At 49.1% G+C, this 57671-nt stretch carries 44 protein-coding genes and 1 pseudogene (2 of these 45 cut by a window edge); 19 read left to right on the forward strand and 26 right to left on the reverse strand.

Going from position 1 to position 57671, the window contains the following annotated elements; genetic code table 11:
- The 5 genes from kdpA to H6G50_RS05445 form a co-directional block, all read left to right on the forward strand.
- Window positions 1–462 carry the 3' end of a potassium-transporting ATPase subunit KdpA gene (gene kdpA / locus H6G50_RS05425; protein ID WP_190714001.1) on the forward strand. Its footprint begins 1224 nt before the window's first position, so 462 of the gene's 1686 nt are visible here — the last part of the coding sequence; its start codon lies off the left edge, out of view; its stop codon occupies window positions 460–462.
- A gap of 83 nt (window positions 463–545) precedes the next feature.
- A complete protein-coding gene (gene kdpB / locus H6G50_RS05430) occupies window positions 546–2690 on the forward strand; it encodes a potassium-transporting ATPase subunit KdpB (protein ID WP_190714003.1) in 2145 nt (714 codons plus the stop codon).
- Window positions 2691–2879: 189 nt separating this feature from the next.
- Window positions 2880–3140: a potassium-transporting ATPase subunit F gene (locus tag H6G50_RS05435; RefSeq protein WP_190714005.1), complete on the forward strand. Its 261-nt coding sequence runs from the start codon at window positions 2880–2882 to the stop codon at window positions 3138–3140.
- A gap of 141 nt (window positions 3141–3281) precedes the next feature.
- The gene (gene kdpC / locus H6G50_RS05440; RefSeq protein WP_190714007.1) at window positions 3282–3881 is read left to right on the forward strand and encodes a K(+)-transporting ATPase subunit C; all 600 of its coding nucleotides are present in this window, start codon (window positions 3282–3284) and stop codon (window positions 3879–3881) included.
- 390 nt (window positions 3882–4271) lie between these two features.
- Window positions 4272–5381 carry a sensor histidine kinase KdpD gene (locus H6G50_RS05445; protein WP_190714009.1) on the forward strand — a complete coding sequence of 370 codons (1110 nt, stop codon included), beginning with the start codon at window positions 4272–4274 and terminating at the stop codon, window positions 5379–5381.
- A gap of 2 nt (window positions 5382–5383) precedes the next feature.
- Here H6G50_RS05445 and H6G50_RS24370 read toward each other — a convergent pair whose 3' ends face one another.
- The 5 genes from H6G50_RS24370 to H6G50_RS05470 all read right to left on the reverse strand — a co-directional run bounded on the left by H6G50_RS24370 (window position 5384) and on the right by H6G50_RS05470 (window position 9080).
- Window positions 5384–6778 (reverse strand): NAD(P)/FAD-dependent oxidoreductase, encoded by a 1395-nt coding sequence (locus H6G50_RS24370; protein WP_190714011.1) that lies wholly within the window; start codon window positions 6776–6778, stop codon window positions 5384–5386.
- Between the two features lie 302 nt (window positions 6779–7080).
- Window positions 7081–7314: a hypothetical protein gene (locus tag H6G50_RS05455; protein ID WP_190714013.1), complete on the reverse strand. Its 234-nt coding sequence runs from the start codon at window positions 7312–7314 to the stop codon at window positions 7081–7083.
- Between the two features lie 2 nt (window positions 7315–7316).
- Complete coding sequence (locus H6G50_RS05460) at window positions 7317–7550, reverse strand: hypothetical protein (protein ID WP_190714016.1); 234 nt, start codon at window positions 7548–7550, stop codon at window positions 7317–7319.
- Window positions 7551–7622: 72 nt separating this feature from the next.
- Window positions 7623–8768: a threonine-phosphate decarboxylase CobD gene (cobD, locus tag H6G50_RS05465; protein ID WP_190714018.1), complete on the reverse strand. Its 1146-nt coding sequence runs from the start codon at window positions 8766–8768 to the stop codon at window positions 7623–7625.
- Window positions 8769–8795: 27 nt separating this feature from the next.
- Window positions 8796–9080, reverse strand: a complete 285-nt coding sequence (locus tag H6G50_RS05470) for an HU family DNA-binding protein (RefSeq protein ID WP_190714020.1) — start codon at window positions 9078–9080, stop codon at window positions 8796–8798.
- A gap of 591 nt (window positions 9081–9671) precedes the next feature.
- Here H6G50_RS05470 and H6G50_RS05475 point away from each other — a divergent pair.
- Both H6G50_RS05475 and H6G50_RS05480 read left to right on the forward strand, forming a co-directional pair.
- The gene (locus H6G50_RS05475) at window positions 9672–9935 is read left to right on the forward strand and encodes a toxin HicA (RefSeq protein WP_190714022.1); all 264 of its coding nucleotides are present in this window, start codon (window positions 9672–9674) and stop codon (window positions 9933–9935) included.
- A complete protein-coding gene (locus tag H6G50_RS05480; RefSeq protein ID WP_199302714.1) occupies window positions 9928–10263 on the forward strand; it encodes a toxin-antitoxin system HicB family antitoxin in 336 nt (111 codons plus the stop codon). The genes H6G50_RS05475 and H6G50_RS05480 overlap by 8 nt, the downstream gene beginning before the upstream one ends.
- 255 nt (window positions 10264–10518) lie before the next feature.
- On the opposite strand, the gene H6G50_RS05485 is transcribed toward H6G50_RS05480, so the two are convergent.
- Window positions 10519–15651 (reverse strand): S8 family serine peptidase, encoded by a 5133-nt coding sequence (locus H6G50_RS05485; protein WP_190714024.1) that lies wholly within the window; start codon window positions 15649–15651, stop codon window positions 10519–10521.
- Window positions 15652–15944: 293 nt separating this feature from the next.
- Between H6G50_RS05485 and H6G50_RS05490 the strand changes: the two genes are divergently transcribed.
- A complete protein-coding gene (locus tag H6G50_RS05490) occupies window positions 15945–16913 on the forward strand; it encodes an IS701 family transposase (protein ID WP_190714026.1) in 969 nt (322 codons plus the stop codon).
- Window positions 16914–16931: 18 nt separating this feature from the next.
- Here H6G50_RS05490 and H6G50_RS05495 read toward each other — a convergent pair whose 3' ends face one another.
- Complete coding sequence (locus H6G50_RS05495; RefSeq protein ID WP_199302715.1) at window positions 16932–18101, reverse strand: pyridoxal phosphate-dependent aminotransferase; 1170 nt, start codon at window positions 18099–18101, stop codon at window positions 16932–16934.
- Between the two features lie 617 nt (window positions 18102–18718).
- On the opposite strand from H6G50_RS05495, the gene H6G50_RS05500 reads away from it, so the two are divergent.
- Together H6G50_RS05500 and H6G50_RS05505 are read left to right on the forward strand one after the other, a co-directional pair.
- Window positions 18719–19720 carry a MoxR family ATPase gene (locus H6G50_RS05500; protein WP_190714028.1) on the forward strand — a complete coding sequence of 334 codons (1002 nt, stop codon included), beginning with the start codon at window positions 18719–18721 and terminating at the stop codon, window positions 19718–19720.
- The gene (locus tag H6G50_RS05505; RefSeq protein ID WP_190714030.1) at window positions 19720–20865 is read left to right on the forward strand and encodes a VWA-like domain-containing protein; all 1146 of its coding nucleotides are present in this window, start codon (window positions 19720–19722) and stop codon (window positions 20863–20865) included. The genes H6G50_RS05500 and H6G50_RS05505 overlap by 1 nt, the downstream gene beginning before the upstream one ends.
- 86 nt (window positions 20866–20951) lie before the next feature.
- Here H6G50_RS05505 and H6G50_RS05510 read toward each other — a convergent pair whose 3' ends face one another.
- The 9 genes from H6G50_RS05510 to H6G50_RS05550 all read right to left on the reverse strand — a co-directional run bounded on the left by H6G50_RS05510 (window position 20952) and on the right by H6G50_RS05550 (window position 38540).
- Window positions 20952–25172, reverse strand: coding sequence for a DUF11 domain-containing protein (locus H6G50_RS05510; RefSeq protein ID WP_190714031.1), 4221 nt, complete (start codon window positions 25170–25172; stop codon window positions 20952–20954).
- Window position 25173: 1 nt separating this feature from the next.
- Complete coding sequence (locus H6G50_RS05515; RefSeq protein ID WP_190714033.1) at window positions 25174–26823, reverse strand: right-handed parallel beta-helix repeat-containing protein; 1650 nt, start codon at window positions 26821–26823, stop codon at window positions 25174–25176.
- A 65-nt stretch (window positions 26824–26888) separates the two neighbouring features.
- Window positions 26889–31034 (reverse strand): hypothetical protein, encoded by a 4146-nt coding sequence (locus tag H6G50_RS05520; protein ID WP_190714035.1) that lies wholly within the window; start codon window positions 31032–31034, stop codon window positions 26889–26891.
- Complete coding sequence (locus H6G50_RS05525; RefSeq protein ID WP_190714037.1) at window positions 31034–31207, reverse strand: hypothetical protein; 174 nt, start codon at window positions 31205–31207, stop codon at window positions 31034–31036. The genes H6G50_RS05520 and H6G50_RS05525 overlap by 1 nt, the downstream gene beginning before the upstream one ends.
- A 101-nt stretch (window positions 31208–31308) precedes the next feature.
- The gene (locus tag H6G50_RS05530) at window positions 31309–32241 is read right to left on the reverse strand and encodes a DUF11 domain-containing protein (protein WP_199302716.1); all 933 of its coding nucleotides are present in this window, start codon (window positions 32239–32241) and stop codon (window positions 31309–31311) included.
- A gap of 292 nt (window positions 32242–32533) precedes the next feature.
- A complete protein-coding gene (gene ppsA, locus H6G50_RS24050) occupies window positions 32534–36160 on the reverse strand; it encodes a phosphoenolpyruvate synthase (RefSeq protein WP_190714039.1) in 3627 nt (1208 codons plus the stop codon).
- Window positions 36161–36473: 313 nt separating this feature from the next.
- A complete protein-coding gene (locus tag H6G50_RS05540; RefSeq protein WP_190714041.1) occupies window positions 36474–37010 on the reverse strand; it encodes a type IV pilin-like G/H family protein in 537 nt (178 codons plus the stop codon).
- Between the two features lie 165 nt (window positions 37011–37175).
- A complete protein-coding gene (locus tag H6G50_RS05545; RefSeq protein ID WP_190714043.1) occupies window positions 37176–38084 on the reverse strand; it encodes a cation diffusion facilitator family transporter in 909 nt (302 codons plus the stop codon).
- A gap of 153 nt (window positions 38085–38237) precedes the next feature.
- Window positions 38238–38540, reverse strand: coding sequence for a hypothetical protein (locus H6G50_RS05550; RefSeq protein ID WP_190714045.1), 303 nt, complete (start codon window positions 38538–38540; stop codon window positions 38238–38240).
- A gap of 137 nt (window positions 38541–38677) precedes the next feature.
- Between H6G50_RS05550 and H6G50_RS05555 the strand changes: the two genes are divergently transcribed.
- The 3 genes from H6G50_RS05555 to H6G50_RS05565 all read left to right on the forward strand — a co-directional run bounded on the left by H6G50_RS05555 (window position 38678) and on the right by H6G50_RS05565 (window position 40276).
- Window positions 38678–39040, forward strand: a complete 363-nt coding sequence (locus H6G50_RS05555; RefSeq protein WP_190714047.1) for a photosystem I reaction center subunit IV — start codon at window positions 38678–38680, stop codon at window positions 39038–39040.
- 109 nt (window positions 39041–39149) lie between these two features.
- Window positions 39150–39839, forward strand: coding sequence for a lecithin retinol acyltransferase family protein (locus tag H6G50_RS05560; protein WP_190714049.1), 690 nt, complete (start codon window positions 39150–39152; stop codon window positions 39837–39839).
- Between the two features lie 119 nt (window positions 39840–39958).
- A complete protein-coding gene (locus tag H6G50_RS05565) occupies window positions 39959–40276 on the forward strand; it encodes a DUF3067 family protein (RefSeq protein WP_190714051.1) in 318 nt (105 codons plus the stop codon).
- A gap of 37 nt (window positions 40277–40313) precedes the next feature.
- Here the strand turns inward: H6G50_RS05565 and pdxH are convergent, their stop codons facing one another.
- Window positions 40314–40958, reverse strand: a complete 645-nt coding sequence (gene pdxH / locus H6G50_RS05570; RefSeq protein ID WP_190714053.1) for a pyridoxamine 5'-phosphate oxidase — start codon at window positions 40956–40958, stop codon at window positions 40314–40316.
- A 242-nt stretch (window positions 40959–41200) separates the two neighbouring features.
- Here pdxH and H6G50_RS05575 point away from each other — a divergent pair, with 242 nt between their 5' ends.
- Complete coding sequence (locus H6G50_RS05575) at window positions 41201–41983, forward strand: segregation/condensation protein A (protein ID WP_190714056.1); 783 nt, start codon at window positions 41201–41203, stop codon at window positions 41981–41983.
- A gap of 103 nt (window positions 41984–42086) precedes the next feature.
- Here the strand turns inward: H6G50_RS05575 and H6G50_RS05580 are convergent, their stop codons facing one another.
- From H6G50_RS05580 to dnaN, 3 genes are all read right to left on the reverse strand, one after another.
- Window positions 42087–43343 carry a HipA domain-containing protein gene (locus H6G50_RS05580; RefSeq protein ID WP_190714058.1) on the reverse strand — a complete coding sequence of 419 codons (1257 nt, stop codon included), beginning with the start codon at window positions 43341–43343 and terminating at the stop codon, window positions 42087–42089.
- The gene (locus H6G50_RS05585) at window positions 43340–44977 is read right to left on the reverse strand and encodes a DUF262 domain-containing protein (protein WP_190714060.1); all 1638 of its coding nucleotides are present in this window, start codon (window positions 44975–44977) and stop codon (window positions 43340–43342) included. Before H6G50_RS05585 ends, H6G50_RS05580 begins: the two co-directional genes overlap by 4 nt.
- 112 nt (window positions 44978–45089) lie before the next feature.
- Complete coding sequence (gene dnaN, locus H6G50_RS05590) at window positions 45090–46250, reverse strand: DNA polymerase III subunit beta (RefSeq protein ID WP_190714062.1); 1161 nt, start codon at window positions 46248–46250, stop codon at window positions 45090–45092.
- Between the two features lie 219 nt (window positions 46251–46469).
- Here dnaN and H6G50_RS05595 point away from each other — a divergent pair, with 219 nt between their 5' ends.
- Both H6G50_RS05595 and dnaX read left to right on the forward strand, forming a co-directional pair.
- Complete coding sequence (locus H6G50_RS05595) at window positions 46470–46898, forward strand: hypothetical protein (protein ID WP_190714063.1); 429 nt, start codon at window positions 46470–46472, stop codon at window positions 46896–46898.
- A 162-nt stretch (window positions 46899–47060) separates the two neighbouring features.
- On the forward strand, window positions 47061–49682 hold the full coding sequence (dnaX, locus tag H6G50_RS05600; RefSeq protein WP_190714065.1) for a DNA polymerase III subunit gamma/tau: 2622 nt from the start codon (window positions 47061–47063) through the stop codon (window positions 49680–49682).
- A gap of 85 nt (window positions 49683–49767) precedes the next feature.
- On the opposite strand, the gene H6G50_RS05605 is transcribed toward dnaX, so the two are convergent.
- Window positions 49768–50274: a GFA family protein gene (locus H6G50_RS05605; RefSeq protein ID WP_199302717.1), complete on the reverse strand. Its 507-nt coding sequence runs from the start codon at window positions 50272–50274 to the stop codon at window positions 49768–49770.
- A 238-nt stretch (window positions 50275–50512) separates the two neighbouring features.
- Window positions 50513–50725, reverse strand: coding sequence for a helix-turn-helix transcriptional regulator (locus H6G50_RS05610; RefSeq protein WP_190714067.1), 213 nt, complete (start codon window positions 50723–50725; stop codon window positions 50513–50515).
- Between the two features lie 214 nt (window positions 50726–50939).
- On the opposite strand from H6G50_RS05610, the pseudogene H6G50_RS05615 reads away from it, so the two are divergent.
- A pseudogene (locus tag H6G50_RS05615) lies at window positions 50940–51152 on the forward strand (XisI protein); the annotation flags it as partial.
- Window positions 51153–51341: 189 nt separating this feature from the next.
- Here H6G50_RS05615 and H6G50_RS05620 read toward each other — a convergent pair.
- The gene (locus tag H6G50_RS05620) at window positions 51342–51554 is read right to left on the reverse strand and encodes a helix-turn-helix transcriptional regulator (RefSeq protein ID WP_190714087.1); all 213 of its coding nucleotides are present in this window, start codon (window positions 51552–51554) and stop codon (window positions 51342–51344) included.
- Window positions 51555–51685: 131 nt separating this feature from the next.
- On the opposite strand from H6G50_RS05620, the gene H6G50_RS05625 reads away from it, so the two are divergent.
- Window positions 51686–51892 carry a hypothetical protein gene (locus H6G50_RS05625; protein ID WP_190714088.1) on the forward strand — a complete coding sequence of 69 codons (207 nt, stop codon included), beginning with the start codon at window positions 51686–51688 and terminating at the stop codon, window positions 51890–51892.
- A 304-nt stretch (window positions 51893–52196) separates the two neighbouring features.
- On the opposite strand, the gene H6G50_RS05630 is transcribed toward H6G50_RS05625, so the two are convergent.
- Complete coding sequence (locus H6G50_RS05630; RefSeq protein ID WP_190714090.1) at window positions 52197–52907, reverse strand: 4'-phosphopantetheinyl transferase superfamily protein; 711 nt, start codon at window positions 52905–52907, stop codon at window positions 52197–52199.
- Between the two features lie 171 nt (window positions 52908–53078).
- Entirely contained in the window at window positions 53079–55517 is a 2439-nt protein-coding gene (locus H6G50_RS05635; RefSeq protein WP_190714092.1) for an endonuclease MutS2, read from the reverse strand.
- Window positions 55518–55716: 199 nt separating this feature from the next.
- Between H6G50_RS05635 and H6G50_RS05640 the strand changes: the two genes are divergently transcribed.
- Window positions 55717–57243, forward strand: a complete 1527-nt coding sequence (locus H6G50_RS05640) for a pentapeptide repeat-containing protein (protein WP_190714093.1) — start codon at window positions 55717–55719, stop codon at window positions 57241–57243.
- 373 nt (window positions 57244–57616) lie between these two features.
- Here the strand turns inward: H6G50_RS05640 and H6G50_RS05645 are convergent, their stop codons facing one another.
- Window positions 57617–57671, reverse strand: the 3' end of a protein-coding gene (locus H6G50_RS05645) for a Gldg family protein (RefSeq protein WP_190714095.1). 1769 nt of this gene lie beyond the right edge of the window; only the last 55 of its 1824 coding nucleotides appear in the window; its start codon lies beyond the right edge, outside the window; the stop codon is at window positions 57617–57619.

A 57671-nucleotide genomic window follows, 5' to 3' on the forward strand; every position in this document is an offset into this window, starting at 1 on the left:
CGAAAAATTGAAAAACGAGAAGTCGTTCTCGCTAGTTTCTTGATTTTAATGGTACATCCGATCGCAATTCTCATTCCCGCCGCGATCGCCCTTTCCTTCCCCCAACTTGCCGGAATTAGCAATCCCGGCTTTCACGGACTGTCTCAAGTTATCTACGAATATACCTCCGCCGCTGCGAACAACGGTTCCGGCTTTGAAGGATTAGGCGATAACACCCTTTGGTGGAATTTGAGTACCAGTTTCAGCTTGCTAGCCGGACGCTACATCCCCATCGTCGCCCTACTCCTCCTCGCCGATAGTATGTCTCGCAAACATCCCGTTCCCGCAACTATCGGCACGCTGCGGACGGATACCGGACTTTTTACCGGCGTAACGGCGGGCATCATCCTTATTTTAGGCGCGCTAACGTTCTTTCCCGTCCTGGCTTTAGGGCCAGTAGCCGAAGCATTTCAAATTTTCTAGTCAGGGCGAATGGCCATTCGCCCCTACAGTCTCCTTTTCTCAGGTGTGGGGCTTCCCAAGACGCATTTTGAATGGTTAAAACTATGATTAACAAAGACGAATCATCCCCTTCCCATCCACAGCGAAGAAGCGATCGCCGCGACAATCGCAAGCATACCCCAAAAGTCGATCGCAGCGGGCTGTATCAGCGCGCCATTCGCGAAGCCTTTCTCAAACTCAATCCTCGCGTTGCCGTCCGCAATCCCGTGATGTTTGTGGTGTGGTTGGGAACGTTGGTGGCACTACTCGTCACCTTAAATCCGAACATTTTCGGGACGGTAACGGGAGATTTAAACCAACAGCGCTTGCTGAATGGCATTATTACGCTCATCCTCTTTTTTACGGTGCTTTTTGCGAACTTTGCCGAGGCGGTAGCGGAAGGACGGGGGAAAGCGCAGGCGGATGCGTTGCGATCGACGCGCAGCGATACAACGGCTCGTAAATTGCTCCCCGATGGTACGATTCAGGAGGTGAGTTCGACGGATTTACATCGGGGCGATCGCGTCAAAGTCATTGCCGGCGATATCATTCCGGCGGATGGCGAAGTGCTGCAAGGCATCGGTTCGGTGGATGAATCGGCGATTACGGGCGAATCCGCGCCGGTATTGAAGCAACCGGGAACGGATATCGCCAGTTCGGTAACGGGCGGTACGCGCCTACTCTCCGATGAATTGGTGCTACAAATTACCTCAGATCCCGGGCAAGGATTTATCGATCGCATGATTGCCCTCGTAGAAGGCGCAGAACGCAGCAAAACGCCGAACGAAATCGCTTTAACGGTATTATTAGCCGTTTTAACCCAAGTCTTTTTAATTGTCGTCGCCACGACTCCCGCCCTCTCCAGTTATATTGCCAACTTTCTAGACAGTGCCATCGGTACGGAAGCGGGAAATAGTTTGCGTTCGGGAACCAGCATCGCGATTCTCATTTCGCTGCTGGTCGCGCTGATTCCCACAACGATTGGCGGTTTACTCAGCGCCATTGGGATTGCGGGAATGGATCGCGTCGCTCAGTTTAATGTTATCGCAACTTCCGGGCGCGCGGTCGAAGCTTGCGGCGATATCAATACTTTAGTATTGGATAAAACGGGGACGATTACTCTCGGCAACCGTTTAGCCGATGAATTTATCCCGGTTAATAACCATTCTTTAGAAGAAGTTGCCGAAATTTGCGCGATCGCGAGTATCTTTGACGAAACTCCAGAAGGACGCTCCATCGTCCGTCTCGCCGAAAAAATGGGGGAAATTCCCGCTCTAGACTCTCACACGGCAGAAGGCATCGAATTTTCCGCCCGCACGCGCATAAGCGGCACAGATTGGCAGGGGAAGGAGTATCGTAAAGGGGCTGTCGATGCGATTAAAGGATTCGTGCGTTCTCGCGGCGGACAAGTCCCCGACAGTCTCGACGCAGCCTACGAACGCGTTTCCCACCTCGGCGGCACTCCCCTTGCCGTTTGCAAAGGCAATGACATCTACGGCGTAATTTACCTCAAAGATATCGTAAAACCGGGACTGAGAGAACGTTTCGACCAACTTCGACGGATGGGCGTAACAACGATTATGCTAACCGGCGACAATCGAATTACCGCCTCAGTGATTGCCAAAGAAGCGGGAGTCGATGACTTCATCGCCGAAGCGACACCGGAAAACAAAATCGAAGTTATTCGCGCCGAACAAGCGCAAGGGAAGCTGGTGGCGATGACGGGTGACGGAACCAACGACGCGCCCGCCCTCGCGCAAGCGAACGTCGGTTTAGCGATGAATTCCGGCACGCAAGCGGCGAAGGAAGCGGCAAATATGGTCGATTTAGATTCCGATCCGACCAAGTTAATCGATTTGGTGACGATTGGCAAACAATTGTTGATTACGCGCGGTGCTTTGACGACATTTTCCGTTGCTAACGATATCGCGAAATATTTTGCGATTATCCCCACGATTTTTGCAGCGGCTGGCATTGGCGCGTTAAATATTATGGGCTTAAAAAGCGCTCAATCCGCGATCGTTTCGGCTTTGATTTATAACGCGCTGATTATCCCCGCTTTAATTCCCCTAGCGTTGCGTGGCGTAGAATTCCGCCCGCTTGCAGCAGATCGCTTGTTACAGCGCAATATTCTCGTTTATGGCTTGGGCGGGATTATTGCCCCGTTTATTGCGATTAAAGCGATCGATTTAGTTTTACCTCTTTCTTGAATTTCGATCCCCCTAAATCCCCCTTGTTAAGGGGGACTTTGAGAACTAAGAAGGGAGAATATTGAAAACTTTCCAGTTCCACCCTTATTAAGGAGGGTTAGGGGGGAGCGAACCAAATTTAACCGTTAAACTTCTTACGTCTGTCATCTTCCCCGCTCAAACCCTATCTTTTTCTAACTCCTCTATCCCATGAAACGCAATTCGTTTAATCCCTCTCTGCAATCTGTTGAAGACGCGATCGAGATTTGGCAAGAATGGCGCGATAAAAAATTACCTTTAGCATTATTTCTCGCGCTCTGCTTTAACCTTATTATCGCGCCGCTCGTGTTAGCCGCTAATGCCGAAACGCTTTCTCGATCTCAAGCTTGGGCATTAGGTTTATTAGGACTGGGAACAGTTGCTCTTTCGATTTATTTATTTGTCGTCATGTTCGCGCCGGAAAAGTTTTAGAAGATCGGGCTGCCGATTCTCGCTCTGAGAGACTCTCTATCAACCTTTTCTTAAAAACCGTAGAGACGTTGTATACAACGTCTCTACAGCCAAAACAGGAATATTCAATTCCTCACGATTCACCATTAACAATTTACTAATATGACTTTTGCACGCGAAATAAGTAGAGCTATTCGCTCGACTTTAGTTCTCTGGATTCTAACCGCTATTATTTACCCCTTGGTGATGGTAGCATTCGGACAAATTGTTTTTCCTTTTCAAGCGAACGGCAGTATTTTAAAAGATGGCAGCGGAAAAGCGATCGGTTCGGCTTTAATCGGGCAACCCTTTAGTAGCGATCGCTATTTTAACAGCCGTCCCAGCAGCACAAGCTACAGTACCGCAGATCCGAACAATGATAAGGATGGGATCCTTAAAACCGGCGTTTCTGGGGCGAGTAATTTAGCTCCTTCCAATCCCGATTTAATCAAGAGAGTTCGGGAGACGACGGAGAAATTAAAACAGGCAGAAATACAACCCACTGCCGATCTCGTCTATACTTCTGGCTCTAGTCTCGACCCGCATATTACCCCCGAAGCGGCGCGATCGCAAGTTTCCCGCATTGCCAAAGCGCGACAACTTCAACCCCAGCAATTAAACCTTCTAATTGCTCAAAATACGGACGGACGCAGTTTAGGAATATTTGGCGAACCGGGGATTAATGTGTTGAGGTTGAATCTCGCGTTAGATGCTTTGAAATAGTTGCTAATATCAATTTGAGCTAACGATGCCAGTTCTAAACTTCTCTCGATTTTGAGAACAATGGTGCGTTACGCTTTGCTAACACACCCGACTTTCTTCTATTGATTTGAGATAATGTTGTCAGTTCTAAACTTCTCATAATTTTTAGAATAATGGTGCGTTACGCTTCGCTAACACATCCTATTTTCTTCTATCAGTTTGAGATAATGTTGCCAGTTCCAAACTTCTCCTGATTTTTAGAATAATGGTGCGTTACGCTTCGCTAACACACCCTACTTTTTTCCATGAATTTGAGCTAACGGTGCAAATTCTAAACTTCTCTCGAATTTTAGAATAATGGTGCGTTACGCTTCGCTAACACACCCTACTTTTTACGATTCACGATCGACGATGTACAATCCTTCTTTACCTTCACAGCAACGGGGAAAACATAAGATTTTTATCGGCATGGCTCCGGGTGTGGGGAAAACTTTCCGAATGCTCGAGGAAGGACATCGCTTGCGCCAAGAAGGGATGGATGTCATTGTTGGTTTGCTGGAAACGCACAACCGTCAGGAAACTGCTCAACGAGCGGAAGGATTGGAAATTATCCCGCGACAACACATTAACTATTCGGGGTCAATCTTAACTGAAATGGATGTCGATGCGATCCTAGCTCGACAACCGCAACTGGCGTTAATTGACGAACTCGCTCATACCAATATCCCCGGTTCTCAACGAGAAAAACGCTATCAAGATGTGGAGGTGATTTTAGAGGCGGGAATTGATGTTTATTCAACGGTGAATATTCAGCATATCGAGAGTTTAAACGATCTTGTCGCGCGTATTACTGGTGTTGTCGTGCGCGAGCGAATTCCCGATCGCCTCCTCGAAGAAGCCGACCAAGTAGTTGTTATCGATGTTACACCAGAAACCTTAGAAGAACGGTTGAAAGATGGCAAGATTTATGCTATAGAAAAGGTTAACCAATCTCTACAAAATTTCTTTCAACGACGCAACCTGATTGCGCTGCGAGAATTAGCCCTGCGAGAAGTTGCCGATAATATCGAAGAAGAAGCGATCGAACAAGCCGCAAATAGTTCTCAACTAAATGCTCCTTTTTGCAACATTCACGAGCGACTATTAGTGTGCGTTTCGACTTACCCAAATGCCGTTCAATTAATTCGACGCGGCGCGAGAATTGCGGGTTATATGCACGCTCCTTTTTATTGTTTATTCGTTCAAGATCCGGAGCGATTTTTAACGAAAGCGGAAAGTTTGCACGTTGAAACCTGCGAGGGGTTGTGCGAGGAATTTGGAGGCGAGTTTGTTCGCGTTACGGACTCCGATAAAGTGAAAGCGATCGCGACGGTTGCCCAAAATTATCGCATTACGCAAATTGTTATCGGCGAAAGTCAGCGATCGCGCTGGCAACTGATTTTAAACGGATCGCTAACGCACAAACTCTTGCGATCGCTCAAAAATATCGACGTACATATCATTTCCACCGATAAGCGATAACCCTACCAACCGCGATCGCGTGCCACTTGCAACCATCGTTTCCGTAGTTTTTGCAATCCGGAAGGCTTGCGATCGCGCTCTTGCTGCCACTGAAACGCCACCCGCTCGACAATCTCCGAGAGTGAGGGCGAAAGCGTCGGAAATCGCAGCAAATCCCCAATTTTAAGGCGATTTTGCACGGCTAGAGCGATGGGGGCGATGGATTCTGCTGCTTGCAATCCGACGAGATGCGCGCCAAGGATTTCGCCGTCGGAGTGCAAAACGAGTTTGCAAAATCCGGCGCTCCCTTCCTGCACCCAAGCTTGCGATACGCCTTTATAATAGTCCCGCACCGCGATCGCATCCTCTCCATAATGATGTCTGGCTTGCGCCTCCGTCATCCCCACCCGCGCGAGATTCGGCTCGATAAAAATCGCACGTGCTAGAAAATGGTAATTAACGGCAAATCTCGGTAAAAATAAAGCGTTTTTGACGGCAATTCCCGCTTCGTAGCGGGCGATGTGGGCGAGAGGATAGCCGCCTAACAAACTCCCGCAGGCATAAATGCGAGGATTAGCGGTTTGTAACTTCTCGTTGACGGATATCTCGTTCGATCGCGCGATCGCGCCGACTCCCTCTAAATTTAAACCCCGCACGGCTGGAACGCCCTCAATCGCGAGCAAAATTTCTGCGGCTTCGATCGCTCGATTGCCCGCTTGCAGCCACTTTGCACCGGCGATTTGGCGGACTTGGGTAACGGGGGCGCGCGTTAAAATGCGAATGCCTTCTGCTTCGAGTTGGGCTTGTATCCAGCGTTCTGCTTCAACATCTTCTGCCGGTAAAATGCGATCGCCCGCAACGATTACAGTAATCTGTTTGCCGAGGCGCTGCAAACTCTGGGAAAGTTCGATTGCGAGGGGACTACCGCCGATAATGGCGAGATTGTTCGGGAGTGCCGCGTACTTTTCGGGCTGCCAAAGCGCATCGGGCGTAATGTAGCCGACTTCCTCGAGTCCTTCAATATCGGGAATGAAAGGAACCGAACCTGTCGCCAATAGGTAAGCGCGCGATCGCAACTTTCGATTTTCTGCAATAAAAGCCCGATCGGGCAAGCGACAAAATTCCCCCGGCCCGGTTAAAATATCAACGCCTAACGCTGCCAAGGTAGAGAGAGAATGTTCGGCTTTTAAAGATGCGATCGCCGCCCGCGCTACTGCAATCCCTTCTTCGCCCCACGCTTCCCCCAGCTTCGCCCAACGCGCCAAGGTGCGACAGTAGAGAGATTCGGCGCTGCTGTCGATCGCGGTTGCAGGGGAGGTGACTAAAGCAACGCGAGCATTGAGATTTACCGCTTTTGTTGCCGCATAAATCCCTTCAAAACTATCGCCAATGACAACGAGATCGAATTCAAATTTCACGAAGATAACTGGAAAGTGAAAAGTAACGAGTAACCCTTACCCAATACCTGTTAATCCCAGATTAGTAGGGGCGTATTGCATACCATTGGTGTCAACTTAAGCTTAAACCTGCTCGCATAGCCCGCCTTGGGTTCAAACCCAAGGCTAATAACTCAAGTCCTATAAATAGGACTGGGAAATTCAAATGTATCCAACCCGTTTCAACGGGTTTCAGCTAATCGCTGTGGAACTTGAGTTCCACCGCTGGCTAAGTGTTTCACCTTAAGTTGACGCTAATGATTGCATACGCCCGTCTCGATCCACTAAAACGTTCCGAGTAAGGCGCGTTCAACTTCAGGAGCAAAGTCAATGAAAACAAAGAAATCGGCGCGATACAAATAATCTTCATCTTCATTATCAATAACGCGAATGTATCCCGATTTTTTGGCATTCTCATCGGGGAGAATTTTATAAACTTTGCGGAGAGTTAATGAATCTGCATCTTCTGTCTGAATACAAATTGCATATTTAGATGGTGTTTCTATAGTCGTATTCATCCTTAATCTAAAAAGCACTTGATTTTCATTTTCTTTTTGCCCATCCCATGAGCTTCAAACCAATGGACTTCTGCAAGGCGAATCTCTCCACTAAACAAACGAACTGTAGCTTCGCCTTTCAGCTTTCTCCAACGACTGCCGCCATATCGCTTTCGCAACAAAGGAAGAATACGAATACTGTTCCCCGTTGCAATTACTTCTATATTAACGATTTTTCCAAGAATTTCAAAATTCATTAATATAGCAGTTCCTTTCCTCCCAATATAGTTGATGTTCGCAAGTTCTTGGCGAACGAAGATATCCGTTGACTAAAGCCCGCGCAATGCTTCTAACAAGCGTTGATTTTCTTCAGGCGTGCGAACGGCAATGCGAAAATAGCGATCGCCCAGTTCGGGAAAACTGAGGCAATCTCGAATTAAAATACGATGCTTTTTGAGCAACCTCATTTGCAATTGAGAAACCGAGCGATCGCACCGAACGAATAAGAAGTTAGCGGCCCCCTCAAAAGGGTCTAATCCTTCTAAAGCTTGAAGACCTTTAATTAACTCGGCTTTGGCTGGCGGCAACCACTCCATTGTTTTTTGCGCGAAGGCAGTATCTTGGAGGGCTGCGATCGCGGCAGCTTCCGCCAGGACGTTGACCGGCCAGGGATCGCGCCACTTTTGCCAGCGGGCGAGGCGATCGGGATGCGCGATCGCGTAGCCCAAACGCAATCCCGGCAAGCTGTAGAACTTAGTGAGCGATCGCAAGACAACTAAATTCTTAAATTCTTTCACCCACCCTACCAAACTTGCTTGTTCTGCGGGCGCTAAAAAGTCCATAAAGGCTTCGTCCGCAACGATTAGGTCAAATTCGGTCAATAGGGGTAAAAGCGTTTCTAAACTCCAAATTTTGCCCGTAGGATTGTGAGGATTATTCAACAATAAGCCGCGCTGGGGAGGGTGCAACCAGCGATACATTGCCCCCCCAACCGGCCAGCGATGGCCCTCAAAGAGCGGTAGATGGGTAGAAGCGTCTTCATTGTGGGGAGCGATCGCAAAACTCGGAAGCGGAAGCGCCCGATTATCGATCTGCAAGGCATTTTTGCAAACCGTCGCCCCGAAGGTTTCTAGAGCGCGATCGTAATCTCGGAAAGTCGGCGCGATCGTCTCGATTATCCCCAATTGAGCCAGTTCTCGCCCCGCCCAAGTCAGCAATTCCGCCGAACCATTTCCCGGCAAAACCCAGGCTGGATCGAGATCGTGATGTTGGGCTAAGGCAGAACGTAACTGAGAGTAATGCGGATCTGGATAGGCAGCGATCGCACCCAGTCCCCGCCCAATTGCTGCGATCGCGCTTTCCGGAGGACCGAGGGGATTGATGCTCGCGGAAAAATCCAAAATCGAGGTCGGGGGACAACCGGCCAGAGCCGCTGCCCAGGCTAAATTTCCCCCGTGAATAGGTCGATTCTTCATCCGATACACTCATCTGAAGATGAAGCGTTAGGACTCTGGCGGCGAAACCTTATCCTTGAACAACTTGCCAGCAGAAAAGGCAGGAACTTTGGTTGCCTTAATTTCCATTTTCTCGCCGGTTTTCGGATTGCGGCCTTCGCGAGCTTGGCGATCGCGCGATTCAAACGAACCAAAGCCCACCAGCGTCACCTTGTCCCCTTGGGACACGGCTTCCATAATTGCTTCTAGGGTTGCCGTTAAGACAGCATCCGCCTGTTTTTTAGTGACAGTCGCTTTTTGAGCGACCTTATCGACTAAATCTCCTTTATTCACGGGTAATCTCCTTTATTTTCGCGATTGTATCGATCGATTTAGGTTCGACTTTGAGTAATTACTTCCCAAAGATGAACGATTTTTCGGTTAAAACCCCCGAGAACGCCATAGGCTGGAAGTTTCACGCTCATTATTCTACGCTTATTCGCCGGTTGTGGATCGCTGAAAGCTTTAATTTATATAGATTTTGTCAATTTTTTATGAATTTTCAGCCCTTGCTGGAACCAAATGCAAGCCAAAAAGCACGGTTCGTATAAACTGAAACCCAGATTGAGAAAGCGTTTCAGGGAAAAACTACCAAGGCGAGGGGCGATCGCGAACCAAGATAGTGCTTACTGCAACAGAACGATGCGATCGAAGCAGCGCCTAGGTTTAATTGCTTATTCCCTGCCCATTCCCAATCGCGATGACTAAATTTTTCGCGGTAGGGGCAGCCGCATTGCTATGCCCTCTTGAGGAATCGTGCAAAATCAATCAGAAAAGGCTGAAGTATACCATTGGTTCGTTTTGGGTGAGCGCTTCGAGTTTTCCTATGTTAGTATCACTATTAACACTACTACCCCTCTTAATAAGTGATACTCAATCAAAAGCATGAGTCAAAATCGAATTAGCGACATCGTAGCCTCAATGCGGCGAAGTCCGGCTAATATTCGGTTTTCGGCTTTAGAAAAAGTCTGCGAGCATTATTTTGGCAGAGCGCGTCAGCAGGGAAGTCATCTTATTTATAAAACCCCGTGGCCAGGAGACCCTCGCGTCAATATTCAAGAAGGAAAAGGGGGGAAAGCGAAAGCTTACCAAATTAAACAAGTCCTAGAAGCGATTGAGAAAATAGAGAGGCAAAGCAACGATGACTAAAGAAATCGACCCCAACCACTACACTTACCGCATTACTTGGTCAGAAGAAGATGGCGAGTACGTGGGGCTATGCGCGGAATTTCCGAGCTTATCGCATCTTGACGAAGATCGGAGCAGCGCTTTAGAAGGCATTTGTGCATTGGTTTGCGATGTGGTCGAAGATCTCAAAACCTCACAAGAGCCAATCCCCGAACCTATTGCCGATCGAAAATATAGTGGCAACCTTCAACTTAGAATGCCACCCCACATACACCGAAAGCTGGTCACTGAGGCAATGGAAGAAGGAGTTAGCCTCAATCGCTATATCAACTCAAAATTAGGGGCTTAAGATCGCGCGCTTGGAAAAGTCCTCTAGGCTACTCATGGTGTGGGGGGGTGGAGATTTTAAAGATACCTGGTATCGATCGCGCCTAATCGGGTAGGGTGGGCAGCGCCCACCAGCCAAGACTTTGGTGCTATATCGCGGTAGCCGGTCTAGTAGGGTAGGCAGCGCCCACCAGCCAAGACTTTGGTGCTATATCGCGGTAGGGGCAGCCGCAATGCTATGCCCTCTTAATAAATCGTGCGAATTACGAACTACGCATTATGCCAACTTCGCTACCCAAGCATCGCGCCCACCCTTAGACGTTCCTCCAAAACTCCCCGAAGTCAACCCCGCCACATAAATCCCCTCGCTCCCCACCGCGATTCCCGTCGCCCCCTCGTTACTGCTACTCCCAAACTGCTGCTTCCACAACAGCGCCCCCCGCGCATCGTACTTCGCCACAAACGCATCCTCTGCCCCCGCAGCCGTTTTCAGCGTCCCGCTCGTCGTCCCTGTGATATAAACCCCCGTCGCATCCGCCGCAATCCCCGTCGCCACATCCGCTTGCGGCGTACCGAGGTTTCGCTTCCAAGCTAACGTCCCATCACCATCAAACTGAGCAACCCACGCATCCCCCTCACCATAATACGTCCCACCCAAACCCGAGCGATCGCCGTGAATACCTGCCCAGTAAGCATCGTGGTCGCCCAACCAGTCCCCAGGATCGCCAGCATAAGCGTCTCCCAGCCATCCCTTCGTTTGCCCCGCCAAATAAACGCGCCCTTGCGGATCCACCGCCACCCCCAACGCCTCATCGCTCGCCACAGTCCCCAACTGCTTCACCCACTGCTGCATTCCATCCTTGTTGAACTTCGCCACCCAAGCATCCTTATCCCCCGCTTTCCCATCGCCCAACAGCCCTTGCGTCACCCCCGCGATATAAACATTCCCCAGCGAATCCGCAGCTACACCATTCGCCTCATCCCAAGCACCCGAACCCACTTGTTTGACCCAAATTCGGTTGCCATTGCTATCAAACTTCGCAACAAAAGCATCCGCTTGCCCTTGATTCGTCCCGCCAAGATTGCCTTGGGTATAACCCGTCAAATAAACGGCCCCATCCGCCCCCATTGTTATCGCCCCTTTCGAGATGTCATAGCCCGTATTGGTCTGACTGCTCGAACTGCTTAAAAACTTCTTCCAAAGCAACTGACCGCTACTGTTATATTTAGCCAACCAAGCATCGCGACTGCCGCCCAGTTCGCCATCCGTCCAGCCTGTAATATAGGAATTTCCTGCCGCATCAACGGCAATTCCCTTCGCTTCGTCGTAACCCAAGGTTCCGTCTTGTTGAACCCATTTTAAAGTTCCAGTTTTATCGTACTTAGCAACAAACGCATCGCTCAATCCAGCGCTAGAGCCTTCTAAATTTCCTGCCGTTCGACCCGTGATATAGGCATTCCCCGCTGCATCAATTGCCACGCTGTTAGCAGCATCAAATACAGAGGTTCCGAGTTGCTGTTTCCAGGCAATTTTGGGGTTAGTGTCTAGGATCGTTACCTGAGCGCGTTCGGTAGAAATTGCATAGGCAGAATTAGTTTTTAAGAAAATATCTACCTGTCTCTCTAAATCTCCTTTTAGAGGTTCGATATCAAGTAAAACTGAATCTTGACCGGCAGGGATTTTTATTGTCTCTGATATTTCTTTAAAATCAATACCATTTTTTGCTTGGAATCTCCAATCTCGATGAACATAGAGTTCAATACTCAAAGGGTTACTCAAATCGTCTCCTGTACGGGTAATTGTAAATTGACCGGGTTCTCCTCCCAGGAAAGTAGAAGCTTTCGTTGCCTCAATTTTCACTGATGGCTTATTGTCACTGTCCCAAAGAATTCCAGGTATGCGATCGTAAACTCTGTTATTACCGGTTGAAAATTTATAAGTAGGGTCTGGCGTTAGTATTATTTCAAAGTCCTCATCTCCTTCTACTAAATTGTCTTTAATTGGCACAATCCCAAAGTAAAAATCATTTTCTCCAGCAGGGATGGTGAGATTCACAGGAATTATGTAATCTACACCTTTTTCTGCTTTACCTTGCATAGAGTAATAAACGTCTAAAGGTTTTGAAATGTCTCCCCCAACTCGGCGCAATAAAAATTGTTCCCCTTTTTCAGATTCTGATGTTGAAGCAAAGGTATGAGCAGCTATGCCAGGATTTCCTCCATACCATTCTGCAAGAAGAGTTAGTTCGGGAATGTTAACATCTTTAATTGTTACCGCATCAATGTCCTGCTCGCCGACTTCGTAGCTTTCATTTTCTTTGAGTTTCAAGCGTACAGTTTGCGGCCACTCAGTTTGATTATCGGCAAAGGGCTGCACCTTGAAAGTTGCTGAAGAAGCGCCAGCCGGAATCGTGATGCTCCCCGGTAATTCTTCATAGTCAATTCCAGGTTTTGCTTTTGGTCGCGACCAATGGTATTCACCCAATAAATCGTAATTAACCGTTAAGGGAAACTTGTTACTTCCGGTGCGATAAACCGTAAACTCTCCCGTATCTCCACTCTCGCTCGCATCCGCATCCGTCGCTTTAATTGTCACCGTCGGTTGCGCCCCATAAAGGTTCAACTTCCACTGATTCCAAGTTCCCGTTTCCCCCGTTTTCTTATCGCGAACTTCCAACTTCCAATCCCCCTTCGCCGACTCTCCCCAAGAGCGCGTTGAAGTAAATACCCACTTTTTATAGACACTATCCGTATCGCCCCGCGCTTCCGCTAAAACAGAGCGCGTTCCATCCGGAGAAACCAACACCACTTCCAAATCTTCCGGGCGAGAATGCGTTGCATCAAACATCACCTCCGCCCATTCCACCGTAATATCTTCGTTAATCGTGACGCTATCCGTTACCGCAGCCCCATTACCCGGAATCGCTTTCTTAAACGTCTTCAAACCGCCGGTAACTTTCACCTCCGTCCCCACCAACGTCCAATCCTTCGCCGCCTTCACCGCTGCTTCCGCATCAATTACCCCAAACCCATACTTATCGTTCGTCCAATACCCCGCCGCATTCTGTCGCCAGCCCACATCATTAGGATCGGTCTTCCTTGACGTTTCCACTAAAATGTGCTGTACGTCCCGCCGCGTTAAATTATGATTCGCATCCAGCATCAACGCCACCACCCCCGAAGTTAGCGCCGCCGCCGCCGAAGTCCCCTTGGAGATGCTTTGCGGGCGGTTCGGATGGGCGTAAGCCGACACAATCGGCGCAATATCATCGCCGCCCGGAGCCGAAACGAACACCGAAGCCCCCGCCTCGCTATAACTCGCTTGTAGACCATTATGGTCTAATGCTGCCACCGCGATCGCATAACGAGAATTCGCATAGCCATCGTAATTAACATTCCCCTCATACTCCTGTCCGTTCCCCGCCGCCCAAACAAAAATACCGCCTTTCCCTTCTCGTCCCTGCGTCGCTGTCGTATGCAGCACCATTTGCGCTAAAGGATCGGGCGCTTCCAGTTTGTTTGAATCATCCGACGGCCCCCAACTATTATTAAAAATGTCGATATCGTCTTTGAGATAAGACAAAGTATCGGCTTGTGTTAGGTCAGTTGGTAAGGCATTAGGAACTAACCGCAAACCCACAACAGAAGCTTTTGGAGCCGTACCAAATAACCCGCTCTCGCCCTTTCCCGCTGCCAAACTTGCCATCGCCGTTCCGTGAGAATCGGCAGCATTTAAACCCGGTACGGGACTAATATAAGGCAGGGGATTAGGATCGTAAATTCCGCCGACTTTCTCAAAAAAATCCCGACTTAAATCGCTGCGATAGTTATCCTTTAAACTCGGATGATTGTATTGAATTCCATCGTCAACAATCCCAATCGTTATACCATTGCCTTTGTAACCCAAATTCCACGCCGGAACCACATTAAGATCGGCGTGCGGCGTTCCTCCCGTTTGTCCGGCATTATGTAACTGCCAGTAGGGAGTATTATCGGGCAAAGCATCGCGCAATTCGTGATGCTGCGGGACTAAAGGATAGGCAAATTCAACGCCCGTTAGCGATTCTAATTGCACCCCAATTTGAGTCGTATCGCGATTCGGTGCAAACTCCCAAAGATAGGTATTGGGAATATGCCCCACCGCGCCTTTATTTTCCGCTTCCAATAATGTTAATAAATCGGGAGAAAGTTCGTTGCTGCTAACTCCGACAATCCATTGATGGGTTTGAGCGAGTTGTTCGGGTTCGTAACTGTTAAGGTCTTCAGCGCGTTCTATAGCATACTGAACCACATCGGGAAGATGTTCGGAGATAGGAATTTCTTGCCCTCGGAAGGTGGCATATTCAACTAAAGATTGACCGATTTCAGTGTTGCGCCAATCCTGGGCAGGATTGATAACTTCATTGAGATGAACTGCATCGCCCGTAGCCCCGCGAATTTGAAATACGAGGTCGTTATAATCTTTATCAGTGCGCCCGTCAATGCGTAAATCTTCAAAAGCAAATGTATGTCCGTCGCCGGTTACGTCGCCGATTTGTCCGAACTGCAATCCGTCGTCAGGATTTGCTGTTGCGAGGGAAAAGAGCGGGCGAAGATTTTTCGGTAAAGTGGCATTAGGGTCGTTTAAAATATTCCAAACTTCTTCCGCCGTTCCATTCGGAATTAAGATTGCGCCCCAATGCGAACCCGCTTCTAAATGGAATGTTTTAATATTGCTATAAGTTCCCGAATTAAAGTTGCCTTCGCCAACGTTGCCGCTAAATCTTGCGCCTTCGCTGAGGTCGTCAATGGCGATAAAACCGAGAGGAGAAGATGAAGATTGAGAAGAGTCAAGAACGCGGTGCAGGGCTTCGAGTATAAAGTCTTGGGAACCGGGTTCGTACTGGTCGATTCCTTGTAAGTTAAAGAGAGCAAGTTGTCCTTGGTAGGAACCGCCATCCCAAAGGTAATCGATTTCAACTTCGCCCGTATCGCTGACGGTAAAGATGCCGGAAGTAAAAAGGTCTAAATTAGTTTCGGGAACGGAAAAAACGTCGTTAATTGCGGAAACAGCAGGGACGTTGTATACAACGTCTCTACCTGCGGCAATATCGGCGGAAGAATCGGCTAATAAATCGGGGTCGCCGTCGGCATCAAAAAAGGGAATTTCCTCGAGATTATCGAGGTCGAGGCGATCGGGAGCCGTAACATGAGATAAATCGATCGCGTCGTGGGCGTGAGTTTCGACGCTGGTATCGTGGAAACTCACCTCGGATAAGTCTTTCTGTTCGTCAAAGTCGGGAGTCTCATCGCCGAAATCGAGCGGCAATCCGGAGGGAGTCAGGATGGGTTCGAGGAGAAAGGTTTTTCCTCTGTTTTTACGTTGCGGTTGCGGTTGTTCGGAGAAGAGGCTTTTGAGGAAGTGGAGCATCGTTTTGGTTGGTAGAACGCAGCGGAGCGTAATGATTTGCCGATCGCTCGAATTACGGCGTGCAACAATGAGCTACACCTGCTCGAGTTTTCGACCTCGCTCGATTGAGGGTCTTATGTCCCTGAATCGAGTCTCCTTACTGGTTAACTCGTTTTTTTCTGCGTTATTTTACGCAGGTCGGCAAAAATCGTTACAAAACTTTGCAATAACCGCTTTTACGGGAGCTATCCCGCTTAAATCACTCTGGGGGAGGTAAAATCAATCAAGGAAGGGTGAAAAGGAGATAGAGGAGCGTGATAGCGCCACGAGTTGCTAAGGCCACGCTTCGATGTGTAGACGAGTACTGTTCCTTTTACAGAAACCTGTTTTCAGATGTGAGAAGTTTTGAAGCCTTTAAATATCTACACATCGGAATACTGAGCGACCTCAAAAGAAAAAGTCTCCCGGAAATTGCACTCTTGGTAGGATTAGAAAACCCTCAAGGACTGCAACATTTTCTCAATCACTCCCCCTGGGACATAAAAAAGCTCAGAGAGCGCAGAATCTCCCGGCTGAAAAGAGCGATTATAGGGCGAAAAATCTTGCTAGTAGTGGATGAAACCGGAGACCGAAAAAAAGGCAACAGTACCGACTATACAGCCCGCCAGTATCTGGGGAAACTCGGAAAAATAGACCGGGGAATGGTTTCGGTAGTAATTTATGGAGTGCTCGAAGGAATCACCTTTCCAATTCTGTTTGAAATCTACAAACCGAAAAAAACGCTTAAAGCGGAGGATAGATACCAGACGAAAACCGAGATAGCGGCTCGACTGGTGAGAGAAATCGTCGCTCTCGGCTTTGAAGTTGAGATGGTGTTAGCTGATAGCTTATACGGAGAAAGTGAGACAACATTTATCGAAGAATTAGAGAAGCTCAAGCTGAACTTCATCGTCGCAATTCGGAGTAACCACGGAGTCTGGATGCCAAGAGGGTCAAAGGTGAGAGCGAACAAATGGCGAAAGTTTGACCGAATCATGAGCGGAGGTAAGGTTGAGGAACGTTACATTCGAGAGATAGTCTTTGGATGGAAGAACTGGCTCAATAATATTCGATTACTTTTGCAACCACTGGTCAGCTTTAATGCTCTTGTTGGTTGGTTAAAAATCTTTCCTATACCTCAGCTATCTCAACAATTATCTCGCTTAGTTGCGATTATGAATTTCTTTGTTGGTGCTGTTTCTGATGTGGGGGAGACTTTCGATTTCCACTTTTCCTCTGCCTAAAGTGATTTAAGAGGGATATTATCCTTTTAAAATATTCTTCAATCCTTTCACAAATCGTTCGATTCCTGCTGCCGCTGTTTCCGCTTGCAACGCGCCGTAAGCAACGCGCAAATAACAACCTTCCTCCATCCCAAACGTATTACCGGGAATCACCGCAACGCCATACTCGCGAATTAGCCACTCGACAAGGGCGAAAGAATCGAGGGAAGTGCGGACTTTAAGGAAGACGTAGAATGCGCCGTCAGCGGGGGCAAAGGTGCAATATTGTTCGAGACTTTGGAGCGAATTGAGGACGATTTCTCGCGCCGCAAAAATTGCTTCTTGGCGTTTTTCGCAATACGCTTTACCCGCCTTCAACGCGCCCAAAGCAGCATACTGCGAGACTACCGGCGGGCAAATTAAATTAGTATCTTGAATTTTCTCGACTGCTTCGAGAAGATGCTGCGGGATTACCATGTAACCGATGCGCCAACTCGCAAATCCATAGGCTTTAGAGAGACTGAACAGGGAAATTGTATGCGCGGCACTGTTGCTAAAAGAAGCGGGGGAAACGTGACGAACTCCGTTGTAAGTAAAGTATTCGTAAGCTTCGTCGTGGATGTGGTAGAGATTGCGCGCGCCACATAACTGATTGACGGCGTGCAGGGCGGATTCGGGGTAGACTGCCCCGGTGGGGTTATTGGGCGAAATGGTAACGATAGCGCGGGTTCTGGGGGTGATTGCTGCGGCGATTGCCTCGGGACGCAATTGATAGTTTTCGTCGGTGGGAACGAGAACAGCGCGACATCCCGCGATCGCGATCGCCATCTCGTGATTAAAATAGTACGGTGTTTGCAGGATAATCTCATCTCCGGGCTGCGTAATCGCCAACACTGCATTCATAAACGCCATATTGCCGCCTGCGGTGACGACAACAGCATTCTCTTCGTTCGTTGCAATGTTATTTTCCCGCTGCAACTTCTCCTCAATCGCCGCCAATAGGGGCGGAATCCCGCGCACTGCCTTGTACTTGTGGTTATCGGGACTGGTGAGAAAATCTTGTAAGTGCGCGATCGCGTCCGGCGGCGGTTCGTAGTAAACTACCCCTTGCCCGAGAGAAATCGTACCGGGATGTTTGCGAATCAGTTCGCCTACGAGGGGAATAATCGGCGATTGCACCGCCTGCATTCGAGAAATTCTACCGTTCATACTCTAATCTGCAAAACCCTCTAGTGCGATCGCAACTTTGCCCATCCGTGCTGCCGTCGTTCCCTCTATTTTAACCGATGCTGCCGCTGCCATGAAGCTCCATAGAATAATAGAAAGTACGGTTTGTTAGCGCCGCGTAACGCTTCAAAAAGTAGGGTGCGTTAGTGAGAGCGTAACGCACCATCTTAAAATCAACATTTCCGACAACTCCACGCCGTACAACCCCATCTTAAATGAGCATTCAACTCTTACTCCCCCGTCTTTACTCTTTAAAAAGTAGGGTACGTTAGCGTAGCGTCACCCACCATCGTTAAAATCGACATTTCCGACAAGTCTACTCCGTATAACTCCATCTTCAATAAGTATTAAAGCTATAGCTTACTCAAGACTGTTTTAAAAATCACACTATAGAATTTAGCGATTGCAAACATCCACCAACTGCGACAATTTGCTAGAATAAAAAGTGCGCGATTGATATTCTTTTTGTAAAAAAATAAAGAATTACCACAATTGTCTTTATCAAAAAAACAAATTAATTGAGAGCTTAAGCAATGTAACTATTAAGAGCTACAGACTTTTTACCCTCAATATTAAACACCTTATTAACTTAATTGATAATGACTCCGACCGCCCTTAAAAATTATCTCGATAAACTTATTAGCAACCAACTCCAAATCAGTACGACCATCTGGGGGCCGCCAGGAATCGGTAAATCTAGCATTGTCGCCCAAGTCGCCCAACAGCAAAAAATCGACTTTGTAGACGTGCGTCTGTCCCAACTCGCTCCTACCGATTTGCGCGGTTTACCCGTTCCAGAAGGCGGAATTTCTAAATGGTATCCCCCCGAATTCTTGCCCCGTCAAGGGAAAGGCATTTTATTTTTAGACGAATTAAATATGGCCCCGCCCGCGATGCAAGGAATGGCACAGCAGCTTATTTTAGATCGGCGCGTCGGTAGCTACGAAGTGCCGGACGGCTGGTATATCTGGGCGGCTTGCAACCGCAAAGAAGACCGCGCCGCCGTCTTCGATATGCCCTCTCCCCTTGCCAATCGCTTTTTGCATCTCCACGTCGAACCCGACTTTGAAAGCTTCAAAATCTACGCCCTCAACCGAGGCTTGCACGAACAGGTTATCGCTTTCTTGTCCTTCCGTTCCTCGCTCCTACACAAACTCGATCCCCAGCAACCTGCGTGGCCCTCGCCCCGTTCTTGGGAGATGGCTTCCCAGTTGCATTTTGCGGGCATTGATATTGCTCCTGCCGTGGGCGATGGCGCGGCGGCGGAATTCGCGGCTTACCTCAAAGTTTACGAAAATCTACCCGATATTAATGCCATCCTCAACGGAGCCGGAAAAAATGTCGATTTTCCCCAAGAACCTTCCATTCGTTATGCCGTGACGATTGGTTTGGCAGTGCGCGCCGAAAATGCAACTCAAGGTTACAGCGCCTTCGCTTGGCTCGATCGCACCGCCACCCCAGAATGGGTACAATTGTTTGCAGTCGATCTCTTCCGTACTCTGCGCGCGCGCGGACAAATGGGCGCTCTAGCACAAATGGTTCAAAAAGACAAGCGCCTGCAAGATTTTCTCAAAGATTTTCAAGGATTGGTCTCTTTTTAATGGAAACCGCTCTCGACTTCAACCGCAGCATCACTGCATCCCTGCTACGATTGCGGGTGCGATCGCCGTTTTTCGCAACCCTCGCTTTATTTGCCCGCGTTCTGCCCTCAGCGACCCTATCCACCGCAGCAACCAACGGCAAAGATATATTTTTTAACCCCGAATTCTTAAGCAGTTTACCCCCCGCCCAACTCGATGGCGTTCTCTTGCATGAAGTCCTCCACGCCGCCTTGTTGCACGTCCTGCGAAGGGGGACAAGACAGCCCCAATTGTGGAACGTTGCCGCCGATATTGTTGTCAATGGAGCCATTTCCGAACAAAACTGCTTTCAACTGCCCGAAGGTGCAATTCGCGACCCAAAATTAGAGAAATTCAGCGTCGAAGAAATCTACGAATTGCTGTTAAAAAATCCCCCCAAAAATTGCACCTGCAACCTCGATTTACTCGAACCGTCTGGAGAGATGGGAGGAGATACCAAAGAAGGTATCGGAAACAGCGAATTAGAAGCGCATTGGAAAGCCGCCGTACAACAAGCGATCGCGATCGCCAGAACTGCTCAACAAGGCAGCATTCCCGCCTCCTTACAGCGCGAACTCGGCACGATAACCGAACCGCAACTCGACTGGCGCACCTATCTCTGGCGCTACCTCGTGCGCACCCCCAACGATTTTACCGGATTCGATCGCCGCTTCCTCGGTCGCGGTCTTTACTTAGAAACCCTAGAAGGTGAAACCGTCCAAGTCTTTGTCGGGGTTGATACCAGCGGTTCGATTAGCGAAACTGAAATGCGGCTGTTTTTAAGCGAAGTTAGCGGCATCCTCAGCGCCTATCCCCACCTCACCGGAGAATTGTACTACGTCGATGCCGAAGCTTACGGCCCCTACCCCCTCAACCCAAAAGGAGACATTCCCACCCCCGTAGGCGGCGGCGGGACTTCATTTATCCCCTTTTTCGATCGCGTCTTCCACACCGACGGTTGCGGTTGGGACGGACAATCTAACGGCGTTTGCGTCTATCTCACCGATGGCTACGGGGCATTTCCTAGCGCGCCGCCCCCCTTACCCGTGTTGTGGGTTATTACGCCGGGAGGGTTAGACTCGCAGGAGTTTCCATTTGGCGAAACCGTGCGACTTTCAAGTTTTTAACACCAATCCCCAGAGGGATAGTTAGGACAAATTTGGGTAGGGGCGAATGGCATTCGCCCGGTTTTCTACTCACGTTCAGCACCTCCTCAATCGATGCGAACCCGGAATCGCATAAATCCCGTTTGATTCGGCCCCGAATTGGGAATATTGCCCAACTTCGAGAACACCGCCCCATTCGGATTCGTCGTACCCGTCGGACAAGGCGGAATAATCGAATTCACCGGCGCGAGTGGCGAGAAAAACTGACCATTATCTCCATCCGCTGAATTTGTCTGTGAAGTTTCCGCTGTTCCTTGACGTAACAAAATACCGCTATCCCCACCAAAACTATTCGGAATAAACGTCGTCCGTTCCGGTACTAAATCGCAGACTCGCGCATTCGCCACCGGCTGATTTCCCGCAGCCAAATAGTAAACCGTATATTCGACCTCATCGCCACTTTGCAACCCTTGCACCTCCAGCAAACCAACCGGCTTCAGAGAAGTATTATTAAGCGTATTATCGTTAGCATCGCTCGGATCGTCGGTAAACGTAGTGAAATCAAGTCCGGCTATAGCCTGACCGTTGCGCGTCACATTCGTAATCCGCTTCACGAGGACAAAATTGCCACCCGTAGAGAGACTGCGCGGCGGAAGCTCAACTTGCGTAGAACGGGTGTAATTGTTGGGATTCAAACTGTTTCCGGGGGTCGTACTCAAATCGTCAACAGAATCATCAGCCACCCTTTCTTGGCTCTGTACGCCCGTTCCCGTTGCTTGCGCTCGGTTATTTAAGATCGCCCGAATCGACGTGGGGAAAACCTGGACGACGAAATTAATCTCCCGTCGTTGACCGATGGGTAACGTACTATTTGCCGCATCCAAAAGGTTGATGCTGCCGCTAGGACTGCCTGTAAACGTTGGATTAATTCTCAACGGATTTGACGTACTCGGCGTGCCGACTAAGGTAAATTGACCGCGTGCGGGCGTTCCCGCCGTATAAGTCAAACCGAAACCCAACGGATCTGCCGCCTCAAAATTCTCCGTAACTTGGACGTTGTTCAGGTCATCCGTTCCCGCATTTTCCACCACAATCGTATAAGGAACGTTATACCGACCGTCCCCTAAATCGACAATCGGGGGAGCGGTATCGGGCGCATCTTTAGAGGTTCCAATCCGAGGAATCGGCTGATTGAGCGGCAAAGCAACCCGCGTCGGAATATTGTTGTTGGTAGGGTCGCCATCGCCATCGGGATCGGGATTGGGATTATTAGGCGTTTGCCCGTTCGTCCCGTCGTTGGATAAGTCGCTAACTTCTTGACCGCCGCCGGTTCCCGTCCCCTTAACTTGGTTATCCAACAGGAAGGGGAAGTTCACCGGGTCGAGATTGACCTGCACGCCGACGGTTAGAATTTGGCTTTGACCAATCGCTAAGGTACTGCCTGCTGCATTGAGCAAACCCGTATTCGCGTCGCTACCCGTAAAGCTACCATTCGCGGTCAGCGGCGCTGAGGTCGAAGGAGGAGCAATAATCGTATACTGTCCGACTCCCGGCGCTCCCGGTACATACATCAAATCAAACTGAGAAGCGAAATCATCCGCGAGTTGAACGTTGGTTAAATCTACGTTGCCCGCATTGCGTACTGAGATGGCATACGTGATATTGAACAGACCGTCGTTAGGATCGGCTGGCGTTGCATCGATCGCATTTGTCGCACTCTTACCGACCCCAATCAGAGGTGTGGGAATGGGCGGCAAAAGCAGGGGCGTGGGACGAGTATCGTCGTTGGGGTTGCCGTTGCCATTCGTATCCGGATTGGTGCTACTGGGGTCGTTAGGATCGAAAGTAGAATCGTCCGTTACAGGCGTATTGGGATTATTGGGGTCGATCCCGCTGGCGCGAACTTGGTTGTTGAGCGTAACGGGAAGATTGGCTGGATGGACTCGGACAACAAAGTTAATCGTCTCGCTTTGCCCGATGTCTAAACTGCTTCCTGCTGGGTTGAGTAAGTTAATGCTACCGCTCGTGCTGCCGGTAAAAGTCCCATTGCCGCTTAAGGATCCCGTAGCGGTGGTGCTAATGACGGTATACTGACCGGAACCTGGATTTGCATTCGGCGTGTAGCCCAAACTCGACCAACCGGGATCGACTTGATTCGATGGCGGAATCGGACCGGCAAAGTTTTCTTCCACTTGGATGTTGGTTAATCTAGCACCGCCATAGTTCTGGACGCGAATGGTATAGGGAACTTCATAAATACCGTTTCCGATATCCCGAGCCAGCCCGACAACTTTCGCAACCCCCAGTTTCGGCAGGTCGGGCTGAGCAACGCCGGGAAGGGGTGCGGGTGTTGGGCCGGTATCGTCGTTCGATCTAGCATTGCCGTTTGCGTCGGGGTTCGCGCCATTCACCGATAAATCAGTGGTTGGCTGGCCGCTCGTCGCACCTGTGCCGCTGGCGGCGACTTGGTTATTGAGGTTGCCGGGAAGCAGGCTAGGATTGGGGCGGACTCGGGCGGTAAAGGTAATCGTGCCGCTGGCACCGACGGCTAAAGTATTTCCCCCTCCAAGCAGGTTGATACCGGGAGCAGCACCACTGCCGGTAAACCCACCGTTGGGTACTGTCAGAGAGCCGCCAACAGTCGGGGGAGTGACAATGGTGTACTGTCCTATCAGAGGGCTGGTACTATTTGTATAGGCGAGACTCGACCAAATTGGATCCGGAGCATTTGCCGGTTGAAGAATACCTGCAAAGTTTTCGACGACCTGAACGTTATTTAGGGCTTCGTTTCCTTCATTTTGGACGACGAGAGTGTAAGTAATGTCAAAAACTCCGGGTTGACCGGCGACAGGTTGAGGCGCACTACTCGCTTTAGCAACACCAATTTGCGGGATAGAACTGCCAGGGGGAATTGCGACTTGGGTAGGAGTATCGCCACCGGGAGCGCCTGGGTTGCCTGTAGGGGGATTAGGGCCATTATTGGATTTATCGGTGACGGTAATCGGCGAACCATTCGGCGGAGTATAAGCAGCGTTTGCCGTGACTTGGTTGTTCAAGAGTATTGGGGTATTACTCGGCGGACGAACCTCTACGGTCAGCGTTATTGTTTGAGTCTGATCGCGAGCTAGGGTGCTGTTCGCTGCGTTAAGAATATTGGTGTCGGTACTGCCGTTAAAGCCCGGATTTGGTGTTAAAGGTGCGGCGGCGGTGGGTCCGGCAGTAATGCGGTACTGCCCGGGCTGTAGCGGAGCCGTACCCAGGGCTAAACCAAATTGAGAAGCAAAGTTTTCCGTAACTTGAACGTTTGTAAGGTCTTTGTTACCCTGGTTTCTCACAGTTAGGGTGTAGGGAATTGTATAGATTCCAGAACCGGCGACTGTTTCGGTTACGGGACCTGCCTGTTTAGCGACACCGATGCAGGGGTTGGCGAAGTCGAGGTCGCCGATGCTGATACCTTGCTTTACTGTAGCCAATCCTGTACCAGTTGCTGGCGAGATAGCAGCATTGCGATAAATCAGTTGGATGCTACTCAGAGCATTAATTCCAAAGTCGGCAGTAATACTCCCTTCAGCAGTAGCATTACTTCCATCTTGGGCGAGTGCCTCACCAACACCCGTTGCGACGTTCCCTGCTGGGAAGTTGGGATTGATGACTACAGCACTCTCATTCCGAATTCGATCGGCTTGTAGTGGTAGTGTGCGGTAAGGGAAAGGGTTGGGAGGCTGATTAAAAATAGTAGGAGGATTGTAAGGTGGAGCGGGAATAGGGGGTGCATTAACTGTTCGATCGGGAGCGAGGGTTGGAATCACACTTCCACTATTTCCCGAAATTTCAACTTCATCGACCCAAAGGCGAGAGAGACTCGTAGCGGTGGTTTCGCCAGTTACTCTTGACTCTCTAGTATCAATATCGTGAACTCGGAGCTTGCCAAGGACAACGGGAGAGCTAAAGGTAATATTAAGAGTAGTCGTTCGATTGCGATTGCCGCCAGCCATTAGGAACAAAAGACTTTTTCCATCGGGGGCAGCGGTGGGGCCTATATTAGACTGTATACTTGGCGAAGTGGGGTCGAGATCGCTTCCGGAAAAGGTAAAAGTTACATCTTTTTGATTGCCGGGACATCCGATATTGCTAAACGTTTTGCTAGTGCTTCCCGTCGGCCAGGTTTCCTTATCCCAGTCGATAACTTGGGAAAAAACCGGATCGCTGAGGAATAAGGTTGCTAGGGCTGGGATTGCCCACAGTGCGTTTTTGGAGGTTGCAAGGGAAGATTTTTTTGTACCCATTTGATGTCGATCGCGCGGATTTAAGCGTTTTATCGGTTTCATACTATCGACCTCCTCCCATGCTGCTTGTACCGGGAAGGGCGCGCAGTTGAACCGCGATCGCGTCTTCAGAGGTTCCCCATTCTGGATGCGTTGCTGTCGCGCTTAGTTTATCGCCCGATCGCACCCCTTCCAAAACTATCCGAAATTGTCCCGTTTCATCGGCGGTTGTTTTCCCAATCGGCACGCTCATTACTCCTTCTCCCCCACTATTCTCACTAATTCGATACATTTCAATTTCTGCCCCCGGTTCTGCCCTCCCTAAAACGGTCGCTGTCCCGGAAGGCGTAAGATAAAATTCGCGACTGGCGAACTGCGGCGCATTAACCCCGTAGTTCGCAATTTGGCGGCGGCGTTCGCGCGTGAAGAATGAGTCGCCCGTATATCCAGCAACCAGTTGTCCGTACTGCCGAACGCGCTCTAAACCCAGCAGTGGGTTGCGTCCGTCGCCGCTTTGATAATCCTGTACGCCAGTTCTTTGTTGCGCTACGAGGTCGATATTTAATCCCTGAAGGTTGCTAAATTGGTTGTTGGTAATTTTGATGCGATCGCCGTCGGGAAATACAGCCACGGCAACTCCAGGCCCGGGTTGGGTGGAAATGCGGTTCCCCGTCACTTGATGTCTACTTCCCGTGAGGAAGATGGCGGCGCGTTTATAGCGCTGTCCGTTGTTGGTAATTTCGTTATTGCGAATTTCCACTGCCCCGTCGGGTTTAAAAACGTAAATTCCGCTACCGGCGTTGTTGCGAATGATATTGTCCGCGATCGCTGTCCCCCCTACAACCCCTTCGAGCCGAATCGCATCCGGCATTCCGCCAGAACCGTTATTTTCTAATACATTGCCCTGAATTTTTAAGTTATTCGCCCGAACGCTAGTTACGATCGCGCTGCCACTGTGATAAGCGATGCGGTTGCGCTGTATCGTTGCATCGATGCCATCAAAAACATAAACCCCAAAGGCGGAACGGACTTCCGAAGAGCCTAAATAATTATTTTCAATGACAACATTTTTCGGCGGAATGTCGTATTTTCCATCGTCGTCGAAGGGAAAGTCGCCTTCGGGAACGCCGCGCAGGATGCGAATTTCGGGCGGAGTTCGATGGGTAATAAAAATATCGCCGGGGGGCGTTTTTGCCGTGACGCGCCCGGGTGTAATTAAATCTTGGTAACTTTGGAGGAGTGGGTTAGAAGGATTGCTAAACCCATAAACACTTAAACCGCGCACGGTAGTGTTATCGGCGGCAATAATCAGTCCCCGCGCGATTTGTTTTCCGGGAGTGGGAGTTATAACGACGACGGGAACGGGAATTTCGCTGGATTCTAACTTTTCCTTGTCGTATCCTGCTTGCGAGGTTCCGTCGAGCAATACACCGGGCGTTGCGATCGCGGGAAGTTCTTCTTCTAACTCAATCTTCGTTTGTCCCGGCGGTAAGTTAAAGCTAATCCTGCTTCCGTTGGCTGGCGTGACGAGCGCTTGTTCGCTATTGCTCAACTCTTCTAGGGGCAGCGCGCCGTTGAGAATTGCGATCGCTTCGCGCAAAGTGAGTTCTTCATCCGCTGCGACGCGATCGCGATTGCTATTTACCCTCACTTCCAAGTTTCCCGGTTGCGCGACCGCATTCCCCGAAACTAATCCCCAAAACAGTATTGACAAAAACCAGGTTTTATAGTTTGTAATTCGTAATTCGTAATTCGTAATTCGGGATTGGTAATTATTCCTCATTTTTCCACTCCTGACGACCCAACAATTCCGGCGACTTCCAGCGGGCGAGCGCGATCGTTCAACCAACTCAACATAGCGCCCAAAGGTGTTTTTCGAGCCTGTATCGTATCGTTTTGCCCCTCGCTTTGGAACCAACGCTGCATTTGTCCCATTGCCGCACTGCGGGTTTTTGTTTCTTCTACCGCGACGGGTTGGACTTCCGATTGGCGCTGCTGCGGCGGAACCACTTCTTGTCGCCCAAATCCGCCAAACAGTTCGTTCACCTTCAGCGTTACGCCGAAGTAAATCCCATCTTTGGAACGGTAGCCGCTAAAATCGCGATCGTCCACGCTACCGAAGGCATAACCCACTCCAACGCGCAGATCCGGAATCGGATAAAAGCCCAATTCCGCCGCCCAGCCCAATTCCGTGAACCCAGCCGTCGGTTGACCGATCGCCCGCGCTTCGAGCGTTGCATCCCACTGATAAGCAAAGCGATAGGTGGCTCGCACCTGCCCCAAATGCAGGAAACTGGTATTACTAAAATTATTCGCTAAAAACGTCGTACTGTTCCGCAGCGCGTACTTGGCGTAAAATTCCCACTGCCAGTTCGGAGCGTAAATCGCTTCCATTGCTAACACATGATCCACCGTCGAACTGCCGCTAGTCACAAGCAGCGTTTCGGGAATATTGGTGGGGTTGCTGCGATATTCGTAGCGCAAGAGGGCATTAAAGCGATCGTCGTTGGGATCGCGGTAAGCTAAACCCAAGCGTAAGGTTGCTGTCGGCCCTAAATCCTGGAGGTAGGGTGTCGCCGAACTCGCTTGTTGGAAGCGCAACAACCCCGTTAATGCGGGCGAAATTTTTCCGGCCGCCGCCGCACTGATGACTGTATTGTTGCCGTAGGAACTGAAACGCTGCTCGAGGCGAGCGGAAGCTTTGAAATCCGGGCTGGCGGTATAGTCTAAGCCAACACTGTAGGAATCGCCGCTTGTCATTCCCAGAGAAGAGGCGCTTTGTCCGAAGGCGTAAGGCTGGACGAATCTCGATCCGGCGGCAGTATCGCCGGTAAATTCGCTGAAAATTCGCTCGTAAGCGACGCTGGCGCGCAATCCCGGTGCGAGCGTCATGCGATGATTGAAACCGATCGCGCCTTCGCCCATTACCCCATCAATCCCGCTGAGGATCGAATACCGACTCGTTACTGTCGTATCTTCCCCGAATTTGCGCTCGCTTTGGGTACTCAAACTGGTGAGGGAGCGATCGCCCAATAACCCGCCGCTGATAAACTGTTGGGCGAGGCGAATCGTCGTTCCGGGTTGCGGAACCCAATCGAGTCCGACGGTGGTACGGTTGGGATAAAGGGGATCGTTCCCGCTAATGTTGGTTTCGTTTTGAGCGCGGAACGCAAGGATAGAACTATCGCAATTGCCTTCCTCTATATCTTTTAGGGTCGGTGAGGTTTCCTCGCCAGATGACCACCGCTCTGTAGCGCATATAATCGGTACGTGCAGGTTAGTGACGATTTGGCTGCTGTTACTGTCGAAGGTACTCCCTGCATCGTCGGTTCGCAGGCGGCTGACGTATTCGACTCCTAAATCCGCCCGCCCGATTTTTTGCTGCACGCCAGCGCGGAGGGTTCGCAGTTCGTTATTCACGGGCGCACCGCGCGGCGCTTCCGCAGAAGGACTGAATAAGTCGTAGAGGGGATTAAACAAATCGAACTGTCCGGTTCGCACCAGCGACGAATACCCGAAGTTTTCCTCGAACTCGTAGCTACCGCGCACCGTCGTTGCTGGACTTAACTGCGCTGCGATTTCGCCGCCGTAGCGCGTTTGTCCGGGGGTATAGGAAATGGTGGCATTGTTAATAAAGTTGGCTTCGACGGAACGATAATAAGCCTTGGCGGTTATGTATTCGCTCAGATTGCCCTGGAATTCGAGTCTGTAAGCGCTGCCAGTACGATTAACAGTGGGGTTGAGGGTTTGGTCGTTGGCGAGGGCAAAGGTGCTATTTCCGCCTAACAGGGAGAGGTTATTCGCGTCGCTATGGGCGTATTCTCCAATAATACGGCCGCGATCGACGTTTGTTCCGGGAATCTTGCCCAACCCAACCAGGAAATCTGCACCGTAGAGGGTATATTCCTGGGCATTGAGATCTTCTTTATAGTAGGTTGCACCCAGCCAAGCTGGGGCTTCGGTATCGAAGGAGAAGTTATATTGGGCGCGTCCGCCGTAGATGAAGGTTTGTTCGCCGTTACCTTCGTATTGATAGGTGGCGACGATGCGGCGCGTTACGGCGAGTTGTCTGCCTTCGGTGGCTTCGATCCCGCTTTGGAACATGGGACGACGGAAGAGGATCGTACCGCGATCGTAGTCGATTTCGTAGTCGGGACCGCGATAGAGTTGTTTGCGATCGAGTACCGTACCGGGACGGTTGATTTCTTCGGTTTCTAGGAAGAGGGTTTCGCCGCCGGGAACGAGGTTGCGTCGGGAGAGGAAGTAATAACCGCTGGTTCCGTCTGGCGCGATCGTATCTCGCTGAAAGCCTTTGGCGTTGGGGCTGAATAAGGTACTCAGTTGCAGGTTCCCCAAGTTGTAATTACTCTTAAAGCCGTTTAATTCCCTTGTAATTCCGGTAAATTGCTGGGAAGCGCGAGCAAATTCTTGCGTGCGATAATCGCCCCACATAAAGTAGTCGCTCCCCGCCCCTTGCACCGGAGAAGTCCGCTCGATGCGGGCGTAGAAGCTGTTAATCGAAGGGGTGGTGTAATCGACGGTGGAACTGTCCCCATAAACGGGGTATTGCTGTTCGCAAAATTGCGGCCCCCGGAAAAGGCGCGTAATCCCGTCGCAGGTTTGGTTGAGGGGGCGCTCGCTATTCACTGCGCCGGTAAAAAGCCATTCTCCTAGAGAACCCGTGGCGAACATCGCACCGCTGAGATCGGCGCGATAGCCTTCTTCCATCAGATCGGGGTTGAGGAAGAGGCTGCGACTGCCCCAATAATTCGTTCCTGCCGATCCAATGCGGAAATCGACATAACCGGAGACGAGGGAGGGGCGCAGGTTGGTGATGAATTCGACGTTCGCGTAAGTTTCGAGGTCGGCTTCGCTTTGTCCTCTTTGTAGGGTAAAGTCGGTGCGGTTGCCGAGCTTGTAAAGGGCTGCCCGAACTTTAACTCTTTGCGCTTCTAAGCTGGATTTGAGTTGGGCGCGAAATCGACCATCTGTGACGAGAGTCTGAAAACCCGGTTCGTCTTCGTCGTAGTCGGGGCCGAGGAATTCCCCGGCGCTGGTGCTGAGGGTGACGATCGCGTCGGAGCTCAAGAGCGCGCCGTCTTCATCGGTTATCGTTCCTTCTAACTCAATCGTCGAGCGTCCGTCGGCGGGAATCTGCGGATTGCCGAGGGGAACGAGTTCGACTTTAACGAGCGATTCTTCTACTCGGAGTTTGACGATTTCTGGCGCGCCGCCGTTTGCCGAGACGCTAATTTCGTTGTCGCCCCTTTTAAGCGGAAGGCTATAAAACACCTGCGTTGTGGTGTTGTTTTCTCCGGCTTCCGTCGTAGTCGCTGTTTCCGAAGAAAGTTCGTTACCGTTGATGCGAACTGCGATCGCGCTGCCGGTGGCATACTGAATAATCAGGTTCGTGCTGCGTTCTTTGCTCGTTCCCGTTTCCGGCGCTAAAATCCGCAGGGGTTGCTGGATACTGGCGGGCGTTGCGGGGATCGCCGGACTGGGTAGCGGTTCTGGGGGTATTGCCGGTAGGGGAAAGGATGGCTCGTTCTGAGCGGTTTCCGCAGGTGGGGAAACTTGCGATGGAGTGCCTTGTACTAGAACTTCGGGCTGTGTTTCCGCAGGTGGGGAAACTTGCAATGGCGTGCTTTGTGCTAACACTTCCGGTTGCATTTCCGCAGGTCGGGAAACTTGCAATGGCGTGCTTTGTGCTAACACTTTGGGCTGCGTTTCAGCGGGTTCTAACTCAACATTCAATAAATCGCTTGCTTCAGGGAGCGATTCGTCACTCAACGTTTCTTCAGCACTATTCGCTTCACTTTTAACAGCGAACAGCAAGACAGAACTCACTAATAAAACCGAAAGCATTCCTCGATGGCGATGTACCCTCCAAAAATATTGAAGGTCGTGCAGCAGTTTACCGTTCATTATTCAACCTCCGACAAAGATGCCCGCGATGCCGCAGGACGAGAGCGACCGTCGCTAACGGTTCGGACAAGCCCAAACCCGCGACAGCCATAGCGATTTCGCCCGACCCGAAGGCTAGGCTTAAATAGGAAAAAGATCTCGCGTTGCAGCGAAGTGGGAAAAATATCGGACATATGCGGTAAAGCGCTCCTGGTTTGCAATCGAAATCGGGGCTAGTCCCGAGGGGTAGATATTCAGCGATCGCTCGATCTAATTTCAGAATCTTTGGTAATCTTCAATTTTGCTCCTGTCCTTCGCCGGAAGCTGGCGTGACCGCAAAATTCATGCGGACTAATCCGCCCGGTTCTAAACGCACTAAGCGCGATTGACTATTGCGTTCGATAAAGTAGAGGTTGGGGGCTAAGGTATATCCCGGCAAGCTGGTTAAATCTAATGTTCCGGTCTGCGGTCCGGCGACAACATTTGCCATTGAGAATAAGCCGTTAGCATCCGTTGTAATCCGGTTGCCGTCTTGCAAGAAAATAACGGCATTGGGAACGCCCGACTCTCCCGGTTGTTGTTCGCCATCGAAGTTTTTATCGACAAAAACGCGACCGATAATTGTGCCGCAATCGGACAAAATACCGGGTCGAATTCTTAACAGAAATGTTGCAATATTGCTGCGACGTTCTTGGGCGGTATTTCTCCCCGTTCCCCGCACGGCATCGGGGGTAATTTCCGCAGCATAGATAATGTTTAAAGTTTGACCGGCATCTAAACGCGGATAAATAAATGTAACCGTTCTTCCGGATAGGGTTGCTGGCGTTAAGGTAATGGCATTGGTTCCCGATCGCGTGGAGAGCGAGCCTTGGAGGGAGCGGGGAATGTAGTTGACTCCGAGCGGCGCTGCGTCGGTAATTACAATTTGGCTGGCAGGCCCGGTTCCGGCATTCCTTAGCGCGAGGCGATAAACCACGGTATCGCCCGGTTCGGCAGCGGCGCGATCGGCTGTTTTAATCAGTTCTAAGCGCGCTTGGTCGGCGAAGACTCGAACGGTATTCGACCCGATTGGAGCCGGTAAATTGTCTCCCGATGCCGAGGCGGTATTGTTAATTGCATCTTGCGCCAGAACTGGCGCGCCATTAGATATTAAAAAATTGGATATAAAAACACTCAGGAGAAGGAGGGGTAGATTCAGCAGGCCCACCCGCCGTCGGAAAATCATCATGACAACGGATATAAATTATTAATTAAGTTTTACTTCGATCGCAGAATAACATCTGTCTGTCCGATTGTCGATTGAATTTTGCATAATTTTGCGTTAATTTTTTTGAGGAAAATCAACCTCGATTTAATTCGAGCCATAAAAAACTCTCCGATCTCGCTAAAATTGCAACATCGGAACGCATCAATAACGGGCAATTAACAATACAATTGCCCGTTGAAAATCGCATCGTTTTAGATGGAGGTCAGCTACGAGTTAGGGGATCGAGGTTAAAAATCGAGCCTGTAACTTGCCTTTAGTTTGCACCTTCGACTTCTGCAACCATTAACAAGGTTTTTAAGACCGAATCGGGGTTGAGACTGATTGAGTCAATGCCGAGTTCGACCAAGAATTGGGCAAATTCGGGGTAGTCGCTAGGAGCTTGACCGCAAATGCCGATCTTACGACCTTTTTCTTTTGCCGTCGCGATCGCCATTTTCACCATCCGCTTCACGCCTTCGTTGCGTTCGTCGAAAAGATGGGCTACCAATGAAGAGTCGCGATCGAGACCTAACGTTAGTTGCGTCAAGTCGTTCGAGCCGATAGAAAATCCATCAAACACTTCGCTAAACTCGTCTGCAAGAATGACGTTGCTGGGCAGTTCGCACATCACGTACACTTGCAAGCCATTCTTTCCCCGTTCCAATCCGTGTTTCGCCATTTCAGCTAGCACGCGCCGTCCTTCTTCCGGAGTCCGGCAGAACGGAATCATGGGAATAACATTGGCTAGCCCCATTTCGTCGCGCACCCGTTTGAGAGCTTGACATTCTAGGGCATAAGCTTGACTGTACTGAGGATCGTAGTATCGAGATGCACCGCGCCACCCAATCATGGGGTTTTCTTCTTTAGGTTCAAACTGACGACCCCCGAGAAGATTAGCATACTCGTTCGATTTAAAATCGGACATCCGCACGACTACGGGTTTTGGATAAAAAGCTGCGGCGATTGTACCGATTCCCCGAGCTAGTAAATCTACAAAAAATGGGGGTTTATCGGAGTATCGCTTGGTAAGTTCCGCAATTTCCGCTTTTGCTCCCTCATCTTCCAATTCGTCGAAGTGAATTAGGGCTAAGGGATGCGCCTTAATATGATTGGCGATGATAAATTCCAAGCGCGCCAGCCCCACGCCATCGGCGGGCAAGCTAGCTAAGGAGAAGGCTTGCTCGGGGTTGCCGACGTTCATTAAGATTTTGGTGCGAGTGGTCGGCAGGTTATCGAGTTGCGTTTCTTTAATCTCGTAGCGCAATAAACCTTCATAAACATGACCTTCGTCGCCTTCCGAGCAAACAATGGTTACATCTTGCCCGTTTTGAACCGCATCGGTGGCATCGCCGCAACCGACGATCGCGGGAATCCCCATTTCGCGCGCAATAATCGCGGCATGGCAATTACAAACCACCACGGGCGTATATTTGCTCGTAAACACCACGTAGTTGTGGAAATCGGCGACGGTGATGTTATAAACATCATTTTCTTCCGCCGGGAGCGTCGGAATAATCCGCTGCATTCGCCAATCCCCTGCCAGCAAGGCCTCGAATGCGCCCGTCGCTCGCAATTGTTGTTCGGAAACGAGCAAGTTCCGCTCTTGGCGCGCCTTCAAATCGCCGACAACGCACGCGCGATCGCCTAATATCTGTTTGGCAGAGAAGAAACGGGTTTGAATCGTTCGGGGACTGACTTGACTTTTAACTCGTTTGGTGTATTGTAAAATTTCAGCTAATTTTTCGACAATCTGAACGTTGTAAATCGTCCGATTGCGCGTCACTTGCGGCACAGTACCAATCTTCAGACAAGCCACGACTATAGCTTGCAGGAGGCGTTCGTCAGAAATATAAAGGTTGATGCGGTTCTTCGACCAACTGCCATCGCCATCGATCGCGCCTGCTAAGAAAGCATAGCAAACCTCCGGGCTGCTTTCGAGCAGGAAGGCAACGATATTTTCCTCGCGCTCCCAAACATCATTAGCAACGTGCTTGGAGTAGAGGCGATAGGCGGTTGCTTGTCCCGCCACGACTTCGCCGCGAATCATACCGGCAGAAACGGGTTTGAGGACGGGTTTAAACGCTTTACCGTACAGCGCGACAACGCTTTCATTCATCGCTGCGATGAACGCTTGTTTTTCAGGTACGTCCTTCTGGATAAATTGAACTTCGCCGTGGGTGCGAGTGCGATACACCGAACCATCGGTCATCATACCGCCGAGGAAGTAAGCTTGCTGTTGTCGCGGGTTATCTTCGCTGGGGTTCAAAGCCGGAATTTGTTGGGCAACGAGCGCCATTTCTCGGGCGGCTAACATCTCTTGAATTTCCGTTTTGACATACTCGCCGTCGCGCAGATTAACCATTTTGTGATCCGGCGTAAGGCGCAGAGTGTTATCGAGAACTCGTCCGGTTTGCGAAACACTCGTTCCAATGAGACGCGATCGCCGTTTCATCGCATCGATAATCGGTTTCCATTCGATTTTATGCGTATCCCGATTTAACGAAAGCGTTAATAAGCCTTCATAGCCATTTTCGTAAATCTCTTGCAAACGCTTGAAACCGAATTGAGTCAAAATTTGGGTGTCGCCGTGGAAACAAGTCCGCCCTCCTTGATTGGTGACAATTGCGCTCGCTTTCTTCATAATCGGTTCCCAATCGGGATCCGTGCGGTTGGTGACTAAAACTTCCCCTTCTTCAAAAGCATTGATACTGCTGACATTCAGGATGACGCGCGCTTTCCCTTGTCCGCACGCCGTACCGACGCTACGCCCTTTCGCCAGAATCTTGCTATGTTCTTGCAGTTCGTAGGCTTTAATAACGTTCGCTGATTTCTGGGATTGAACGGTTTCCGGACGCGCTTGGACGATGAAAAGTTCGCCGGTAATCCCGTCTTTCGCCCATTCAATATCCATCGGCGTAGGGGTTCCGCGCACGCTGCTGTAATGATTTTCGATCTCCACTGCCCAGCGCGCGAGTTGCAGGATATCGTCATCTTCGAGGCAGAATTTATCGCGATCGGATTCTGGAACTTCGACGTTTTTCGTCAGTTTGGAGCCGCCGATCGCGTAGACCATTTTAATGGCTTTAGTCCCCAAACGTTTATCGAGAATGGGCTTAAATCCTTCTAAAAGTGTGGGTTTAAAAACGAGATATTCGTCTGGGTTAACTGCTCCTTGAACGACGTTTTCTCCTAAACCGTAGGCGGCGGTAATCAGTGCGGCGTTACGAAATCCGGTTTCGGTGTCGATGGAAAACATTACGCCGGAGGAGGCGAGATCGGAGCGTACCATCTTTTGCACGGCGGCAGAAAGGGCGATGCTAAAGTGGTCGAAGTTGTTGTTTTCGCGGTAGGAAATGGCGCGATCGGTGAAGAGGGAGGAGAAGCAGCGATGGCAGGCTCGAACGACTCCTTTTGCACCGTGGACGTTAAGATAGGTTTCTTGCTGTCCGGCGAAACTTGCTTCGGGTAAGTCTTCGGCGGTGGCGCTAGAACGGACGGCGACATCGGTTTCTTCGCCGTACATTTGGCAAAGTTTGGCGTAGGCGGTTTCGATCGCATCTTTTAAGTCTTGAGGAAAGGGTGCATTCCGAAGCAGCGATCGCGCTTTTTTACCCCGCTTCTGCAAGTTTTCAAGATTGTTCGCGTCTAAATCGGCAAAGAGTTTCTCTAACTGTTCTTTTAATCCATTCGCCTCAATAAAATGGCGGTAAGCGTAAGCGGTTACGGCAAATCCATTGGGGACGTTAATTCCTTTGGGTTGAAGTTGTTGAATCATTTCGCCGAGCGAGGCATTTTTTCCGCCGACTAAACCGACATCGGCGATTCCAACTTCTTTAAACCAGAGGACGAAGGATTGTTCTTTGGAAGTGTTTGAAGTTTGTTCGACAGAGAGTGTCACCATAAAGTTGACCCCCGATAGTTCGTTTGGATTTTGATAGACACGCGATCGATAATCCACCGCATCTTTAACGCAGTTTCGAGCTTTCCGTAGGTTTGGCCCGACGCGATGGAAATAGCCGACGTTTCGCTGATTTTCGCGATCGCGATTGAGTATTTATACTCTCTAGTTTAATTTGCTTTTTTTGAAAGTGGCGGTTTTGTTATGTTTTTGTAAAAAATTTTCTTAAAACTTTACCAACCTCTAATCCATTTGAGAATGTAATGTTTAAACTTACATTTTGTTGGAGGGAGAATGTTTTATTCACAATCAAAAATCAAGGGGCGATGGGAGTTGATGAGAAGGGTACGGTTTTGGTGTTAGCAGGGCAAATGGGTTGGTTATTCTGAAGAGAAGGAAGGGAGAGTTCAACCGAACCGACATCGGCATAACATAGAACTGAAAAAAGTTTGTTCGGTTGGGGAGCGTTACTCGTAAAAACACCTGCTGCATAACTGGTTGTAGGAACTGACTGCGGCGGTAAACACGCACCTAAAAAACAATGGGCAACTCCTTCTCGCGTTGCAGAGTGGGGGATAACGCGAATAAAAGCGGCTGTTTTTGTCGCTGTTAGGAGATAGCGACAGCGATTGTTTGTTTCGGAAATTCCGAGTCCGAGTTGGGATAGCGCGATCGCAAATTTTCTGTTTTTTAACCAATAAGCTTGTTGAGCGCGCGTAATGGCACCAGCATTCTGCCTGCATTCGGAACCTCTCAGCTTTATGCGTTGGCTGCATCCGGTAAGGGCAACGATGGCAATTGCCCCAACACTCCAAGGGAAAACCGATACTTTTACGTTTTTGCTTGCTTTCATCTTCGTGGATTGTATCTCTGTTGAATTAGGGATGAATCTATTAGCTATCGAGTCGCGATCGGGCGAACAACTCTTGCCTCAAGCCAACTGTGGAAAACTTCTCAATTTCTGTGGAAAATTTCTGCTTTTTGTGGAAAACGAGCCTATATCTTGGGAATTTTGAGGTTAAAAACTGAGGCGATCGGATTGATAATCGGGCGGTTCGACGTGAATGGAAATACGCGCTGGGCTGTAGAATTTCAGGAGTTGCTCTTCAACCGCTTCGGTGATTTGGTGGGCGGTTTCCACGTCCTCAGCATCGACAATCAGGTGCATTTCAATAAAAACTTGTCGTCCTAACAAACCGCGCGAGGCGATATCGTGACAGTTGAGTACGCCAGGGACGGACATGACGGTTTCAGAAATCGATTCGGGCGCGATCGCGACTTTATCGACTAACCAAGGAATATTATCTTGCAGGACTTCCCAACCGCTATGAAATACGAGTAAAGCGACGGGAATGGCTAAAATCGTGTCGAGCCATTGCATTTGAGGTAGGTTCCAAAGACGACCTAGCCACAGTCCGACTAAGCCTCCGAGAACCATAATCGTAACCCAAATATCGCTTGTTGTATGCTTGGCATCGGCGATTAAAATGGGGCTTTCTAACTGCCGACCGACTTGGCGTTCGTAAAGGGCGACAAAGATGTTGATGGCTAAAACAAGGAGCAAAATTGTGAGTTCCCAACCCGAGATCGTGGCGGGTTTTCCGCCATGCAGAATTCGCTCGCTCGCCCCTTTGAGAATTTCAAAACAAGTAATCCCTAAAAAAACCGCGATTCCGAGCGCTCCGAGGGCTTCAAATTTCTGATGACCGTAAGGATGCTCGCGATCGGGTTCTGGAGAAGAGAAGCGGTTTGCTATCAGACCCAAAATATTGTTGGCGCTATCGGTCGTGCTGTGTAAAGCGTCAGCTTGCAGGCTTAAGGAACCCGTTAAAAACCCAACTCCTGCTTTCAGTACCATGACCAGGAGATTGAGGATTAGCGTCAGGATTAATACCTGTCGAACTTTGGCGCGACGGTCGGTCAACATGAATTTAAGATAAAATTAATAAGGGAAAACTTATAATCGATAAGGGTATAATATCCATTTTTTGATATGGCAAAATTATACCACTTTTCTTGATTCTCTACGTTCTTAATTGAAAGTTTTTAAAAGTCAATAAGATTTTATTGGATTGGCTTCTTAATTGATATAAATTCTCGAAAAGATCGAAGCGACGGTCGAGAAAATCCGGGCGTGCAGTGCTTTTTGGGGATGGTTGCGTCCTTTCTCTCGAGTACGATAGGAACTGGGTTGGAGAGAAAGAGCGATCGCGGACGAGGAAAGCTTCTTGCAAGTTTTACCTCGTCCCTTCCCGATTGTCCCAAACTCCTTGCGCTCACTGTCATCGAGTTGCCCTAGAAAGCGATCGCTTCTCTCGGCTTCGTGTAAAGTTTTGTTGCAAGATTTGACGCTTACGGATGTGCGGATTCTGGGACAGGTCATAATACTGATGCCGAGGGAGGACTTAAATGGAGTCGCCCGAGTCTTTGCATTAGTAGAATTTGGTTGGAGTTGAACAAAAGAGGTCAACTCGAGGCTATACTTTGTTTCAGCGATTTTGTAAAAAAGGACGATAATCTATGGCTATCAAACGCGGCTCTAAAGTCAAAGTCTTGCGTAAGGAGTCTTACTGGTTTCAAGATGTTGGAACCGTTGCATCTGTCGATCAAAGCGGCATTATTTATCCGGTAATCGTGCGCTTTGACAAAGTGAATTATACGGGCATTAATACCAACAACTTTAAGGAAGATGAACTACAAGTTGTTGGTTCGGCTCCTGCGAAATCGGGTGGAAAGACGACAGGAACGCCAACCGAAGCAGCAGCGCGTCGCACGGGCGAAGCAGCAACTAGCCCGGGTGCTAAAAAGGGTGCAGCCGCTGAAGCAGCAGGCGGCACGACGGGCGTTGAAGGCGCTCCCAACCAAGGCACGGAGCCTCGTTAGAGTTTAAATTAGAATTCGGTTGCCTCTCGTAATTCCTCTGGGGTTATGAGAGGCTTTTTTATTCGGAAGGCGTGGAATTAGCACGCTCTTTATTAAGGATACAGAAAGGATGCTTAGAGGCGACCAAATCTACGTTTACCGGGAATTTTTCAATCTAGAGGGGCTTTACGAACATCACGGGATTGACTGCGGCGACGGAACCGTGATTCATTACAGTAAAATAGCAGACCCGCCTGAGATTCGCCGCACGTCCATCGAAGCCTTTTCGCGCGATCGCCCCGTTTACGTGCGCGAGTACCAAAAAAGTTTTATCCCCGATGTCGTCCTGGAACGCGCTGAAAGTCGTTTGGGCGAACGGAAGTACAATTTACTGTTCAACAACTGCGAACATTTCGCAACGTGGTGTAAAGTTGGATTTTCGCAGAGTTCTCAAATCCGAGATTTTGTCCCCGCGATCGATTTGATTAATGCCGAGGAGTGGTACGAACCGATTCGCGAAGCAATACGGGAGACAGATCCGCAAAACGCTCGACGCTTGTTAAACGATGCGCTAGCCGAGATTAAAGTCGTTTGGGACGATATTCAGCCGCGTTACAAGCGAATGCAGGAAGAAATTAAAACTTGGCAGCAAGTCGCAGTTAAGGCGCTCGAACAAGATCGAGAGGATTTGGCGCGGGCGGCGCTGACGCGGAAAAAAGGCTACGAAAAAGAGGCGAAGGAATTGGAGGCGCAGTTGCAGCAGTTAGCGACAATGACGGAAAATTTATTGAAGAATAGCCGCCAGAAGCCGAGTTTATAGAATCCTCTGTGAGGGATTAAGGCTTACAGGAGGATTTAAGCGCGATCGCAATTCAGTTCTTTAAAATTCCCAGGAACAAAAAACGGTACTATAGGGATTCGTCGTTCAAAGAGCAATCGATGACTGGAGAGGAATTGCATCAACTACTGCTCGACAAATGGGGATGCTCCTACGATGTCCAACTGCGGAGAGTGAGGGGTAAAATCTACGCCCAAGTCATGTGGAAGTACCTCGAACAAGCGTCGTTTCCCCTAAGCGCAGAAGAATACATGGAAAACCTCAACGCTGTCTCCCAGTATCTCAACGCCTGGGGCAGCGACAGCCAAGTTCGCGCCTATATCGCTCAAACTCGAGAACGTCCGCGCCTGGGTAAAGCGGTTAGCATTCCCCTCGATCTCGGAGAACGTGCTTCGGAATGGATTCTTGATGAATTCTGAGGGATTTTGCTGCAATTTAATATTATTTCCGAGGGCGCTAGGGCGATAACCGCTCTCGCAGCCAGCTTCCATCTTCCTGACAACGATAGCGCAAACGGTCGTGGAGGCGATTGGGGCGACCTTGCCAAAATTCGATCGCGCTGGGAATAACGCGATAGCCTCCCCAATGCGGCGGACGGGGAATTTTACCCTCACCATACTGCTCCCGGAAGTGTTCGAGACGCTCTTCTAGCAATTCTCTGTCAGGAATTACTTCGCTTTGCTCGGAAGTCCAAGCACCGAGTTGGGAAGCGCGCGGGCGATTTTGGAAATATTCGTCGGATTCGGTTTCAGATATTTTTTCGATGCGTCCTTCAATGCGAACGCTGCGTTCGAGTTCTGCCCACCAAAAAGTGAGTGCCGCTTGGGGATTGGCGGCGAGTTGTTTGCCTTTATCGCTTTCGTAGTTCGTGAAAAAGGTAAATCCCCGCTCGTCAAAGGCTTTGAGCAAAACCATGCGCGCTGAGGGCATACCGTTCGCTGTTGCTGTCGCTAGTACCATTGCATTCGGTTCGGTTAACTGGGCTGACATTGCTTGCTCGAACCAGATTTTAAACTGCTCGATTGGGTTTTCGGCGCTATCGGCTTCGCTCAGTCCGGCTTTGCTGTAGTCTTGGCGTAAATCGGCGATAGAAATAGTCATGGTTTAGTAGAGTTGGCAGTTCAGAAGGCGCGATCGCGCGCGGTTGAGATTAGGGGTAAGTATATTTTACAGCGTTCGCTTTTCCGGTAAGACGTTCCGCGCGATCGCTAGCTGGGCGAAAATAACCGAACGAAATAATCTGTAGAAACGTGGTACACAACGTCTCTACGGGCAATCTATTCTTTCTTGTTTGGAGTACCATTGATTCACTGTTCGCCGATCGCTGATAACGATTTGCTGATATGACTGCCTTAGCACAAGAAGCGATCGCGGTTCTCCTTGACCTCGCCCAACGCGGCGAAATCGATCCTTGGGATGTCCAAGTGATTGAAGTCATCGATCGCTACCTCAGTAAAATTGGCTTGCCGCAAAACGCGGAAGCGACAGCATCGCCTGCCCATCTGCCCGAATCCGGTCAAGCTTTTTTGTGGGCTTCGATGTTGGTATTGCTCAAAGCAAACACGCTGGAACGGTCGATAGAGGAGGAGGAAGCGGTTGAGGACGAAGATTTTGACTTTGAAGTCGTAGAAGGGGCGGGACGTGCTTTACCGGCTCGTTTAGAGCATCATATTCGCCGTCGTGCCAGCGCCCCACCGCCCCGCCGCCGTCGCGTGACGCTGGCGGAGTTAATCGAGCAGATTCAGCAGATGGCGGCAGTTTTGGAGACTAGCCCGCCGCGATCGCGTCCAGAACGCAGTCTTAGTATTCCCCGCGTCGAAGCTGCCCGCGCGATCGCGCAACTCGCCCACGATGAAAATCTCACTGAAGTCGCCCAGCAACTCGATCGCTTCCTGGCGGTGCAACTCCCCCAACTCATCCCCGATTTTGCCAGCATCGGTCTCGACGATTTGCTCGGGTGGTGGGTGCAAGCAAACCGCCCCAGCGAGGAATCCCGCGCCAAACATCCGAATAGCGATCGTGTCGGCGTATTCTGGGCGCTCTTACTCTTGTCCGCTCAATCTAAAGTCGAACTGCATCAAGAAGAGTTTTATCAAGACCTACAAATTCGACGTATTGAGCCATGAGTTATCGATCGACGGTCTCGATAATTAAGTTTCAGGCTTCGTTAAGCTCACGTAGATTCGATTGCATCAAAATTTTACACAGAAGTAGAATTCATTCTGCTCTTTATGTAGGCCACTTCATTTGAAGCACATATGGGCGCAACAGTAACGCTCGCCCCCAAAAACACTGAAGGCGTTGTGAATGAGGTAGTGGGAGCAAAGCTGAGACTTGTGAGTTATTCCACGCATCTACTAATTGAGCCAAAGTTTCTTGAACCGTTTCAGTCGTCTTTACTGGATCGGCACCAGCACGCTTCGCAAGTAATTTAAATCTTCCTAACTCTAGAGCAAACCAGTTTTTTGTACCTGCCAGTTTAAGAGCTAACTCAGAGGTAAGATCTGGCCATGCAATTGTGCAAACTTGATCGTACATTGGTGCAAGGCTTGGGTTCCGACCATCCCAATAGACAAAAGACCAGTTTTTGAGATGAGCGTCTGCATTTCCCGAAGCAATTGTAAATACTAGCCGACGGATAAACTCAAAATAGGCATCATCCCCGACCAACATTTTGACTAAAGCTGCACACTGCTCGTACTTAATGTGGTCATATTTGAGTTTCGGTAATTTGCTAGTAACTTGGGCAAAGTCTTCTTGATGAATGCGGAGTCCTGCTTGCCTGTCGTACCGACGAATCACAAAGACTCGATCCCCAAAGTCAGTATACTTCCTCAGAGAACCGCTAACTGTTTCGGTATTTTGTATGTGACACTCAGGCACATCAAACCCAGCAGACATTGCCCACTGCATAATGGCATATTCATTCTCGACAGTAAATGGAAAGCGTGCAGATCCTAGTTTGACAATCCATTCACCATCTTGATTGCTTGCAGGCAGTGTTATCCTGTCTGGATCGCGTAAAACAGAGAATTTCATTTGGACACCAGCTAATGAAAATCGAAGTCCAGGTTCCTTGTTTTTCAGAACATCTTCACGATCTGCTACATATGCAGAGACTTCTAAGTCTTCTTGAACTGGTAAATCATCTCCATCTACACGAACGATCTCCACTGCACCAGGCAAGTCACGTCCAACAGCCTCCAATAAAGCCAGATCGTCGCCCGGACTAACTCCTAGATTATTTTCGATAAGCTCCCGTAATGCACCAGGCTCCGGAATTAAATTAGCAAAAAATGAAGGCAGTAAGCGATCCTTGCCATAGTAAGTGCGGGAAAGATCGTCCTCGAAAAACTGGCTTAGTACGGGGCGATCTGACATTGACAAATAGGATTCAGTGAAGCGAAATGCGATCTGCCCTCTTGTCGTCTGACTCAGATAGCCAATTATTTTTCCATGAAGACCGACTCCTAAAGTAATGGTCACTCCTCTTCTCCTGTTTGTTGCAAGATATAGCTAATGCTTGGTCGATCGTTTTCACCCCAAGCTGCCAAGCGCGAACTAAAAAAATCAACTGTATCTGTAAGTATCTTGCTTCTGCGTGATAAAAATTGCTCGAATTTATCATTGATGAGAAGATTTGCTGCTTCTCGATCGATGCAATGCGATTTAAGTATTTTCAAATCTAATTCTTTCTTACGCATCAGTTCAACAAGCTGTTTTCGGACTCCTCCGGAGATAGGAGGTAAGAGAATACGGTTTGATGGACTATGAGTTGTTTCAGTAGCAAATGAGATGATTTTTTGGAAGGCGTTGAGATCGTATTCCTCAATTAGGTTGGCAATATCAATCAGTTTTCCATTTTCAGGGTTAAGTGGATGCAGTGAGCTTAAAGCTACAAGAACAATACGACTATCGGCTGCACGCGCGTCAAATTTTTGTGGCAACGTGAAACTTACTCGTTTTGTGCGAGGGAGCTCGTTTAACAGCTTTTGCATAGTTCGTTCTGGCTTATTCCCCTCCTTAATAGCATCTAGGCTATGACGAAGTAAGGTTCTCTCATCAACTGACTTTATTTCCAATAAAGTTCGCCACGTCCACCGAACAAGTAAGTTTATTGTTCTACTATTGGGTTCTGGATAAAGACCAAAGAACCTTGTAAGAACAAAAAATGGAAGTGAACGTGGTAGTAGTCTAAGATGAGGAATTTCGGCGTGTGTTTTGAGGAAAATGAGGACTTGCCTAAGTGCGGGTAAGGCATCACTGACTGCATCACGAAGGATCTCAGTATCTCGACGATAATGCTCTGAAATACTTCGGGTAGCATCTAAACCTTTAAAAGCAATAATGGCAGAAAGCAGTTGATCTTCTGAAGGCCGACCAATACCAAGAGCCTTCAATTCATCGGCTAAACCGCTAAGGGTAGATGGTTCATCCGACTTTCGCCCAAAAAGTGCATCATGGATGTCCTCCCATTTCATCTTTTTGCCTGAATCATTGATTCGGTAAAAGATATCTCGAAGAAGCTCCTCGTCTCCTGTTTCAACAACATAAAGTGGAATTTCGTACTGACGAATTCGCGTTCCAGCCTCGAAAACAGACTTTCGTAGATTTAGATCTTTGCCGCGATCCCAATTAAAAACCCACTCGCTTAGGGCTGACGCATCTAATAACTGTGTAACAGGTATCCATGTTGAGGGAAAAACACCACTTTTGGGTGGAACCTGAAATTTTTGTTCTTTCGCATCAAAGTAGAGAACCCAAGCATCATCGGGAGTTGTTGGCATCTCTTCATTCCGCGCCAAGCCAGCCGTAAGGGCGGTCAATCGTTGCTGTCCATCGACAACCCACAATGCTGAATTTGACTCTGGTGCATCAACTTTAACAGGGCCATATTTTATTACAGAAGCGGGAGCATACGCTCGCCTCATTAAAAAAGAGCCAACAGGATAACCCTGATAAATGCTGTCAAAAAACAATTTCACATCCTCTGATTCCCATCGAAGTGGACGCTGAAAATCAGGAACTCGTATTAAGCCACGCTTAACTTGACGAATTAATCCCTCAACTGTAAGAGTTTCTGCTTGGAGGTGAAGCCTACTTTTTGCCGATCCAGTCATGATTTTTCATAAAGACCTCAATTAAGCTAAGACGCATCTAAATTGGGTATCCTCGATCTCCCCGTCCCCCCGTCTCCCCTTCTCCCCGTCAGACTCAAAAATACTATTTATTTTAATCTCGCATCTGAACCGGCATGACTAAATAGGTCATTTTAATCCCGCCTAACGGCGTAAAAATAACGGGTTGTTTGGGCTGATTCATCTGCATTTGAATCTCAGAAGTGGGCAATGCTTTTAACCCATCCATCAGATATTTAACATTGAAGGCAACGGCGATACTTTCTCCCGAAATTTGGATGGGGAGGACTTCTCGCGCTTTGCCGACATCGATGGTATCGACGGATAATTCGAGTTCTTGGCGATCGCTATCCAAGCTAAACTTGACGACATGATTTTTAGAGTCTGTCAGCACGGCGACTCGTTCGAGGGCAGAAATTAATTGTTTGCGATCGAGGCTGGCGCTGAGGGAAAATTCTTTGGGAATCAGTTGGCTGTAAGTCGGATAAGCCCCTTCTACCTGCCGACTGGTGAGGCGGCGATTTTCTAACTCAAAGGCAACTTGGGACTCGTCAAGCGACAGCGTTACGCCCTCAGAGGCTTCCCCAACGGCTAATAAGCGATCGAGTTCTCGTAGCGCGCGGGCGGGAATCGTGACTTCGAGGGCGGGAGAAGCATTGGCTTCTTCGGTTTCTTCTTCGGTTTCTTCCTCTTCGCGCACTAAAGAGACGACGGCGAGGCGGTGTCCGTCGGTGGCGGCAAATTCTAGTCCGCCGGTGCTGCTGCTGAGGTGGATTCCGGTGAGGACTTGTTTGGAATCGTCAGAACTGGCGGCAAATAGCGTCGAACGAATTCCTTCTGCGAGCATTTCGACGGGCAGTTGTTGGGTTTGCGCGACTTCAATTTCCGGTAAGTCGGGGAATTCCGTTGCATCCATCGTTCGCAGTTGATAGCGTCCGGAGGTTGAATGCAGCGAGACAGTGCCTTCTTCTGCGTCTTCGTCGGCAATTTCGATTTCTCCTTCGCTTAAGCGCGAGACGATATCGCCGAGGAGTTTTGCGGGGAGTGTCAGGGTTCCGCCTTCTTGGACTTGGGCGCTGAAGGTGGTTTGAATGCCTAAGCTAAGATCGAAGGCACGCAGGGTAATTTTTTGAGTGTCTTCATCGGCGATTAATAAGACGTTGCCCAAAACGGGATGGGTAGGACGCGAGGGAACAGCGCGCGCGGCGAGGGAAAGATGCGTGTTGAGATCGGAAGTCGAGCAAGCGAGTTTCATGGCGCTGGGGTTGGCGTTTGGGCAGATTCGATTTTAGCTCAAAAGGGGGGATAATTGATAATGGACAAGGGATAATGGATAATTGATAGTTGGTAACTCTTCAAGTTTGCCTAAATATAGATACTATTCGTGGCAAATTATTAACTCTTTACTGTTACCTAATCGCTGATAACTCTTCACTGTTTCCCGATCGCTGATAACTGATAATTGATAACTGAAATGACCCCTACTTTATACGGACGCTGGCAAACTCGAATATTCCTTTTTGCTACGGCAGGCGTACTTGTAACGTTGCCTTTTGCCCTCGGACTGTTGGGCGTAAATTCCGGCGCGGTTCCCTTGCGGGTGCTGGGTTATCTCGCGATTTTTGGGTTGGTGTGGGATTATGGGTATACTCGCCTGCAATACTATCGCTGGGATCGGGATTGGCCGGCTGCTTTTCAATTGGCGGCGGGCGTTTGGGAGGCGCTTTTTTTTGTGGCGATCGCGAAATTCATCGGTTTGCCGGGGATCGATCGCGAGTTTCCGTTAGGAGAGTTTTTTTTGCACTACAGTTTAGTCTGGTTGAGCATTTTTACTGCTTCTCAAACCCTTATGCGCGTTCTCTTCCCGCGCTGGCGCTTCCACGGCGGACAATTTTTTAAGTAAACTGCGATCGGAAATCGACAGATCCATTTTTCGCGGAGGCGTAGCAAATTCCCGCTCCGGCGACAGAACATTTGTTCTCAAACAAGTCCAAATTTTGCGACAATAGAGGGGATGACGGACTGCTGAATTACGAATTACGAATTACGAATTACGAATTATCCAATGTCTTACGAGCCGCTCCATCATAAATACCGCCCTCAAACGTTCGCGCAGTTGGTGGGACAGGAAGCGATCGCGGCGACGTTGAGTAATGCGATGATAGAAGAGCGCATCGCTCCAGCGTACCTCTTCACCGGCCCTCGAGGCACCGGTAAAACTTCTTCAGCGCGGATTTTAGCAAAATCGCTGAACTGTTTGCGGGATAAGCGCCCGACTCCAACCCCTTGCGGCGAGTGCGAAACCTGTCGCGAAATTACGCGGGGTTCGGCGATGGATATTGTAGAAATTGACGCAGCGAGTAATACCGGAGTGGATAACATTCGGGAAATTATCGAGCGCGCTCAGTTTGCGCCGGTGCGCTGTCGTTATAAGGTGTATGTCATCGATGAATGTTTGACGGGGGATACGCAGATATTAACGCGCCAAGGCTCGATGCGCTTGGATAATCCCGCCCTTGAAGGAAAAGAGGTTCTCAGTTACAACGAAACCCAGCAAAGTTGGGAATTTAAACGGGTGCGGCGTTGGCTCGATCGCGGCGAACGGGAGATTTTTTCGTTAAAAACGCGCAATCGGACACTACAATGTACGGGAAATCACTTAATTAGGACGGCAACGGGCTGGCAGGAAGCGCGATCGCTCCAACCGGGAAGCCAAATCCTCTCACCCGCTCCTACCGTGGCTTCCAGTGACTTTCACCAGCCATCGAGCGAGTTGGCTAGTCTTGCCCGCGCGCGATCGCAAACTTTACAACCTCCCAAAACGCTTAACGAGCAAGTTACAACCAATACATCGCCTTGGAAAACAACCCTCGAACCCTTAGAGGAAATTTCGCCCGCCGGAACTGCCCGCGTTTACGATCTCGAAGTCGAGGACAATCATAACTTCATCGCGAACGGACTGCTCGTGCATAACTGCCATATGCTCAGCACCGCCGCCTTCAACGCCCTACTCAAAACCCTCGAAGAACCGCCCCCGCGCGTGATTTTCGTCCTCGCTACTACCGATCCCCAGCGCGTCCTCAACACGATTATCTCTCGCTGTCAGCGCTTCGATTTTCGCCGCATACCCTTAAAAGAAATGGTTGCGCACCTCACCACCATCGCCGAAAAGGAAAGCATTGAGATTGAAGCCGAAGCGATAACGATGGTGGCGCAGTTAGCGGAGGGCGGGTTACGCGATGCTGAAAGTAACCTCGATCGCTTGAGCTTGCTGGAGGGAACGATAACGGTAGAGCGCGTTTGGGACTTAGTGGGGGCAATACCCGAGCGCGACTTATTAGAATTATTGCGCGCGATCGCCACCGACAAAGCCGAAACCGTTATCGATTGCTGCCGCCACCTCATGGATAGAGGGCGCGAACCCCTCGCCGTCCTACAAAGCCTCGCTGGATTTTACCTCAATCTCCTGATTGCGAACACCTCCCCCCAACGCAGCGATCTCGTCTCCGTCACCTCCGCCACTTGGGAACAATTATGCCAAGAAGCCCAGCGCTGGGAAACCGCCGCAATTCTCCACGGACAGCAGCACCTCAAAGACAGCGAACCGCAAATCAAAAACACCGTACAACCGCGTTTGTGGTTAGAAGTAACGTTACTCGGCTTGTTGCCCTCCTCCCGCACCCTTCCGACTCCTCAAGCTGCGATTGCTTCTGCGCCTCACTCCCAAACGAACGGTACGGCGAAAAGCGTTTCCGCCCCGCCCGCACCCGCACCCGTTCCCGAGAAAAGGCAAGAACAAGCGCTTCCTACCGAATCTGTTAAACCGATCGCGCCGCCCCGACCTATCCCCGAAGCACCCGTTCAGCCCCCTCGCGAGGCGGTTGTTGCTCAAAGTCCAGCCGTTACCCCACCCTCAGAAAGCAGCACCCCTCAAAGTGCGGCAGATTTGCACCAAGCGCGAGTTCAAGAAATTTGGCAGCGGGTTTTAGAAGCGATTGTCCCCCCTGCGTCTCAAGCTTTCCTGCGCCAGAAATGTCAATTGCTCGATTTCGATCTCGATGACTTCATTGCTGATGTCGGTGTAACGTCTCCTAATACCCTTGGTTTAGCAGAAAGCAAACGCAGCAATATTGAAGCTGCCTTCGAGCGCGTTTGGCAGCAAAAAGTCAAGGTAAATTTGCAAATCGCAACTGAGTCGCCTGTCTCGCGTTCCGTGCAGCCTTCGCCCTCCCCAACGCCTGCCCCCGAACGCCGCGAAAGCTCGCCCCCTGCTGTTGTTGCCCCTGCACCGTCTCAACCCAAGATGTCAACGGTGTTAGAGTCGCCCCCGGTTGCTAAAATTGCAACAGAGCAACCTGCGATCGCGGTTCGGGATCGTCCTACTGAAGCGCTACCGCAGAAAAGCGTCGAAACCAATGGAAATTCGATTTCCTCGCCACCGCCTGCAACTGAGGAGGAAGTCTTAGAAATTGAGGAAAGCGAGGCAACGAGCAATGATGAAGTCACGCAAGCGGCGTTAGAACTCGCGAAATTGTTTGACGGGGAAATTATTAAAGATAATGTGTTAGGAAACGGCGTTATGGGAGCCGCTGCGATCGCGCCTTCCGTTGATGAGAGCGAATTAGAAAGTTTGCCGCTTGCTGAAGAAGAAGAACAGGAAGAAGAAGACGACGATATTCCGTTTTAATAACCGCTCTCAATTCTCTTGGGTTTTCTATATCCCTGTTCTTCGATTAAAAGTTCGAGCGATACGCGCGATCGAGCTTCTAATCTCATTCAATTGCTGGAGGAGCATACTTAGCAAAAACTTCTGCTTCTGTCAAGTTTTCTGTCGGATTCGAGAAACTGTAGTAACTGGGTTTTTGGTCGATGAAAATTTGTTCTTTCAACTCAAAATCGCTGTCTTCTTGAAAGATACCGACGGGCAAAATATATTCATTTCCCTGCATGAACTTATAGAAAAGATGAGTCCCACAGAGGCGACAAAATCCTCTCTCTGCCCATTCAGAAGATTTATAGGTTGTGACGTTTTCAATGCCCTCAATCCGAACTTGCGAACCGCCATGAACGCAAAGTAAAGGGCCACCTCCCCAACGGCGACACATTCCACAATGGCAGACGCTGACTTCTTTTTCGGGTTGCGCTTCGATCGCCACCGCCTTACACAAACAATTCCCTTTCATCGGTAATTTTTGAGAATAAATTATTGTTAATCGCTCTAAATCATAGCGGTTTTGGTTGGAAACTTCAATTAGAAATGATGTAATACTAAGTCTCATTGATTTTGCACGATTCCCGAAGAGGGCATAACAATGTGGCTGCCCCTACAGCAAAAGAATTGAGTGTATCGCGATTGGGAATTGGTATTACTCGATGTAAAAGACTCTTTATAAACTCTTTCTTGAAAATTCCTAAAACCCTAAATAGATGGTGGGCAACAGCGGAATTTAAATTGACTTTCGGATATAACCCAGTCGTTGCCGCCGTTGCCCACCCTACAGGAGGTTAAGCTTCTGATTATTCTTTGACTACTTCCATTAAATCCTCAATTAATACGTCTAGAGAACGAGCAATTTTATGGATAGAGGCGAGATCGACTGTTGCGAGTCCTTCGGAGCGCGCGTAATGTCGAACGGTACTATAGGGAACTTCGGCGCGATCGGCAACTTCTTTGAGCGTCCAACGCTTTTCATCAGCTAGTTCTCGAATTCGGAATCTCACTAATCCCATCTCGGTCTTGACAAACGATAAGTATTTATCGTTTAATAATTAAAAATAACAGCGATCGCCCTGCGACCTAGGAAATCTAAGGGCGAACGCCTTCTTTCAACAATCCACAACTGTGGAAAGGATAAGTCTATGATACCAACAGAACTAACCTATCGCGAAAAACTTCAACCCTGGTGTATTGTACGGCAGTTACCGAAGATAGCGCCATCATTATCTCTTAATGACTGTGGATTGGAACCAACAACGACGAGAGTATGGAAGCCTGATTCATCTCGATATCCAGAACGATAAAATCTGGATTCAAAGCGATGGAACTGAAGTGGGAATCGCGAATGAGTTAGTGGAAGCGGGCGTTCCTCAAGCCGATATTGTTTTAGGATTTAAGTCTTCCTTTAAACGGCAATTCACAGATTACGCAGTTAAATAGTAGGGTGTGGAGCGCGAAGCGTAACGCACCAATCTTACCCGGTGCGTTACGGCGCGCAAAAAAATTCATCGCTTTCCTACAATATCGAGTTCGCGCCTAACGCACCCTACGCCTACTAAATCCTCGATCGCGATATTAAAAGCACGAGCAATTTTATGTAGGGCTGTAACGATAAATATTTATAAAAGATTATTCCTCTAAGATTTCCACTAAATCCTCGATCGCGATATCAAAGGCACGAGCAATTTTATGTAGGGCTGTGTAGTCTACGGTTGCCATTCCCGGAGAGTTCGCATAAGTCACGATAGTTGTGTAAGGAATGCTGGTTCGATTGGCAACCTCTTTTAGCGTCCAACGCTTTTCAGCGGCTAGTTCTCGAACTCGCAAGCGAATTAATCCCATCCCCCCATTGACAGAATACGAATATTCGTATTCAATAAAAAATGTAGCAAACAGCGATCGCCCTGCGACCTAGGAAATCTAAGGGCGAACGCCTTCTTTCAACAATCCACAACTGTGGAAAGGATAAGTCTATGATACCAACAGAACTCATCTACCGCGAAAAACTTCAACCCTGGTGTATTGTACGGCAGTTACCGAAGATGCAGAATATCGTCGTTGCCCGTTTCACCCGTCGAAATGATGCTGAAGAGTATTTAAGCGTGCTGCGACGCTTGCTACCAACTGCACCTCATAAAATTATCTTTGCGTCGATGTTAAATCGCGGTAGCGCGCGTTGAACTCAGAGTTAGAATCAAAGGGTAAGGTTGGTAAATTTCCTACCTTAAACCAATTCCCAATCGCGATGCGCTAATTTTTTTGCTGTAGGGGCAGCCACAGTGTTATGCCCTCTTGGGTAATCGTGTTGTTTGGAGTCATGAAAAACGCGAAAATGGTTTGCAATTTCTTAAACGATTTATGAGGTATTCTGGCGATCGCGAAGAGATTGAAGAGAAATTATTCTTCCAAAACTTCCACAAGATCGTCAATAATAATGGTGCGTTACGCTTCGCTAACGCACCCTACTTTTGATTCTATGCAGCTTTACGTCAATCGGGTGTAAGTTGGGGGAAATTCAAATTGATGCAATTTAATATTGGTAGTGGCGATCGCTAAAGCTGCTACATAATCGGGATGGGGATATAAAAGTTCTAGCTGCCATTGTTGGTTAGCATTTTCATTGGGTAAAACCAGTTTCGGTGCTGTATCTTTTTTTAAAAAAACTTCAACTTTTTCCAATCCAGCTAACCCTTCGCCCGTTGCTTTTAAGTAGGCTTCTTTGCACGTCCAAGTTTGAAAAAAAGCGAGGTGTTGATGTTCGCGCGGTAAGGCGTTCAATTCCTTCGATTCGCGATCGCTGAAAAAGCGTTGGGCGAGTTGAGGGGCGTTGGGGAGGGGGCGCAAATGTTCGATATCGATCCCGATCGCGCGATCGCGACAAATCCCGTACAATGCTAAGTCGTTGGAGTGGGAAACGTTGAATTGTAAGTGAGAAAACCCATTGCTTAAGTAAGGTTTTCCTTTATTGGTGTAAGAAAATTCGATTGTTTGAGGATCGATTTCTAGATACTGTCCTAATAGCGCCCGTAAAATCCCTCGCGCGGCGATAAAGCGATCGCGATCTCGATCCCTCCGAAATCGCTGCGATCGCTCTGTTTCATCTCCTGAAAGGAGCTTGACAAAATCATCGATTTGTGAAGTAGAAAGGTCTAGACGCGATCGCCAAACATGAACTTCATTCTCCCCTAAAAGCATTCTTGGTGAATTATGAATTATGAGTGGTAAATTATGAATTATGAATTACGAACTACGAATTACGAATTACGAATTACGAATTACGAATTACGAATTACGAATTACGAACTACGAATTACGAACTACGAATTACGAACTACGAACTACGAATTACGAATTACGAATTACGAATCACAACAAATAAGCCACCGTTACCCCCGCGCCACCTTCATTTTGCGGTGCAAGTTCAAAGCGTTCCACCTGCGGATGCTGTTGCAAAAAAGCATGAACGCCTTCGCGCAAGCGCCCCGTTCCCTTCCCATGCAGCACCCAGAGTGCGCCAGAACCCGCTCCTACTGCTTTTGCGATCGCGCGTTCGATTTCGACTTCCGCATCATTCACCCGACTGCCGCGAATATCAATTGTATTATTCGAGGTGCGGATTATCGGGCCTGCTTTCGGAGGTGCAGGCGGCGGCGGCGGGGCTTTAGCTTTGGGTGGTTCGACTTTTTGCCCGTCTAAGGACTCGATATCGGCGAGGGGAATCGTCATTTTCATAATCCCGAAACGCACTGTCGCTTCATTTTCCGCCGTTTCCACGGCTAAAACTTCTGCCGTTTGCCCCAGCTTCGGCAGACGAATGCGTTCGCCGACTTGCGGCATATAGCTTGGTTTTTCGGGTTTGGGTTCTCGTTTCGGCAAGTGTACTTTGGCAATCTCGGCAACGGCTGCTTGCGCTCGTTCTGCTTCGCGGTTAGTTTGCGGCCCTTGCTGCAATTGACGGATTACTTTAGCAATTTCTGACCGCGCGCCGCTTACTGCGTTGTTTACCGCTTGTTCTTGCGATCGCTTTAAGGCTTCCTCGCGTTCTCGCAGTTCTGCGGCTTTTTGCGAAACTTCTTTATAAAATTGTTCGGTGCGTTGCAAGAGTTGTTCGGCTTCTTTGGCGCGGGTTTCTTGCTGTTTGCGCTGTTGTTCTAAGCCAGCAATCGTTTGGTTGATTTCCTCAGAAAATCCGCCAACGCGCTCCCGGGCTGCCTCTACAACTTCCTCACCCAAGCCCAACCGCCGCGCGATCGCGAGTGCATTCGAGCGTCCGGGAATCCCCCACAATAAGCGATAGGTGGGTTGCAGCGATTCTTCGTCAAACTCTACCGACGCATTCTCAAAGCGTTCGTCGCGATATTTCAAGGCTTTCAGTTCGCCGTAGTGGGTGGTTGCAATCGTTATGAGGGCGCGTTCTGCTAGCGCTTCCAATAGCGCGATCGCGAGGGCGCTTCCTTCAGCGGGATCGGTTCCCGCGCCGACTTCATCGAGGAGAACGAGAGATTGTGGGTTTTCCTCAATTTCCGCCATAATTCGGCTGATGCGGCGAATATGACCGGAAAAAGTCGATAAACTTTGCTGTAACGATTGTTCGTCGCCAATATCGGCTAGGATGCGATCGAACCAAGGCAGTTCAACGGGTTCTTTCGCGGGGACAAATAACCCAACTTTCGCCATCAATGCAGCGAGGGCTAAAGTTTTGAGTGCAACGGTTTTTCCGCCCGTATTCGGCCCGGTAATCGCCACAACTCGGATTTTTGAGGGAATTTGTACGTCAATCGGGATGACTTCCCGTCCTTGCTCGTGCTTTTGCTGCCACACGAGTAAAGGATGTCGCAAGCGCCTCAAAGTGATCGGCTTTTGCTCCTCGGTTTCAGCAAGCCGGTTGCTCTCCCCCTCTCCCTCTCTCCCCCTCTCCTGGTCAATAAAATGGGGTGGATTCGCTTCTAACCACAGGCTATAGCGCGCTTTTGCCGCCGCTAAATCTAATGCCGTCGCGATCGCGAGTAAATGCTCTAAATCTTCGCTGACAGCGGCAACTTTTTCGCTCAACGCCTCTAAAATTGCTTCTTCTTCCCGCTTTTCCTGTCCGCGCAACTGATGCAATTGATTGCCCGCGCCGACGATCGCGTTAGGCTCGATGTAAAGTGTCGCGCCAGTGCTGGAACTATCGCGAATTGCGCCGGGGATCGCGTCTTTTTGGGGCGCTTTGACGGGAATCACGAAGCGATCGCCGCGTTGCGTAATTGTTTGTTCTTGAACGGCGTTGCTGTGGCGTTGCAAGATATTCTGCAAAATTTGGTAGATGCGATCGCGCACGCTTTTCATTTGGCGGCGAATCTCAGCCAGTTTGGGGCTAGCGCGATCGGTGACTTGGCCGCGATCGTCGATACAATGGTGAATTTCCTGCTCTAATTCCGGGTGCGTCTTCACCTGTTCCACCAATGCAGCAAGCGTCGGTAATTTTTCTTCCTTCGCATCAATCGCCCGCCGCAAGCGCCGAACGCCTGCTAACGTCGTCGCAATTTCCAACAACGCCTTCCCCGCAATTCTCCCCCCAATTTTGGCACGTTCCAACGCATCGCCAATATCTTCGATTCCCTCAAACGATAAGCCGCCTTCGGTTCCCAATTCGAGTTGGTAGATTTCCCGCGTGCGATCGAGCAATATCGAGCTTTCCTCGCGTGTTTCCGGTAAAGGGAGATGTTTCGCCGCTAAAACGCCTAATTTTGTCGCCGCAAAAGTAGAGAGATGCTGGCACAGACGCGGCCATTCTAAGAGTTCGAGTGTTTCCGCCTGAATCAATTTACAAATCTTGAGATCGAGAGATAAAGTTTATTGTAGCGTATTTGAAGCATAGGGGTCGCGCCGACTTAAAATCTGAGCAAAGGCGGTGCGACAAACTGAAAAGACGATGAGCGATACTACATTCGACTTCAATTCTCTGGGTTTAAGGTTAGAAGAACTCGAACGGCGACTCAATGCTGTTGTTCGCGATCGCCAAATGATGATTAGCGCGATTGAAGATTTAAAACGGGCTTTCGAGTCGCGATCGGAAATCGAACGCATTGCGGAACTTCAACAAGAACTTATGGCGCTGCGATCGCAAGTTCAAAGTGAATTTAAGCCTATTGATGATGAAAGTGCCTCCAAAACCACAGCACAAGAAAACCAAGCAATCGTTCAACAATTCCTCGAAAGAGTCGATCGCAAAACCGAGCCAACTGAGTTAGAGGTTGCGGTTGAAGTCGTCCGGAGCGAGTCAGATTTGCAACGAATGAGACTGAGCGATGAGGAGTTTAAGCTAGAGCGTCTTCTGTTGCTGGTGGGATTTTACCGGGAGGAGGATGATGAAATCGCGCCGAAATCCGAACTGAGTGAAGCCGAATTTTTAGCGCAAGTTCGTCAAGGGAGAACAGATTTTTCTAATACAGAGATCGAGAATGTTGATGTCTGTCAACAACGATATGGTGGAATAATTTTAGAAAATTCAACATTGAGCAATACTCACTTCAAAAAATGCTATTTTAACAGCATTAACTTTAGCCAAGCTATTTCAGTCGATTCAGATTTTAGTGATTCTACCTTTAACCTATGCCAAGTTTTAGAGGCTGATTTTAGCGATTCAATTTTTCACAATGTTCAATTTTATGGCACTGTATTAATTGAATCTAACTTTCATAACACTTTATTAAAAAATGCTGTTTTTAAGGATGCAAAACTAAACAAAGTTAATTTTTGCAAAGCAGTTTTAAAAAAAGCAAGGTTGTCTGAAGCCTATTTAAGAGAGGTAAATTTATGCGAATCAGATTTGAGCCAAGCTGACTTAAAGAAGGCAAATTTATTTAATGCAAACTTGAATAATGCTAATTTGTCTGGTGCTAACTTGATAGGAGCTAGTTTTAAAGGCGCTAAATTAAATAATACCAATTTTAAGGCAGCCATTTACGATAGCCAAACTTACTTCGATCGCGATTTTGATATAGCTAAAACAGGTGCGTACCTCCTTGAAGCTGGCTCTAATCTTGAAAAAGCGACTTTTTTAGATTACGATTTATCCAGCCATAACTTGAGGGGGGCTAACTTAGCGCAGGCGAGCTTTATAGGAACCAATCTTATTAATGCTAATTTTGAAGGAACAAATTTACAAGGAGCCGTTTTCAAAGAAGTTAAATTATCTAGTGCAAAGTTCAGTGGTGCAAACTTAGAGAAAGCTAATTTAATGAAGTTAGATTTGAAACATATTGACTTTAGTGCGGCAACGCTAAATTCATCCAACTTAAGTAATACTGACTGTTATTATACGAACTTTACTGGCGCAAATCTATGCAATGTTGATTTCAGAAGTGCCAATTTAAGTGCGTCGCGATTAGTCGGGGCAAATTTACAGGGAGCCGATTTGCGAGGAGCTAATTTGCGAAATGCTGATTTGACAGGGGCTAATTTAACGGGAGCAAATCTAGGAGGAGTAGATTTAACCTCTGCAAAACTCAAAGGGGCAACGATGCCGGATGGAACGGTTGTAGAATAACATTGCTGAAGTTGATACCAATTCCTAATCGCGGCGATGCACTAATTTTTTGCGGTAGGGGCATAGCACTGCTCATTAGCGTCAACTTAAGCTTAAACCTGCTCACCTAGCCCGCCTTGGGTTCAAACCCAAGGCTAATAGCTCAAGTCCTCATTTATAGGACTGGGAAATTCAAATGTATCCAACCCGTTTCAACGGGTTTCAGCTATCAGCCAGGAACTTGAGTTCCTGGCGGGCTAAGTGTTTCACCTTAAGTTGACACCCATGAGCACTGCTATGCCCTCTTGAGATAATCGTGCAAAATCAATGAGAATTGGTATTAGATGGTGCGTTACGCTTGGCTAACGACACCCTACAGGTAAAAACTGTTTCTTTAACGCCGCCGCCACCACATCAAAGCTGCGATCGCGAGACTCAGAAGCGGTACG

This window comes from Oscillatoria sp. FACHB-1406 (assembly GCF_014698145.1).
In the GTDB taxonomy this organism is placed as follows: Bacteria; Cyanobacteriota; Cyanobacteriia; order Cyanobacteriales; family Spirulinaceae; genus FACHB-1406.

Coding starts and splice junctions, on each gene's coding strand:
- kdpB (WP_190714003.1), top strand. CDS start 546: ATGATTAACAAAGACGAATCATCCCCTTCCCATCCACAGCGAAGAAGC.
- H6G50_RS05435 (WP_190714005.1), top strand. CDS start 2,880: ATGAAACGCAATTCGTTTAATCCCTCTCTGCAATCTGTTGAAGACGCG.
- kdpC (WP_190714007.1), top strand. CDS start 3,282: ATGACTTTTGCACGCGAAATAAGTAGAGCTATTCGCTCGACTTTAGTT.
- H6G50_RS05445 (WP_190714009.1), top strand. CDS start 4,272: ATGTACAATCCTTCTTTACCTTCACAGCAACGGGGAAAACATAAGATT.
- H6G50_RS05455 (WP_190714013.1), bottom strand. CDS start 7,314: ATGAATACGACTATAGAAACACCATCTAAATATGCAATTTGTATTCAG.
- H6G50_RS05460 (WP_190714016.1), bottom strand. CDS start 7,550: ATGAATTTTGAAATTCTTGGAAAAATCGTTAATATAGAAGTAATTGCA.
- cobD (WP_190714018.1), bottom strand. CDS start 8,768: ATGAAGAATCGACCTATTCACGGGGGAAATTTAGCCTGGGCAGCGGCT.
- H6G50_RS05475 (WP_190714022.1), top strand. CDS start 9,672: ATGAGTCAAAATCGAATTAGCGACATCGTAGCCTCAATGCGGCGAAGT.
- H6G50_RS05480 (WP_199302714.1), top strand. CDS start 9,928: ATGACTAAAGAAATCGACCCCAACCACTACACTTACCGCATTACTTGG.
- H6G50_RS05485 (WP_190714024.1), bottom strand. CDS start 15,651: ATGCTCCACTTCCTCAAAAGCCTCTTCTCCGAACAACCGCAACCGCAA.
- H6G50_RS05495 (WP_199302715.1), bottom strand. CDS start 18,101: ATGAACGGTAGAATTTCTCGAATGCAGGCGGTGCAATCGCCGATTATT.
- H6G50_RS05500 (WP_190714028.1), top strand. CDS start 18,719: ATGACTCCGACCGCCCTTAAAAATTATCTCGATAAACTTATTAGCAAC.
- H6G50_RS05505 (WP_190714030.1), top strand. CDS start 19,720: ATGGAAACCGCTCTCGACTTCAACCGCAGCATCACTGCATCCCTGCTA.
- H6G50_RS05510 (WP_190714031.1), bottom strand. CDS start 25,172: ATGAAACCGATAAAACGCTTAAATCCGCGCGATCGACATCAAATGGGT.
- H6G50_RS05520 (WP_190714035.1), bottom strand. CDS start 31,034: ATGAACGGTAAACTGCTGCACGACCTTCAATATTTTTGGAGGGTACAT.
- H6G50_RS05525 (WP_190714037.1), bottom strand. CDS start 31,207: ATGTCCGATATTTTTCCCACTTCGCTGCAACGCGAGATCTTTTTCCTA.
- H6G50_RS05530 (WP_199302716.1), bottom strand. CDS start 32,241: ATGATGATTTTCCGACGGCGGGTGGGCCTGCTGAATCTACCCCTCCTT.
- ppsA (WP_190714039.1), bottom strand. CDS start 36,160: ATGGTGACACTCTCTGTCGAACAAACTTCAAACACTTCCAAAGAACAA.
- H6G50_RS05540 (WP_190714041.1), bottom strand. CDS start 37,010: ATGAAAGCAAGCAAAAACGTAAAAGTATCGGTTTTCCCTTGGAGTGTT.
- H6G50_RS05545 (WP_190714043.1), bottom strand. CDS start 38,084: ATGTTGACCGACCGTCGCGCCAAAGTTCGACAGGTATTAATCCTGACG.
- H6G50_RS05550 (WP_190714045.1), bottom strand. CDS start 38,540: ATGACCTGTCCCAGAATCCGCACATCCGTAAGCGTCAAATCTTGCAAC.
- H6G50_RS05555 (WP_190714047.1), top strand. CDS start 38,678: ATGGCTATCAAACGCGGCTCTAAAGTCAAAGTCTTGCGTAAGGAGTCT.
- H6G50_RS05560 (WP_190714049.1), top strand. CDS start 39,150: ATGCTTAGAGGCGACCAAATCTACGTTTACCGGGAATTTTTCAATCTA.
- H6G50_RS05565 (WP_190714051.1), top strand. CDS start 39,959: ATGACTGGAGAGGAATTGCATCAACTACTGCTCGACAAATGGGGATGC.
- pdxH (WP_190714053.1), bottom strand. CDS start 40,958: ATGACTATTTCTATCGCCGATTTACGCCAAGACTACAGCAAAGCCGGA.
- H6G50_RS05575 (WP_190714056.1), top strand. CDS start 41,201: ATGACTGCCTTAGCACAAGAAGCGATCGCGGTTCTCCTTGACCTCGCC.
- H6G50_RS05585 (WP_190714060.1), bottom strand. CDS start 44,977: ATGACTGGATCGGCAAAAAGTAGGCTTCACCTCCAAGCAGAAACTCTT.
- dnaN (WP_190714062.1), bottom strand. CDS start 46,250: ATGAAACTCGCTTGCTCGACTTCCGATCTCAACACGCATCTTTCCCTC.
- H6G50_RS05595 (WP_190714063.1), top strand. CDS start 46,470: ATGACCCCTACTTTATACGGACGCTGGCAAACTCGAATATTCCTTTTT.
- dnaX (WP_190714065.1), top strand. CDS start 47,061: ATGTCTTACGAGCCGCTCCATCATAAATACCGCCCTCAAACGTTCGCG.
- H6G50_RS05605 (WP_199302717.1), bottom strand. CDS start 50,274: ATGAGACTTAGTATTACATCATTTCTAATTGAAGTTTCCAACCAAAAC.
- H6G50_RS05610 (WP_190714067.1), bottom strand. CDS start 50,725: ATGGGATTAGTGAGATTCCGAATTCGAGAACTAGCTGATGAAAAGCGT.
- H6G50_RS05620 (WP_190714087.1), bottom strand. CDS start 51,554: ATGGGATTAATTCGCTTGCGAGTTCGAGAACTAGCCGCTGAAAAGCGT.
- H6G50_RS05625 (WP_190714088.1), top strand. CDS start 51,686: ATGATACCAACAGAACTCATCTACCGCGAAAAACTTCAACCCTGGTGT.
- H6G50_RS05630 (WP_190714090.1), bottom strand. CDS start 52,907: ATGCTTTTAGGGGAGAATGAAGTTCATGTTTGGCGATCGCGTCTAGAC.
- H6G50_RS05640 (WP_190714093.1), top strand. CDS start 55,717: ATGATGATTAGCGCGATTGAAGATTTAAAACGGGCTTTCGAGTCGCGA.